Origin of the sequence: Zhihengliuella salsuginis, assembly GCF_014651715.1 — a bacterium.
Classification (GTDB): Bacteria; Actinomycetota; Actinomycetes; order Actinomycetales; family Micrococcaceae; genus Zhihengliuella; species Zhihengliuella salsuginis.
On record NZ_BMXK01000011.1, the window covers coordinates 1 to 55928 of the forward strand.

Consider the following 55928-nt stretch of genomic DNA (forward strand, 5'->3'; position numbering starts at 1 on the left):
ACTTGGCACACTATTGAGTTCTCAAACAACAGACACACACGCTTTGCAAACCCGCCTCATCCGGCCGGTCCGCTCAATTCGCGGCAACTTATCCAGCTTACCCCATCCGTTCCTGCCGTGCAAATCCGCTCTGCGTGATCCGCCCGGCATTTCCCGGATCAATTCCCCTCCGGAATCAATGTCCCGGGCACTACAGCGCCCCGGCCGAAAACCGGAAAGAAAAGAAAGGAAAGCCGTCATCGACAAACGATTCTCAGCCGGTTATCTCTGCGATCTCCGCTGTCCTCGCTGCGACGACTCGAAATACTCTACACAGGTTTTGCGGGACTGCCAAATCGGAGGGCCTCCTGCTGGAAACTGCCCGTTTTCCCCGAGTTCACGGGGAAGTGTGCCCCCAGAGGGACCGCTCGACCGTCAACCTGTCGATGCGTCCTGCGTCACACTTGAATGGCATTCTCGAAGCATCTCTTCCAGTCCGCAGGGAATGCCTCGGAGGCCTCCAGCGGAGCCGCTTTCAATCGGCGCGCAACGGCATGTTGTCGATGAGGCGGACACTGCCGATCCGGGCCGCCACGAGCACGAGCGCCTCCCCGGTGAACGGGGTCTCCGCGCAGTTGAAGGCCAGCGGTTCGAGCGTGGAGGGATCAACGACCTCGAAGTAGTCGAGCTGAACCCCGGGGGCGGACGCGATCATGTCCAAGGCGTCGTCGGGTGCGAGCGGCAGGTGGGCCTCGGCGCGCTCCTTCATCAGGAACAGCGAGCGGGAGAGGACCAGGGCGGCTTCCGCCTCCGCATCGGAGAGGAACTGGTTGCGGCTCGAAAGGGCGAGGCCCTCCGCCGACCGCACGATGGGAACGGGACGGATCTCCACCGGGTAGTCCAGGTCGTGGACCATGCGCTGCACGATGGCCAACTGCTGCGCATCCTTCTGCCCGAAGTAGACGCGGTACCCGGTCGCGGCGGCCGTGGCCGGGTCGGGCATGCCGTAGTGCAGCAGCTTCGCGACCACCGTGAGCATCCCGTCGAAGTGCCCCGGGCGCGAGGCCCCCTCGAACTTCTCCCCCAGCGTGCCCGCCGAGAGCAGGATCCGCGGGCGGCCGTCGGGATAGACCTCGCGCTCCTCCGGCACGAAGACCAGGTCGGCGCCCGCATCGCCGGCGACGGCCAGGTCGGCCTCCAGGACCCTGGGGTACCGCTCGTAGTCGGCCGGGTCGTCGAACTGGAGGCGGTTCACGAAGTCGGTGACCACGACGACGGCGTTCTCCGCCCGTGCCTGCGCGATCAACCGGGCGTGCCCCTCGTGCAGGGCGCCCATCGTCGGCACGAGCCCCAGGGAGGCGGTGCGTCCCGCGGCCGCCGCCGACTCGAGCAGCTCCCGGCCCGCGGCCTTCAACTCGGCAACGGTGCGGACGATCGTCGGTTCGGTGCGCTCAGGATGTGTACTCACGCCACACAGTCTAGGAGGAGGGTCCTTCGAGGACGCGGGCGATCTCGATGGCCTGCGCCCGCGTGATCAGCCCGCGGTCCGCCGCGCGCAGCGCGGTGGCGCGGGCCATCGACGTGTAGGCGAGGCGGACGTCGTCGTCCACTGTCTCGAGGGCGGCCACGTGCTCGGCGACCGTTCCGGCGTCCCCCCGGGCGACCGGGCCCGTCAGGGCCGCCTCACCGGAGGCGAGCGCGTTCTCTAGAGAAGCCCGCATGAGCGGGCCGAGGACGCGGTCGGGGCGTTCGACGCCGACCTCGTGCAGCAGCTGGGCCGACTGGCCGGCCAGGGTCACGAGGTGGTTCGACGCGTGCGCGAGGGCCGCGTGGTAGGCCACCCGGTCGGCGTCCGCGACGACCACGGGCTCGGCACCCATCTCGACGACGAGCGCCTGGGCGATCGGCAGCATCATGTTGTCGGCGGTCACGCCGAAGACGCAGTCCGGCAGACGCGTCAGGTCGAGGCTCATGCCGGTGAAGGTCATGGCGGGGTGGATCGCGAGGGGGATCGCGCCGGCGGAGCGCGCCGGGGCGAGGACCTCGAGACCGAAGCGTCCGGCGGTGTGGACGACGATCTGGCCCGTCTTGAAGTGGCCGCCGTCGGCGAGCCCGGCCACGAGCGGGCCGAGCTGGTCGTCCGGGACGGCGAACAGCACGAGCTCGGCGCGGCGCAGGATCTCGTCGATGTCGAGCACCGGGACGCCCGGCAGCAGGTTCTCCGCGCGCTCGCGGGAGTCCTCCGAGACCGCATGGACGCCCACCACCTGGTGCTCCGCCGCACGCAGGGCGGCGCCGAGGACGGCACCGACCCTGCCTGCGCCGATGATGCCGACGCCGAGTCGTCCGGGCTTAGTCATGCTGGTTGTCCCTCTCGTGCTGGTTCGGGGCGGGAGCCGCCCCGCGGGCCGGATCCTCCGTGGCGCCGGCGCTCATCGCCTGCTGGGCGACGGGCAGCTGCGCGACACCGGTGCCGTACGGGTCGTCGTCGAGCCAGTGGTTGTGGTCGTGGGCGGCGCGGGCACGGGCCGCCCGGGCCGACTGCTCGAGGAAGAACCGCCGGGCCACGGGGCTCGCGGCCTGGACGATGTACGGCGAGACGGGCCCGTCGGTGGTCATCATCCGCACCGAACACACCGATGCGGCGCGGGCGAGCGGCCCCTGCACGAGGCTGATGCCCTGCGTGCGCTCGTGCGGGACGATGTCCAGATAGCGCAGCAGGAACCCGTAGCGGGAGAAGACCGCGCTCTCCGTCACCGTGAACCCCTGCCGACGCCACGCGAGCGGGGAGAGCAGGCGGGCGCTGCGCGGCGTCGTCGTGAACCCCTCGGCGCCGCCGGAGCCGGCGATGCCGGCCTCGACGAGCTCGAGCGGCCGGTCGGTGCCCGGGTTCGGCAGCACGATCGAGAGGATGTTCAGCACGTCGGCGCGGGTTCCGACGGGCAGTACGGTGGACCGGGTCTCGCCGCCGTCCGCGCTCGCGCCGTAGCCGGCCACGTTGATCACGATCTTGTGCCAGCCCATGAGCCGCCAGATCACGCCCTGCCGGACCTGCACCGCCTGGATCCGCCCGGGGGGAACGGTCTGGTGCCGGGTGTCGAGCAGCCCGTAGCTGAGGCGGAGGCCGTCGGGGCTGACGGCGGCGGCGAAGTTGTAGCCGTTGTTGAAGAGTCCCCAGATCCACGGGACGAAGCCGAACAGGCCCGGGAGGAGGTAGACCATGAGGAACGCGCCGTCGGTGGCGAACTGGACCGCGAGGCCGACACCCAGGACGATCACCGCGATCCAGACGGCCGGGCTGAGCACGATCGACGCGATCAGCCGCCCCGGCGGGACGCGCACCAGCACGTTCTCGGGCGCCACGGGCGCGTCCTGCACGACGGCGTCCGGGGCCGCGGTGCCGTCCGTCGCCGCCGGCGCGGTGGCGCCCGGGCGCGGGCCGTCCCCGGCGGCCTCCGCGCGGAGGCCGGCGGCGCGGGCGAGGATCGCGCCGCGCAGCTCCTTGGCCGCGGGCAGCTTGAGGAAGGCGAGCTTCATCGCCGTGGAGCCGCCGTCGGCCACCTCGAACTTGAGCTCGGCGAGGCCGAAGATGCGGGCGATCAGCGGCTGGACGATGTCGATCGCCTGCACGCGGTCGATGCGCGCCTGCCGCTGCTGGCGGAAGACGATGCCGGAGCGGACGTTCACGTGCCGGTCGGTCAGCTGGTAGCGCGTCATCTTCCAGGAGAGGTAGAAGCCGCCGAGGATGAGCAGCAGCACGAGCAGCCCGCCGGCGATGACCCATGCCACAGACTCGAAGATGAAATTCAGGAACTCCGCGTCCTTGGAGGAGTCACCGTCGTCGCCGCCGAAGCCCGGGATGAGATTCTGCAGCCAGTTCTGGCCGAAGCCGTAGACCAGCGCGACGATGACGAGCCAGCCGCGCACGAACGGCGAGACGGGATGGACGCGGTGCCACGGCGCTTCCTCGTGGAAGTCCTCCGGGCTCCGGGGCGCGGCCTCGACCGGGGCGGCGCCGTCGTCGTCGGGGTTCGGCTGGTCCTGGCTCACAGCCCGGCCAGCCTCGCCTCGCCGCGGGCGGAGAGCTGCTCGCGGAGGCGGGCGCCCTCGTCCGCCGTGACGCCCGGGATGGTGGCGGTGACGTCGGAGGCGGCCGTGTGCAGCTGGACCTTGCACAGGCCGAACGCGCGGTCCACCGGGCCCATCTGCACGTCGACGTACTGCATGCGGCCGTACGGGACCACGAGCACCTTCTTGAACAGGATGCCCTGGCGGACCAGGAGGTCGTCGTCGCGCTCGGCGTACCCGATCGCGCGGACGCGGCGGTTCGTGACGAACAGGTCGATCAGGGACCAGAGGAGGGCGAGGCCCGGCAGCAGCCACGCGAGCCACTCGGGGTAGCCGCCCCAGACGCCGGTGCTGCGGAGGACGAGCGGGATGGAGGTGATGATCAGCCAGACGACGGCGCCGATCAGCACGCCGAAGATCCGGACCTTGACGTAGTCGGGGTGCACCCGCAGCCAGTCGACCCCCTCCGGGTCGATGGTCTTCGGATCGTCCGCGACGGCCGCGCCCGCCGGCGCCCGATCAGTTTCCGGCACCTGGCGCATACCCCTGTCCATCTCCATTGGTCTCCCCTCGAGTGCCCTCCGGGCCGTCCGCCTGGTCTTCGCCCGGCGGCACCTTGCAGAACTGCTCCACGACCCATCCCACCACACTCATGAGACCAGCGGCGGCAATCATGATGAGAGACAGCGTCACGGAACTCGATCCGAAGGGCGCGGCCCCGAGGAGGTCGAGCAGGACGCCGCCGTGCCAGCCGCAGATCACCGCGCCGGCGTAGGCGAGCGCCTGCGCCAGCACGAGCGTGCGGGCGGCCAGGACCGGGCTGATCTCGACCGGCCGCGCGGCGCCGCGGGCGTGCTCGACGCCGCCGGCCTGCCGCCGTCGTTCGCGGTCCCGGAACTCGGCGCGCTGGCGCTGGTAGGCGCGCACCCGCAGCCCGAGGACGAGGGTGATGATGGTGCCGGCGGCCATCGTGATGAGGCTCGTGACGTGCAGGACCGGGGCCGGCAGCCCGTTGGCGGCGGCGAGCAGGCTCGCGGCCCACCCGAGGACCACCGTGACGACGGCGATGAGGGCCAGCCAGAGCGGGCGGATGGTGCTCATGCTCTAATCGCCGACCTCGTCGGTCTCCGGGTCGTACAGGCTCAGGTCCGACAGGTCGGCGGCCTGCGCTGCGAGCGCGGCCACGGACACGCCGCCCAGGGTCGCCTCCGGGTCCATCCACGCCCAGGGCTGCAGGACGAACGCCCGCTCCGCCGCCCGCGGGTGCGGGATCGTCAGCTTCTCGGTGTCGAGCCGCGTCTGGTCGTGGGTGATGATGTCGACGTCGAGGGTGCGCGGGCCCCAGCGGACCTCCCGGACCCGGTGGTGCCTGTTCTCGACGTCCTGGCAGTGGGCCAGCAGTTCGAGCGGGTCGAGGCTGGTCTCGATCTCCATCACCATGTTCAGGAAGTCCGGCTGGCCCTCGGGCCCGCCGACGGGCTTCGTCTGCACGACCTCGGAGACCTGGATCAGGCGGACACCGGGGTGCGCGATGAGGTCGCCGACCGCGTTCGAGAGCGTGTCGCCGCGCTCGCCCAGGTTGCTGCCCAGGGCGAGCACCGCGCTGACCTGTTCCGTGCCCGTCATGCCCGGCTCCCGTCCCGTTCGCGGTGGATGGTGATGGCGACGTCGCCGAAGGGGACCTCGATCGGGGCCTTGGGCTTGTGGACGGTGACGTCGACCGCGTCGACGCGCTCGAAACCGCCCAGCACGGCCGCGGCGATGTTCTCCGTCAGGGTCTCGATCAGGTCGAACGGACCGGATTCGATGTGCTGCACGACGAGCTCGGCCAGCTCCCCGTAGTGGGTGGTCCGGGTCAGGTCGTCCCCCGCGGCCGCCGGTCGGATGTCCGTGTGGAGGACGACGTCGACGACGAACGGCTGGCCCTCGCGCTTCTCGTGCTCGAAGACCCCGTGGTGGCCCGTGGCCGTGATCCCCGTGAGGGTGATCCTGTCCGCCACGTCAGGCCCCCGGCACGGTCTCGCCGGAGCCGCCGTGGATCCACGCGGTGGCGACCTTGACGGCGTCGTACGTCGCCTCGACCTCGTGCACGCGCACGCCCCACACGCCGGCGGCCGCGGCCAGGGCGCTCGTGGCGGCCGTGGCCGCGTCGCGGGCCTCCGCGGCCGCCGGGACGCCGCTGCTGGAGAGCAGCGAGCCGAGGAAGCGCTTGCGGCTCGTGCCGATCAGCACCGGATGGCCGAAGGCCTCGAACTCGGCCAGACGGTGCAGGAGGGCCCAGTTGTGCGGGGCCTCCTTCGCGAAGCCCAGGCCCGGGTCGATGATGAGCTGCTCCGGCTTCACGCCGGCGTCCAGGAAGGTCTGGCGCAGCTCGCCCAGCTCGGCGAGGACCTCGCCCACGACGTCGTCGTAGTGGGCGAAGTCGTGCATGTTCTGCTGGTCCCCGCGGCGGTGCATGAGCACGTAGGGGACGCCGAGCTCGGCGACGAGCTCCGGCATGCCCGTCTCGTGGGTGAGCCCGGAGACGTCGTTGATGATGTGGGCGCCGGCCTCGACCGCGGCGCGCGCCGTGGAGACGTGCATCGTGTCGACCGAGATCACCGCGCCGGCCTTCGACAGGGCCTCGACCACGGGGATGATGCGCCCGGCCTCGACCTCCGGGTCGACGAACGCTGCGCCCGGCCGGGTCGATTCGCCGCCGACGTCGATGATGTCCGCACCCGAGTACATGAGGCGCAGGCCGTGCTTGATCGCGTCGTCGGCGTTGACGTAGCGGCCGCCGTCGCTGAAGGAGTCCTCCGTGATGTTCAGGACGCCCATGACCAGCGTGCGCCCGGTCGGCAGATCGCTGAACTCCTTGACCTTGGAGGGCCTCACGACGGGCAGTGGGCTGGTGGCGGGACCTGTCCCGGGGACGGCTGCAAGGTTCATGGTGCTCCTACCGTTGACTCTTATTTGCCGAGGATGAGGCTCATGGCCTCAGCCCGGGTTGCTGTTTCGCGCAGTTGGCCGCGCACCGCGGAGGTGACCGTCCGTGCGCCCGGCTTCTGGACGCCGCGCATCGACATGCACATGTGCTCGCACTCCACGACGACGATCACGCCGCGCGGATCGAGGTGTTCGCACAGGGCCTCGGCGATCTGCGTCGTCAGCCGCTCCTGGACCTGCGGGCGCCGCGCGTAGAGCTCGACCAGCCGGGCCAGCTTGCTCAGCCCGGTCACGTGGCCGTCGTCGCCGGGGATGTACCCGACGTGGGCAGTGCCGTGGAACGGCACCAGGTGGTGCTCGCACGTCGAGTAGAACGGGATGTCCTTGACGAGGACAAGTTCGCTGTGGTCGATGTCGAAAGTGGTGCCCAGGATGTCGTCCGGCGTCTCGTGCAGACCCGAGAAGAACTCGGAGTAGGCCTTGGCGACCCGCGCGGGGGTGTCCTGCAGCCCCTCGCGCTCTGGGTCCTCCCCGATCGCCTCGAGGATCTCGCGCACGGCCGCGCGGATGCGCGGCTGGTCCACCTGGAAGCCCGTCGAGGGCGGGGTCTGGTTCATCTCTACGTCCTGAGTCACACCATCGATCCTAACCAACACCGCCCGCCGGCGACATGCCCGGTCCTCCGGGCCGTCATGTGCGGGCCGGACGGCACTTCCTCGACAGGGACGGACAGCGGGCGGGGCGCCCCGTTCGAAGGGGTGCCTCCGCCCGCTGTCTGCACCTCGCGCGCCCGGCGGGCACGACGGCGGCCGCTACCGGCCGTCGTCGTCCTGCGCGGCGCCGTGGCCGGCCGAGGAGTCGCGGCCGGCGGCCTCCGACTGGGCGGGCAGGCCGCCCGGGCGGCCGCCCGGCTGGTTGTCGACGGGGTCGTTGACCCCGGGGATGTCGGTGACGCCGCCGCCGGAGTAGCCCTCGTCGTCGTCCTCCCCACCGGAGGTGTCGCCGTCGGCGTCGCCCTCCCGACGGCCGGCTGCGGCGGCCGCGGCCTCGCGCTCCTCCTTGCGCGACTGCACCGGTCCGTCGGTGGAGACGGGGCGGTCGTCGTGCAGAAGCCAGATCTCGCGGCGGTCCAGCTTGGTCAGGTCGTGGAAGACCTCGGCGATCTCCTTCTGGTTCAGGGTCTCGCGCTCGAGCAGTTCGACCGCGAGCCGGTCCAGGACCTTCCGGTTCCTGTTCAGGATCCGGTAGGCCTCCTCGTGTGCGGCGTCGAGCAGGGCCCGGACCTCCTCGTCGACGATCGTCGCCATGTCCTCGGAGTAGTCGCGGCCGCCTCCGCCGTCGCGGCCGAGGAACGGCTCGCCGCCGCCGGAGCCCAGCTTGACCGTGCCGACCCGGCTGCTCATGCCGTACTGCGTGACCATCTTGCGCGCGATGTCGGTGGCCTTGTCGATGTCGTTGGAGGCGCCGGTGGAGGGGTCGTGGAAGACGATCTCCTCCGCGACGCGGCCGCCCATCGCGTAGGCCAGCTGGTCGAGCAGCTCGTTGCGGGTGACCGAGTACTTGTCGTCCTCCGGCACGACCATCGTGTAGCCGAGGGCGCGGCCGCGGGGGAGGATCGTGACCTTCGTGACCGGGGCCGAGTGGTTCAGTGCCGCGGCGACGAGGGCGTGGCCGCCCTCGTGGTACGCGGTGACCTTGCGCTCGTGCTCCTTCATCAGACGGGTGCGCTTCTGCGGACCGGCCATGACGCGGTCGATGGCCTCGTCGAGGGCGCGGTCGTCGACGAGCTGCGCGTTCGAACGGGCGGTCAGCAGGGCCGCCTCGTTGAGCACGTTGGCCAGGTCGGCGCCCGTGTAGCCCGGGGTCTTCTTCGCGACGGCGTGCAGGTCGATGTCGTCCACCATCGGCTTGCCCTTGGCGTGGACCTGCAGGATCTTCTCGCGGCCGGCGAGGTCGGGAGCCTCGACGGGAACCTGGCGGTCGAAGCGGCCCGGACGCAGCAGCGCGGGGTCCAGCACGTCCGGACGGTTGGTCGCGGCGATGAGGATGACGTTCGTGTTGACGTCGAAGCCGTCCATCTCGACCAGCAGCTGGTTCAGGGTCTGTTCGCGCTCGTCGTTGCCGCCGCCGACGCCGGCACCGCGGTGGCGGCCGACGGCGTCGATCTCGTCGACGAAGATGATGGCCGGCGAATTGTTCTTGGCCTGCTCGAACAGGTCGCGGACGCGGGAGGCGCCCACGCCGACGAACATCTCGACGAAGTCGGAACCGGAGATCGAGTAGAACGGCACGCTGGCCTCGCCGGCGACGGCCTTCGCCAACAGGGTCTTGCCGGTGCCGGGAGGACCGTAGAGCAGCACGCCCTTGGGGATCTTGGCGCCCACGGCCTGGAACTTGCCCGGCTCCTGCAGGAACTCCTTGATCTCGTGGAGCTCCTCGACGGCCTCCTCAGCGCCGGCGACGTCGACGAACGTCACCTGCGGCATGTCCTTGGTGATCAGCTTGGCCTTGGACTTGCCGAACTGCATGACCTTGCCGCCGCCGCCGGAGGCGCGGGACATCAGGAACCAGAAGAGGAGGGCGATCAGCAGGAAGGGGATCAGGAAGCCCAGCATCGAGACGAACCAGTTGTTCTGCACGGGCTGGTCGGTGAAGCCGTCGAGGTTGGCGCTGTCCATGGCCTCGACGACGTCGTCGGCGCGGGGCACGGAGTAGTAGAACGAGACCTCCTTGCCGAGGTCGGTGCCGTCCAGGCTGAAGTTTTCCTTCAGCGTGAGGTCGACGCGCTGGTCGCCGTCGAAGATCTCGGCCTCGGTGGCCTTGTTCTCCTCGAGCAGTTGGAGTCCGACACTCGTGTCGACCCGGCCTGCATTTCCCCCAGTCAGCGTGGGCAGGAAGATGATCAGCGCGGCCGCGCCGATGAGCACCCAGATGACCCAGCTGTTAAAGATCTTCTTGACGTTCATGTTCGGGGTCCGTCCCCGTCCCTCCTGATCGGACTTCACGCGGCGGCCGTTGTCCGGGCCGTCGACGCGATCGAATCGGTGCACCGGCACGCCATGCGCCAGCGCCCACGTGATGATGCACCGCATCCTAGCTTCGCACTCACCACTGTTCGACGCACAACGAAGCTCAAAAGTTCCCTGAGGGCGTAGTTGCAGCGGAGGCGCGCCCCGGCGCCGGCGCGACCGTCCGATCTACGGGGCCCGAGGCGGGCCCTCCCCGACTCCCGGCAGGCTGCCGGTATGCCGGGCGGAGAGGATCCGCAGGGCCAGATGCGTCTCGAGCCGGCGCGGGGACCTGTCCCAGTCCCCGCCCAGGAGCCGGCCCGTGCGCTCCAACCGCTGCCGCACGGTGTTCCGGTGGATGTGGAGGAGCTCGGCCGTCCGGGCGACGCTTCCATCCGTCTCGAGATACATCCATGCGGTGCGCAGGAGATCCGTTCCGTGCTCCCGGTCGTAGCCGATGAGCGGATCGATGGCGGCCGTCAGAGGGTGGGGCAGACGGCCGTTCTGGTCGAGGTCGAGCAGCGCTCCGACGAATCCGACGTCGTCACCCGTGAGGACCCCGTCCCGGCCCAGATCGACGAGGGTTGTCAGGGCGAGTTCGGCTGTCCGGTGGGCATCGGGAAGAGCCGCGACCTCGTCCACGGGGCCGACGGCGCCCGCCTGCCAGCGCCATCGCCGGTTCCCGAAGACGTCCTCCACGTGCGCCTGCCAGTGCTCTTCTGATGTCACCAGGCAGAGGTGCTGCTGGTGGTCGACGACGACGCCGCGGGTCCGCGATGCCCGCAGCGCTTGAAGGCACTGGCGCGGATCCGCCTGGGGCGCCGCGATCGCGACGACGAACAGCGGACCGGACGGGTCGAGCCCCCACCGGCGCATCTTCCGCGCAACCCTCCCCTGGGGCTGGATGCGATGCGAGAGAAGGTCGTCCATCAGTTCCGACTGCTGTCGGAGATCCGCGTCCTCAGCGGCCCGCGAGAAGAGGAGGGCCAAGGCGGCGTGGACGGCGACGCGTTCGAGCAGCTCCAGTTCGCGGTCGCCCAACGGCCGTCCCGAGCGGATGGCGCCGAGCTCCTCCGTGCCCGCGCGGACGCGGACGGTCCCGTCCTCTTCCGCCACGGCGGGGTGGGCTCCGTCGGACTCCTCGAAGAACAGGTCGGAGTCGAGGGCCTCCCGCCCCACGTCGAGGACTCGGGCCAGATCCGGAGACGACATGATGGATTCCATCAACCGCCGGTCCAGATCGCGCACAGCGGACATGTGCTCCAGTTCAGCATTCGTCCGCCGCTGCTGGAGCTCGAGGTCGCGGGTCAGCGCCTCCGTCGCCTCGAATCGCAGGGAGTTGTCCAGCGCGACGGCGGCGTGGGTGCCGATGGAATCGACGAGGTCGATCTCGTCGGCGGTGAAGCGCCGCGCGTGCCGCTCCGCGACGATCAGCGCCCCGATCACATGCCCGTGGACGGTCAGCGGGACCCCCATGATGGCCTGGACGCCTTCGGCGCGCACGATCTCGTCGACGTGCGGCACGTGGCTCAGGGCCGCGTCGGACAGATAGTCCGACGTTTGATAGGGCGCCAGCCCGGTGGCTATCTGCCCGAGAACACCCGTGCCCAGAGGCATCCTGAGCGTGCGGTAGGCGGCGGTGGACACCCCGTCGGTCTGCCGGATCGACGTCTCCTGCCGCTCGGCGTCGTTGATGCTGACGTACGTCATGTCGACACCCATGATCGTGCGGGTCCGTCTGACGATCGCCTGGAGGACGTCCTCGACATCCTGCAGTGCCGTGAAGTCGGCCGCGGTGTCCAACAGGACGCGCAGGAGATCGCCCCGCGTCCGGCCATCGATGTGGTTCATGCACACCAGATTGGCACCATCATGTGCGCGAGTCCATAGTGGCGTGAATCACCGCCTCAATAGCATGGGAGCGACATGAGGAGGACGACGTGCTGATCACTGGCGCAATTCTGGAAGAAATCGGGCGGCAGCGCCCCTACGCGGCGACTGAGCCGCTGCGCATCGCGGAAGTGGAACTCGCCCCTCCGGGGCCCGGCGAGCTGCTGGTGCGGATCGAGGCGGCGGGTGTATGCCACTCCGATCTGTCGGTCGTGAACGGCAGCCGGGTCCGCCCGACCCCCATGCTCCTGGGCCACGAGGCAGCGGGACGCGTCATCGAGGCCGGGGCCGGCGTCCAGGGCATCGACCCGGGCGACCGCGTGGTCATGGCCTTCCTGCCCCGCTGCGGCGAGTGCCCGGCGTGCGCGACCGACGGCAGGCTCCCCTGCGAACGGGGTGCGGCTGCCAACGAGGCCGGGACCCTGCTGAGCGGGGCCCGCCGGCTCGCGTCCGACGGGGAGGAGATCCACCACCACCTCGGCGTCTCGGCCTTCGCGACCCACGCGGTGGTGCACAGCGCCTCGGCCGTCCGCGTGGACGACGACGTCCCGCCGGAGGTGGCCGCCGTCCTGGGGTGCGCCGTCCTGACTGGAGGCGGCGCGATGATCAACGCCATCGCCGCATCACCGGGTGAGAGCGTCATGGTCGTCGGGCTCGGCGGAGTCGGCATGGCGGCCCTGCTGGTCGCCATCGGTCAGGGAAGCGGCGACGTCATCGCCGTCGACACCCTCCCCGAGAAGCTGGACCTGGCGCGCCAGTGGGGGGCGCACGAGACGTGGACGCCCGCCGAGGTCGCCGAGCGGGGGATCACCGCCGACCACGTCCTCGAGTGCGCCGGGCATCCCCGCGCGTTCGAGACCGCGTTCGATGCGACCCGCCCCGGCGGGCGCACCGTCACGGTGGGTCTTCCGGACCCCGCGGCCCGCAGCACGATCTCGCCCCTGACGCTCACCGCCCAGGCCCGCACCGTGATCGGCAGCTACCTCGGCTCCGCCGTCCCCTCCCGCGACATCCCCCGCTTCGCGCAGTGGTGGCGCGAGGGACGCCTGCCGGTGGAGAAGCTGATCAGCCGCAGAATCGGCCTGGACGACCTCAACACCGCCCTCGACGACCTCGCGGACGGGCGCTCGGTGCGCCAGGTCGTCCTGTTCGACTGACTCCCCCGCCCGCAACGCCGTCATTCGCAACCCCACCACCCGCTCGGGCGCCGCCGTCGTCGCCCCGACCACGAGGAGAACCAAGACCATGCCGAAGTCAGAGCACATACCGGAGGCGAGATCGCCCCACTGGAAGGCGGGCCCCTTCGCGGTCCGGCTGCCGTTCGTGCACTACCGATTCGAGTGGCAGGACTACACCCAGGGCCTGCTCATGTGCGCGGTGGACCTCGCCGCGATCCCCCTGCTGCAGGAGCTCCTGGGCATGCCGTTCGAGGCGGCGCTGGCGATCGTCGCGCTCAACGGCCTCCTCTACCTGCTGCACCACCTGCTCGGCGACCCGGTGGTCCCGGGGTGGATCACGCCGGCGATCCCGCTGCTGATGCTCTACATCCAGGCCTTCCCCGAGGACCAGCGGGTCCACGCGCTCATCGCGTTCCAACTCCTGCTCGGCGTCTTCTCGATCGTCCTGGGCGTGACCGGGCTGGCGCAGCAGATCGTGCGCTACATCCCCAATGCGCTGCGGGCCGGCATCGTCGTCGGCGCCGGATTCGCCGCCGTGCAGAGCATCTTTGCCGAAGGCGGCCGCTTCGAGCTCTACCCGTGGAGCATCTCGGTCGCCGTCGGGCTGGCCTTCCTCCTGCTCTACTCCAAGCAGTTCCAGCGCCTGCAGACGAAGAACCGTGTGGCCGCGTTCGTCGGCAACCTCGGCATCCTCCCGTGCATCCTCGCGGCCGTGATCGTCGCCCCGCTGGCCGGCGAGGCCGAATGGCCGACGATCGAGGGCGGGTTCAGCTCCCCCGACTTCGCGACCATGTTCTCCGAATACACGGTCTTCGGCGTCGGGCTCCCGCCGCTCATGATGTTCATTACCGCGATCCCCACCGTGCTCGCGGCCTACATCGTGGTGTTCGGCGACATCCTGCAGGCCAAGGTCGTGCTGAAGGAAGCCAGCGACCTGCGCCCCGACGAGGCGGTCGTCTACAACCCGAACCGAGCCCACCTGATCTTCGGCGGCCGCAACGCGCTCATGAGCATCATCGGGCCCGACACGACGATGTGCGGCCCCCTATGGGCCGCCATGCACGTGACCACGAGCGAGCGCTACAAGAAGGGGCCGAAGGCCATGCCGTCGATCTTCGGCGGCGCCGGGTGGTTCCGCTGGGGCACGAACACCGGGCTCTGGCTGCTGCCGGTGATCTCGTTCGTCGAGCCCATCCTCGGCGTGGCACTCGCGTTGACGCTGCTCATCCAGGGCTTCGTGAGCATCAAGGTCGGCATCATGGAGGCGCGCAGCCGCACCGATCTCGGCATCGCCGGCGTGACCGCGGCCGTGCTGGCCACGAACGGGGCCTCGTGGGGCTTCTTCACGGGAATCCTGCTCTGCCTGCTGATCTACGGCAAGCGCTTCTTCGCCGGCGAGAACGACGGCTTGATCCAGCCCGACGCCGCCCTGCCGGAGAGCCCCTCCAAGGAGGAGGACCCCCTCGGACGGTCGTGATCCGGCCACGGGGGCGCCCGGCCCAGTAGCTCGCAGTGGCGGGTGGGGCACCGGTCGCCGTAGCCCCGGGACGGCGAAGAGCCGGGGCCGCCAAGCTGGCGGCCCCGGCTCTTCTGCGCATCCGGTCAGTTCAGTTCGCTCTTCAGAGCCGCGGCGGCCAGCGCCGGGTCCTCGGCGCCGTAGATGGCCCCGCCGGCCACGGCGACGGCTGCGCCCGACGCCTTGACGGCCTCAATCGAGTGGATGTTGACGCCGCCGGCGACGGAGAAGCGGACGTCCGCCGCGCTGCCCGCCTCGAGCAGGGTGGCGAGGCTGAAGCCGGGCTGGGCCTGCTCGTCGAGGCCGGCGTGGAACTCGACGAACTCCGCCCCGAGCGCGGACACCGTGCGGGCACGGGCCGTCTTGTCGCCGACGCCGATGAGGTCGACGACGACGCCCTTGCCGGCCGCTTCGGCCGCCTGGACCGCTCCGGAGATCGTCGAGTCGTCCGCGGTGCCGAGGACGGTCACCAGGTCGGCGCCGGCTTCGAAGGCGATCTGCGCCTCGAGGGCGCCGGCGTCAGCGGTCTTGAGGTCGGCGAAGACGATCTTGTCCGGGTGGGCGTCCTTGATCGCACGGATGACGCCGAGGCCCTCGCTCTTGATGAGCGGGGTGCCGAGCTCGATGATGTCGACGTGCGGGGCGACCTTCGCCGCGAGCGCGAGCGCGTCGTCGGTGGTCAGAAGGTCGATGGCTACCTGCAGTTTGGTCATGTCGGTTCCTAACGTGGGGGTTTCAGGGATGGGTGGGTGGTTCATTCGATATTCGCGTGGCGGGTCCACAGCTCTTCGGCTGCGGAGCCGCTGCGCTGCCACAGCGTGTGGAAGACGGCGTCGCCGAGGAGCATGACGGCCTGCTCGAAGAGGCTGCCCGAGTACTGCGCCGACACAGTGCCGCCGTGGTCGGTCTTCGCCGCGGCCTCGACGACGATCGCGCGGGCCGCCGCACGCCCCACCGGGGAGTCGGCCGCCGTCGTGATCGCGACGACGTCGGCGCCCTGCCCGGCTGCGACGGACGCGGCGCGGACCACGGAGCCGGTGGTCCCCGACCCCGAGGCGACGACGAGGACGTCGCCCGCGCCGATCGCGGGGGCGGTGGCGTCCCCGACGACGTGCACGGCGAGGCCGAGATGCATGAGGCGCATGGCCAGGGAACGCAGGGCGATCCCGGAGCGCCCCTGCCCGAACAGGAAGACCCGGCGACCGCCCTCGATCAGGTCGGCTGCGGCGGCGACCGACTCCGGGTCGACCGAACGGACAGCGCCCACCACCTCGGAGAGGACGAGGTCGAGTCCGGCTTGTTCGGCGGTTCCAACGGTCTGCATGGGCTTCCTTCCAACGAGGCGTCGCGGTGTCCACCCATCCCATCGCAGTCGACGCCCGCCGGTACCCACCCGTTGCGCTCGACCCACTACCCGAACGGGTGGGCGCGGCCGGCCCGGCGGGCCATACTGTTGGACCATGAGTTCGATCCGCGACCACCACCTGCTCGACGACGACGCACCCCTGCGTGCGGGGGACGCCGGCGACCCGGCGCAGATGCGGCTGGCCTCCGCGATCGCGCGGATCGTCGAGGCGCCCCTGGCGGAGATCGCCACGGCGCTGAGCGGCGCACTCGCCGCGAGTCTCCCGCACCGGGCCCTCGTCATCCTCACGGAGGACTGCACGGGACGGCCCCAGAAGAAGGCCGGCGACCCGGAGATCACCGAGAAGGTGACCGTCCTGGAGATGGACGCGATCCGACGCCGGCTCCGCGCCGGGGAGGACATCGCCACCGCCCCGCTCGCGGGCCGGGAGCGCGACGTGCGGGCCTGGGAGGCGGCCACGGGCGCGGTGCTGGCGCTCTTCGGGGCGGGGCCGGCCGGCGAGCGCCCGGCCGACGAGCTGGTCCGGGCCCTCTGGGAGATCACGGCCACGACCATCAGACGCCAGGTGGCCGGGGCCTCCCCCGCCGACCTGGTCGATGCGAACGCGGTGTCATCCGAACGCGTCCGCGTCACCACGGAGCTGACCGAGCGCCACGCGACCGATCTCGAGTCCCTGCTCGCTGTCCTGCGCAGCCGCGACCTGGACGATCACCGCACGCGGGCCGCGGCCACGGACCTGGCCTCCGCCGCGCTGGTCCGCACGCGCACCGCCAGCGACGTCATGATGGCACTTTCTGAGGAACCCGTGGTCAGCGCCTTCTCGCGCCTGCGCACGGACCTGCGACCGCTGACGCAGTACGGACGCTTGGATGTCCAGTTCATCGAGCCGCCCGCGGACGGCCGGGCGCTGCCCGGGGAGATCGCCTACGCGGCGCGGTCCATCGTCCGCAGCGCCGTGCTGGCCATGAACGAGCAGGAGGACATCTCCCGGGTGCGCGTCCAGTGGGACTGCGACGGGAAGAACCTGCTGATCAACATCCGCGACGACGGCCCCGGCGCGTTCGATTCCGGCACCCCCGGCCTGCACCAGGCGCAGGCCAACGTGGCGGCGCTCGGCGGCGAGGTGTCCGTGAAGCGGGTGGCCGCCTGGGGCACGGAACTGGACGTCAGGCTGCCGATCGACGCGTCGCGGACCGAGGCGGTCGATGAGTGGGACCTCGCCCCGCGTGAGCGCGAAGTCCTGCGCCTGGTGGTGCACGGGAAGAAGAACCGCCAGATCGCCCAGGAACTGTTCATCAGCGAGAACACGGTCAAGTTCCACCTCACGCAGATCTACCGCAAGCTCGGCGTCGGATCGCGATCGGCTGCGGCCGCCGTCGCGGCCGCCAGCGGACTGGCTTAGGCGACGGCCGGCGTCGTCCATGCGCCGGTGATCCACGCCACGAAATATTGCACCAACGGTTGCATGGTGCAAAGATGCACTACATGGAAAATAGTGCAAGTACCGGCGGCGCCCGCGAGCGGCGGAAGGAAGCCACCTATGCGGCCCTGATCGACCACGCCCGCCGGCTGACCGCGGAGCACGGGCTCGCCGGGTTCACCGTCGAGGAACTGGCCGAGGCCGCCGGCGTCTCGCGGCGCACGTTCTTCAACTACTTCCAGACCAAGGACGACGCGGTGCTCGGCATCCGCGTCGACGATGTCCCCCTCGACGCGGACACGGTCTTCGTCGACTCCCCCGAGCCGCTGCCGACCGCGCTCAAGGACCTCTTCCTGCGCCTGCTCACCTCGACCCGGACCCTCGGTCACGACGTCGCGGTCTTCATGGAGCTGCTGCACTCGGAAACGGCGCTGATGAAGCGCATGATGCAGATCAACGAGCAGCGCCGGCGGGACCTCGCCGCGCTCATCGCGCGCCGCGAGGGGCTCGCGGCCGGGGACCCGTTCGCGCTCGCCGCCGCCGGATTCGTCGGCCACCTGGCCATGACCTCGATGCACGAGTTCGTCGACGAGGAGCACGCGTCCCCGCACGACGACGAGGCGGAGCAGGCCGAGGAGGCCACGCGCGCCCGCTTCACCCGCATCGTCGAGGCCAACTTCGCCCACGCCGAGCGCCTCTTCTCCCCGACTACCACGAACGCAAAGGACTGACATGGCCCGCCCGCCACGCGCCGGCAGCGACGGCCAGCCGCTGCTGCTGACCCAGCGCCGCATCTGGATCATCTTCTCCGCCCTCATCGCCGGCATGATGCTGGCCAGCCTCGACCAGACCATCGTCTCCACGGCGATGCCGACCATCGTCGGCCAGCTCGGCGGCGTCGAGCACCAGGCCTGGATCACCACCGCCTACCTGCTCGCGACCACGATCGTCATGCCCGTCTACGGGAAATTCGGCGACGTCCTGGGGCGGCGCAACCTCTTCCTCATCGCGATCGCCCTGTTCACGCTCGCATCGGTCGGCTGCGCGCTGGCCGACAGCTTCTGGATGTTCGTCTTCTTCCGCGCCCTGCAGGGCCTCGGCGGCGGCGGCCTGATGATCCTCTCGCAGGCGATCATCGCCGACATCGTCCCGGCGAGCGAGCGCGGAAAGTACATGGGACCGATCGGCGGCATCTTCGGCCTCTCGGCCGTCGCGGGCCCGCTGCTCGGCGGCTTCTTCGTGGACCACCTCACCTGGGAGTGGGCGTTCTACATCAACATCCCGATCGGCATCGCGGCGTTCGCGATCGCCTGGTTCGCACTCACGCTGCCGAGCAAGCGGGCCACGCGCCGGATCGACGTCGCCGGCGTCGTGTTCCTCTCGATCGCGACGACCTGCCTGATCTTCTTCTCCGAGTTCGGCGGCAACGCCGACCACGGCTGGGCCGCCCCCGAGACCTGGATGTGGGGCGCCGGCCTGGTCGTCGCCGCCACCGCCTTCGTCGTCACGGAGGCCCGCGCCGAGGATCCGATCATCCCGCTGGGCCTGTTCCGGAACCCGATCTTCCTCAACGCGACGGCGATCGGCTTTACGCTGGGCCTGGGCATGTTCTCCGCGCTGGCATTCATGCCGACGTTCCTGCAGATGTCCTCCGGGACCTCGGCCGCGGAGTCGGGCCTGCTGATGCTCCCGATGATGGTGGGCATGATGGGCACCTCTATCGCCTCCGGCATCATGGTCTCCAAGACGGGCCGCTACAAGGCCTACCCGATCGTCGGCACGGTGGTCACGATCGCCTCGATGCTGCTGATGACCACGCTGTCTGCGGACACCCCGCTGTGGCAGATCTGCTCCTACCTGTTCCTGCTCGGCGCGGGTCTGGGCCTGATCATGCAGGTGGTCGTCCTGGTGGTGCAGAACGCCGTGCCGGCCGAGATGGTCGGCACCGCCACCAGCACCAACAACTACTTCCGCGAGGTCGGGGCATCCCTGGGCGTCGCGATCTTCGGCGCCATGTTCACCAACCGCCTGACCACGGAGCTGACGGCGGTGTTCGCGGGCTCCGGCGCCACGGCTGCGGAGGCCGGCAGCGCCGCACAGACCCTGGACCCGCAGACCATGGGCCAGCTGCCCGAGGCGGTCCGCGATGGGATCGTCACCGCCTACGCGGATTCGCTGGCGCCGGTGTTCTGGTACCTGATCCCGTTCCTGGCCATCGCGTTCGCCCTGTCGCTGCTGCTGAAGCAGATCCCGCTCTCCGACGTGGCCGGCATGGTGGCCCGCGGGGAGGCCGTCGGCGGCGAGGAGGCGGAGAAGCAGGAGGCCGACGCCGTCCGCTGAGCGGGAAGTCCGCCGCCCTCTCGCGGCGCGTGGACGCGGGCTGACCGATCCTCATTGTCCTCGGCACAGGACAACGGGATAGTGTTGCTACCTTCATCCGTCGTGTCCACCACGCCGAGGCAACCGAGGCAAGCCCCATCGTCCACAGGGACGGGCGCTGCCTCGACGAGGATCCCACGCAGCTCTAGGTCCACTCGGACGCACCGTCACCCGCAGCAAGATACTGGAGTACCCCCTGGCCCACGAGACAACCCCGTTGACCCCTGCCCGCAAACGGAGAGCAAACCGCCTCGCCGCCATCGGACCGGTCATGTACGCATCCGTCGGGCTCATCGCCGCCTTCGTCCTCTGGGCCTCGCTCTCCCCGGAGAGCCTCGGGCTGGCCATGGGATCCTCGATGAACTGGGTCGCCGAGACCGTCGGGTGGAGCTACCTGGTGGTCCCGCTGCTCTGCATCGGGCTCCTGATCTACCTGTTCTTCAGCCGGTACGGCGCGGTGCGACTCGGCCCCGACGACAGCCGGCCCGAGTACAGCACGTGGTCCTGGCTCGCGATGATCCTCGCCGCCGTCATGGGCATCGGGCTCGTCAGCTACGGCGTCGCCGAGCCGATCTCGCACTTCATGACGCCGCCCCACGGCCTGGCCGAGCCCGAGACGGCGGACGCCGCCGTCCGCGCGCTCCAGTTCAGCTACTTCGACTGGGGGCCGCACGCCTGGGCAGTGTTCGGCGTCTTCGGGCTGGCCATCGGCTACTCGACGCACCGCAAGGGCCGCCCGGGGCTGGTCTCCCCCATGCTGCGCCCGGTCCTGGGCCGTCTCGTCGACGGATGGCCCGGCAAGGCGATCGACGTGTTCGCCGTCATCGCCACCCTGTTCGGCACCACAACGTCGCTCGGTCTCGGCGCCTCCCAGATCAACGAGGGCCTCAGCCGCGTCTTCGGCCTGCCGAGCGGACTGCACGTCCAGATCATCATCATCGCGGTGATCACCGTCCTCTTCACGGTGTCCGCGCTGACAGGCGTCAGCCGGGGCATCAAGTACATCAGCCAGACCACCATGGCCGCCTCGGTGGTCATGGCCGTGTTCGTCCTGCTGGCCGGCCCGACCAACTTCGTGACGAACCTCTTCTTCCGCTCGGTCGGCCAGTACTTCAACGACTTCTTCTCGGTCAGCCTCACGACGCCGACCACGGCCGACGACATGGCCTGGATGCAGTGGTGGACGTACTTCATGATGGCGTGGTGGCTCAGCTGGGGCGCCTTCGTGGGCGTCTTCCTCGCGAAGATCTCCCGCGGGCGCACACTCCGCCAGTTCGTTGCGGGCACGCTCGGCGTCCCGACCCTCGTGTTCTTCGCGTGGTTCGCCATCTTCGGCGGATCGGCGATCAGCTTCGACATGCGCGGTGCCGGGATCGGCGCGGCGACGGCCGAGAACATCAACTCGGCGTTCTTCGCGCTGCTCGAGCAGCTGCCCCTTACGCACTTGTTGTCGATCGTGACCGTGCTGCTCGTGGTGCTGTTCTTCATCTCCGGCGCGGACTCGAACACGTTCGTGCTGAGCACCCTCTCCTCCAACGGGGAACTCAACCCGAGCCGGCCCGTCCTCACGCTCTGGGGCGTACTGACCGGTCTCTGCGCCGTGCTCCTGCTGATCGTGGGCGGGCTGAGCGCCCTGCAGCAGGCGGCGATGCTCTCCGCTCTGCCGTTCACGATCATCGTGGGACTGCTCGGCATCTCGCTGGTCCGCGAGCTGCATCAGGACCCGGAGTTCAAGCTCCTCCGCCGGGCCCGACTGCGCGAACTCGTCGACAAGGACGGGGGCTAGCCGGCCGGCGGGGCCTCCACCTGGACGTGCTCGCGCGGAACGCGGTCACGCGTGTAGGTGATCTCCGTGTACCCGTGCGGAGCGGGCTGGCCGTCGTCGCCGAGGTTCACGAACACGAGCTTCTCGATCGTCAGGATCGACTGACGCGTGAACATGTTGCGCACCTCGGCCCGCATCGTCAGCGACGTCCGGCCGAAGTGCGTGGCAGTCAGCCCCATCTCGATCAGGTCGCCCTGCTTGGCCGAGCTGACGAAGTTGATCTCCGACATGTACTTGGTCACCGCGCGCCCGTTGCCGAGCTGGACGATCGCGTAGATCGCCGCCTCCTCGTCGATCCACCGCAGCAGCGACCCGCCGAAGAGGGTGCCGTTCGCATTCAGGTCCTCGGGGCGGACCCACTTGCGCGTGTGGAACGAGATGTCGCCCTTCTCTGCCATGGTCAGCTCCTCCTTCGCAGCGCCGCCGTCGACGCCGAGCCTTCACCCTAGCGCCGCCGCGGCGGCTGCGGCAGTCCTTCGCGCCCGAAATCACAGGCCCTGGCGTTGAACAGCACAGGTGAGGGAGTACGACGCCGGTGCGCACCGGCGTCGTACCCCTCTCACCTACCGCTGGACTGGTCAGGCCCGGGCGAGCCTCTCAGGCGTAGCTGAGCAGGGCGACGCTGTCGGCCGAGGTGCGCGCCAAGTGCGGCGCCCAGCCGTCGCCGCCCGCGAGGTAGGCCGCGCCGGTGAACTCGGCGGCCTCCGCGACCGGCATCTGCGGCCGGTCGGCGGTGACGGACGAGCCCGGACCGCTGTTGTGGTGCTCGGCGAACCGGGCCGTTTTCCACGAGAAGCCGCTCATGTCCGTCCAGGGCGAGGCCTTGATGTGGTCGCCGAGCACCGAGTCGCGGACCAGGACCTGCGCGATCGCGTCCGGGTCCCCGCCCGGGTGCCACGGCCGGCCCAGGTGCACGGTCCGGCGAGCGGCCGGCGAGGTGAACTCGCAGCCGTCGAACAGGTAGCCGTGCTTGATGGACTTGTCCACGCTGTTCGCAGTGACGTAGCCGTTGTTGGACTCGCCGCGGTCGAGGGAGACGATCCGGCAGGCGTCGAACACGGCGGTGCCGCGGCCGAAGATGAAGTCCACATCGCCCTCGACGTAGCAGGAGTCGAACAGGAAGCGCGCCTGCACGCCGGTGGACGGCGAATTGACGTAGAGCGTGTCCTGATTGCCCAGGCAGCGCACGTTCCGCAGCACCGAGTAGTCGCCCGCGAGCCGCAGCGCGACCGCCTGCCGGCTGGTGATCTCCGGGTGCGCGGCCTCGTCGAAGTCGTTCGCGAACGTCAGGTTCTCGGCGTGGAAGTACGCGGCGTCGACCCGGATGGACGTGCTGCCCGTGGTCCCGTACGTGCCGCCGTCCGGGTGCGGGGTGCCGGACGCGTTGTCAAAGACCAGCACCGTGTCCTGGGGCCGCTCGCCGAGGCCGAGGAACGTGATCCGCTGCTTGTCGGAGCGCACACGCACCACCTCGCGGTACGTCCCGGGTGCGATCCGGATGACGGTGCGCGTCCCGCTGTAGGACGGGACGGTGTCCACGGCGGCCTGTACGGACGCGAAGTCGCCGCCCGGGCCGACGTCGATCATCCGCACCTCGTCCACGGGTCGCTCCGGCGGCCAGTAGGTCTCGGCGAGCGGGTCGACCTCCGCGTCGAGGCGCGTGAACCAGCTGCCCGGCGTGATGCCCTGGCCGACCAGGTCGCGGGCCACGAGCCGGGCGACGGCGAGCGCGCCGACGGCGTGGAAGTGCGTGTTGTCCTCCCGCCCGTCCGGGTACTGCGGGTGCACGCCCGGCTCGAGGTGCAGGAAGTGGGACAGCGTCCCCTCCGGCCCGAGCTGCTGCCACAGTTGCAGCGAGAGCTCGGTCAGGTCCACGATCGGCGTACCCGTGGCCGCGGCGAGCTCGCGCATCGCCCGCGGGTACTCGCCGTGGGACGTGCGGGAGTTGCCCGCCGAATCGAACCGCCGCCGTTCCACGGGGGTGGCGAGCACCGGCTGGCCGCCGGCGGCGCGCGCCCCGTCGATGTAGCGGGTCAGGTACTCCTTGTAGGTGGTGTCCGGGTCGGTGCCGCGGTCCGGATCGGAGACCTTCTCGTCGTTGTGGCCGAAGGAGATCAGCAGGGTGTCGCCGGCCTGCATCAGGGACAGCACGGTGTCCAGCTTGCCCGCGTCCGCGAAGCTCTTCGACGAGGCGCCGGACCACGCGTAGTCGAACACCGACGCCTTCTTGCCGGTCAGCAGCGCCAGGGCCTGCCCCCACCCGGTGCGCGGGCGCAGGTCGTGCTCGTAGGCGCTGGCCGTCGAGTCGCCGACCACGAAGACCACCGGGTAGTCCCGGGAGACGCCCGCCGAGACCGCGGCACCGGTGGCGGGCGACGTCGTCGTGCCCGATGCCAGGGCGCCCGGGGCGCCGCTGCCGACGAGGACGGCGGAACCGGCGGCGAGGGTGAGGGTGCGCAGCACAGCGCGGCGCGAGATGGTCGAGATCTCCATGGTCTACTCCCCCGCCGTGAAGATCGGGCCCGTGCCGTCGGCGAGCAGTGCCGGGACCGCTTGAGCCGCGTGCACGGTGGTCCGCCGCTCGGGTGTCCACGAGTCGTCGCGGCCGAGCTGCGTCTCGGCGTCGGCGGCGTCGTTGTGGGCGCCGAGCAGGTCGACCTTCCGGCCGTTGATGACGTTGCCGTCCGTGAAGACGACGTCGCCGCGCCAGTTCTTGAGCACGGTGGCGGCGTCGGCGTCGCCGGTGATCGCGTTGTCCGTGGCGTGCAGGTGCGATTCCGCCCCGACTCCGAAGAGGTAGCTGTAGGCGACCGGGGAGTCGTCGGTGGTGACGAAGTGGTTGTTGTAGACGTCCACCTGACCGTAGCGGACGCGCGGGGCGCGCTGGCCGATGTCCTTGAAGACGTTGTGGTGGAGAGTGACCTTGAGGTTGCCGGGGTCCCCGCGGGTCGGCGAGTCCGTGGAGCCGATGAGCATCAGCTTGTCGTGGTCCTCGAAGCGGTTGTAGGACATAGTCACGTAGGTGGAGCCGTTGGTGACGTCGACCGCGCCGTCGTGCACCTGGTAGGTGCGGCCGAAGTACTCGGGCAGCTCGTCGTCGAAGTTCGGGGCGTCGGTGAACGTGTTGTGGTCCAGCCAGACGTTCTCGGTGCCGTTGATGATCTGCAGCAGGTCGTACTCGCTGTTCCAGTTGCCGGAGTCGCCGTCGGTCGGGTCCCAGGCGGGGAAGCAGTCGCGGGAGTCGCTGATGGTCAGATTGCGGATGATCACGTTCTGCTCGCCGCTGGCCCGCAGCGCGGCGCCGGTGATGCCGGCGTCCGCGTCGGCGCCGACGATCGTGGTGTTCGACGGGATGTCCCAGCGAATCCAGTTCTTCTGGTTCTCGGCCGCGGCGTCGCGGGCCTCCTCGAGCGCGCCGTGCGGCTCCTGATCCCACCCCCAGTTCTCGGGCGAGTACGCCTCGAGGTACTGCTCGAAGTCGTAGCCGGTGCCCTCCGCGTAGGCGTCGCAGGACTGCGGCGTCCCGTCCGGGCCCTCGTTGCCGTCGATCACGCCGTGGACCCGGATGATCTTCGGGGCGTCGCCCGCCTCGGCGAAGGCGGCGAGCAGCCCGGCGCGGGAGTCGACGTCGTAGACGTGCTCGTCGGCGGCGGCGGCGCCGCCCGTGGTGCCGGCGCCGGCTGATCCCCACCCGTCGTTTCCGCCCAGCGTCTGGCGTTCGAGGGCGGCTCCGGCGGTCTGGCCCTGCGCGGCCGCCTGGCCGTCGGGCGCCGCGCCCGCCGGGCCGGCCGCGACGGTGGCGGCGATGAGGGCGGCCGACAGCGTCGTCGCCACCAGTCCAGCCGTTCGAATGCTCCTGTTGGTTCGCATGCTCACTTCTTCCATCGTTGGAATCCTCATGGACGGCGATCAGCGCGCATCGCGCGGAGCCCCGCATCGCCCGCCCCACCGGACGCGACGGGCTGTGATTCAGATCACGACTGATCGATGTTCAGGAAGCTATCAGCAAGCGCATTCCCGCAGACAGGGGTAATGCACCTTCAGCAAGGCACGAGTCCCTCAGGGTTGCCCGCGCCTTCCGGGGCCGACCCGCCCCGGAGGGGTCAGGCGAGCGCGATCCGCTCGACGAACAGGACGACGCCGATCGCGACCATCGCGGCACCGGACAGACGGGAGACGACCCGCGCCGCCGCCGGGCGCGCGCCCAGGACGCGGCGGGCCGCGAGCCCGACCGAGGCGTAGACGGCGGCGCAGCTGACCAGGTGCACGACCCCGAGGGCGCCGATCTGCCCGGCGACAGGCCACGCGCCGGCCGCGTCGGTGAACTGCGGCAGCAGGGCCACGAAGAGGAGGAACACCTTGGGGTTCAGGCCGCTGATCCCCGCGCCCTTGAGGAACTGGCGCGGGACGCCGGCACCGCCGGCCGGAAGCCCGGCAGGAGCCGCCCCCAGCGACGGGACGGCCGGGCGCGCGATCGTGCCGACCCCGAGCCAGACGAGGTAGGCGCAGCCGGCGGCCGTGAGGGTCGTCAGCGCCCACGGGTGAGCGGCCAGCAGCGCCCCGACACCCGCGGCGACGAGCCCGACCACGAGCAGGTGCCCCGAGAGCAGACCGCCCACCGCGGGCGCGACCGACCGGTGGCGGATGCCCGCGCTCATCGCATACGCCCAGTCGGCGCCGGGCGTGACGACGAAGAGCGCCGACACCATCCAGAACGCGACAACAGTCTGAGCCTCCAACGAACCCGCCCCTCTCCGGGCCGCCCCGTGCGGCCCACTGAGGAGACTAGGCGGGAACGGCCCGAAGGTGTTCTCAACTTCTGCTGCGAAATCCCGGCTTCTGGGGGATAATTTTGCACATGGACCGCATCGACCGGAAAATTCTTGCCGAGCTGCAGCGCGATGGGCGATTAACCATCACCGAGCTGGCGGAGCGCGTCCAGCTCAGCGTCTCGCCGTGCCACCGCCGACTGCGGGCCCTGGAGCGCTCCGGGGCCATCGCCGGGTACCGCGCCCACCTGGACGCGTCCGTCCTGGGGCTCACGTTCGACGCGCTGGTGTTCGTCAACATGAGCACCACGGCTCGGGAGAGGATCGAGGCGTTCGAACAGGCTGTGGCGGAGATCGAGTACGTCGTCCAGGCGCAGCGGCTCTTCGGCAGCCCGGACTACCTGCTGCGCGTCGTCGCGGCGGACCTGCCGCACTTCCAGCGACTCTACGACGACGAGCTCACGAGGCTTCCCGGGGTGCAGAACCTCAGCTCGACACTCGTCATGAAGAGCGTCGTCGAGCAGCGCGACCTGCCGCTCGACGGGGTGAAGCGCTAGTCCTCGACCCACTCCAGGATGTCGCCGGGCTGGCATTCGAGGACCCGGCAGATGGCCTCCAGGGTGCTGAAGCGGATAGCCTTGGCGCGCCCGTTCTTGAGCACCGCGACGTTGGCCGGGGTCAGACCGACCCGCTCGGCGAATTCCCCGACGCCCATCTTCCGCTTGGCGAGTTCGACGTCGATCCGCACGACGATGGCCATCAGATGACCCCTTCCATGTCGGCACGGAGCGTGGTGGCCTGGCGCAGCAGCGCGCGCATCACGACGACCAGCAGGAAGACGACGACCCCGGCGAGTGCCAGGATGCCGATGATCAGCACCACGCCCGGCGGGATGTCGGCGTCCGTGAACCTGGCGAGGTAGCCCATCACCGCCGCGAAGCCGCACCACAGCACGAGGGCGGCACCCAGGGCCCACAGGATGCCGTCGACCCACCGGAAGGCGTCCTCGGTGAAGATGCTGCCGGCCCGCACCATCGACAGCAGCCGCCACGTGCAGAACGCGATGACCTGGATGCACGCGGCGCCGACGACCACGAGCACGGGGATCGGCAGGGAGCCGTCATTCTGGGCCGCCTCGTGCAGGAATGTCGCGACCATCAGGACCTGGACGGCCAGGAGACCGGCGAACAGGAGAGCCAGCAGTAAGCGCAGCGGCGTGACGATTCGATCGACTTTCATCATGCAACCGATTCTCGATCATTACCTATCGAAAGTCAATAGGTATTGCGCGTGCACCAGGATGCGCCGCCCGCTTGCCGCGCCGCCAGACCGATTGAGCCTGAGGTACAGACGTGAGCCTGAGAACCAGACACCCCCTGGGTCATCTACCCAGGCTTTTTCGCGCGCTGGGCGGCGGGGCGAGCCGGGGCCGCAGTGCACCCCGCCGGAGACGCGAAAAGCCCGGCCCCCGCGCGGGGACCGGGCCGTCCGGATCGGGCTACTGGTAGACGTGCGGTGCCAGCGTGCCGATGAAGTCCAGGTTCCGGTACTTCTCGGAGAAGTCCAAGCCGTAGCCGACCACGAACTCGTTCGGGCAGTCGAACCCGACGTACTTCACGTCGATCTCGACCTTCGCGGCCTCCGGCTTGCGCAGCAGGGTGCAGATCTCGACCGAGGCCGGGCCGCGGGAGATCAGGTTGGACTTCAGCCAGGACAGGGTCAGGCCGGAGTCGATGATGTCCTCGACGATCAGGACGTGCTTGCCCATGAGGTCGGTGTCGAGGTCCTTCAGGATGCGGACCACGCCGGAGCTGGTGGTGCCGGACCCGTAGGAGGACACGGCCATCCAGTCCATGTTCACGTGCGAGTGCAGCGCGCGCGCCAGGTCGGCCATGACCATGACGGCACCCTTGAGGACGCCGACGACCAGGATGTCGCGCCCCTCGTAGTCCCGGTCGATCTGGACGGCCAGCTCGGCGATCTTGTCCTGAATCTGTTCCTTGGTGTAGAGCACGTGTGCCAGATCGGCGCTGACGTCGTTCGAATCCACGAAAGGGGCTCCTGAAGTATCGGGTGTCTGCGCCGGTCACGGGACGCAGTTGACGGCTACAGGACCTAGGTTACCCCTCGATGAATTACCGCGCCGCCCGCAGCAGCAGAATCGGGCCGACGTGGCCATGATCACGCCCGTCGCGCACCCGCCGCGCGGCCACGTGCCCGGCCAGCTGGACGGGGCCGGCCGATCCTCCGGCGGAGGCCAGCTGCTCGAGCGCCAGCGTCCGCTCGTACGTCGGCGCCTCGCCCCCGGCGGCCAGGGCCGCGCGCCGCAGCACGCGCCGCCTGAGCGGTTCGGGCAGCGCCCGCACGGCGTTCAACCGCAGCACGACGTCGCCGCCCTCCTGCCGCACGAGGGCGTCCGCGTACGCCTCGCCCGCCTGCGCGTCGAGGTAGTCGGCGTCCGCGGAGGCGAGGGCGGCGGTCCGCGCCAGGGAGGCCGCCAGGCCGGGCCCCAGCTGGTCCTCGAGCGCCGGGAGCACGTCGAGCCGGACCCGGTTGCGCAGCGCGTCGCGTTCGGCGTTCGTGGGGTCGTTCCAGACCTCGATCGACTCGTGGGCGCACACGAACTCCGTGTCGGCCCGCCACAGCCCCTCGGCCCGCGCCCCGGACCCGCTCGTGCCGAGGAAGGGCCGCAGGATGCGCCCGCGGGCCGGCGGGATCCCGGCCACGGAGCGCGTCCCGGACCCGCGGGCCAGCCCCAGCAGGACCTGTTCGGCCTGGTCGGAGAGCGTGTGCCCGGTGAGGATCGCCACGGGCCGGCCGGCCTGCTCCTGCAGGGCCGCCGCCTGCCGCTCGAGCACCCGGTAGCGGGCGTGCCGGGCCTGCTCCTCGGTGCCGGGTTCCGGCACGTCCACCGGCACGACGGCGGCGGCCAGCCCCCTGGCGCGCAGCTGTCCGGCGGCGGCGGCCGCGGCATCGGCGCTGCCGGGCTGCAGTCCGTGGTCGACGACGACGGCCGAGGCCTCGAAGTGCGACGTGCCCGCGAGGAACGCGGCCGTCGCGGCGAGCGCCATCGAGTCCGCCCCGCCGCTCGCGGCGACCAGCACGTGCGGCGCGGGGACCGGCGCGAGCCGGGCGGCGTCGTCGTGCGCGGGGAGGGTGAGGGCCGCGCCGGGGCAGCCGGCCTCGCGCCAGGCGGAGACGGCGGCGAGGACGGCGTGCCGGGCGCCGGCGAGGACCGGCGGGAGCCTGCCGCCCATCAGGCGCCCATGCGCTCGACCCACTCGGACGGGTGGTGCAGCTCCCGCTCGGTGGGCAGGTGCTCGGGGCGCTCCCAGACCCGGTTGAAGCCCTCGAGGCCGACCTCCTTCACGACCGCGGAGACGAAGCGCTGCCCGTCGGCGTACTGGCGCATCTTGGCGTCGAGGCCGAGGAGCCTGCGCAGCCAGTTCTCGATCGGCCCGCGGTCCGCGCCGCGGGCAGCGAAGCGCTGGCGGATGGTCTTCACGGTCGGGACGATCGAGGCGTCGACGCCGTCCATCACGACGTTCGCGTGGCCCTCGAGCAGGCTCATCACGGCCGTCAGGTGGCTCATGACCGCCTTGTCGTCCTCGTCCTGCAGCAGCGTGGACAGCGACGCCTTCCCGCTCGCCAGCTGGCCGACCCGGTCGCTGAACGACTCGGCCTTCGACAGCATGCCCTCGACCAGCTCGGCGATGCTCTCCAGCAGGTGGTCGCGCAGCCAGGGCGCGGCGGCGAACTGCACGCGGTGCGTCTGCTCGTGCAGGCAGACCCAGAGGCGGAAGTCGGCGGGGTCCACGTTGAGCTCGCGCTCGACCTCGACGATGTTGGGCGCGACCAGCAGGAGCCGGCCGGCCGCGGGGATGTGCGGGCGCTTCAGCGGCGCGAACGGGTCGTACTGGCCGAGGACCTTGGACCCCAGGAAGGAGAGGATGGCGCCCATCTCGGCCGCCGTCACGCGGGACCCGATCTCCATCGACGCGCCGGAGAGCTTGTCGACGTGCTTGGCGGCCGCGGCGCGCAGCGGGGCGTCGATCATGGCCTCGAAGCTGTGCACGTTGGCGCGGGCCCAGGCGGCGCGGTCGACGATCAGGACCTCGGAGTCGCGCAGGTCGCGGGCGGCCTCGAGGCCGGAGATCTGGTGGACGTGCGCCACGGAGGCCTCGGCGTGGACGCGCAGGTCGGCGACGACGGCCTGAACCTCCGCGCCGGTGAGCTTGGGCCCGGGCGTGCTGAGCGTCGCGGCGGTCTTGGCGGCGAGCTCGAAGTCGATCAGCCGGGCCGGTGCCTTGTCCGTATCCTGGCCGGCCTGCGGGGCGGGTGCCTGCGAAGTGTCCATGGGCCTATCGAATCACGAACCACCCCGATTTTCCCTGAGAATCGGCCCCGGATACTGCACCGACGGCTCGAACGAGCCGACCATGGCCTGCAGGACGGCGGCCAGCTCGGACTCGGCCGCCTCCCCGCCCTGCTCGGCGTCGTCCAGGCGGATGGAGGCGTAGACCAGGGCGCGCGAATCCGGTCCGGCGGCCAGGTCCCACACCTCCAGGGAGGCCGGATCCGTGCCGGCCGGGGCCGAGACCTGGTCGATCAGCAGTTGCGGCCCCGACCCGGCCTCCACCAGTAGGGTGCGGACGTAGCGGACCTCCTCGGACACCGGGGAGGCCTCCAGCTCGGTGATCTCCAGCGTCTCCACGAGCTCCGCCGACTCCGGCGTCGGCGACTGGTTGACGGCGACGAATCCACCGACAGGTTCGCCGGACCCGTCCCGGATGTCCAGGCGGTCCACCGCGCCGTCGCCGACGCCTTGGCCCCGGTTCTCCACCGTGAAGGACGCCGGCACCGCGAACGACTCGTAGACCTGTGTGGGGCAGGCCTTCCACCCCTCCGTGAGCTGCCGCGTGCTCTGGATCGCGACGGCGGTGCGCTCCTCCGCCGCGTCGGTGGTCTCCGGCAGGTCGTCCCCGTCCACGGCCCGAACGCAGGCGGCGTGGAAGACCTCCCCGACCGCGCGCGGTCCGCCCTCGTAGGCGCTCGATTCCAGGTCGGCGGACGGCAGATCCCCGGCGTCGTCCCAGGCCGGCGGCGTCTCCGACGGGGTCGGCCCGGCCGTCGAGGGTGCGCCCGCGTCCGACGACTGCGCGGCCTGCCCCGTGGGCGGAGCGTCGCCGCCGGGTCCGCTGCAGCCCGCCAGGGCCAACAACAGGGCTCCGGCGGCAGCGCAGAAGGCCCGCGGTCGGGTGCGCCGGCGGCTGGGGCGGGCGGTCATGGCCGGTCGATCATGCGTCGATGTCTCCACGAAGCCGAGGCTACCCGTTCCTGCCCCGACGTCACCGCAGGAGGCCGTCGGGGCCGCGGACGGCGTCCAGTTGAGGGCGGAACCGCGCTGCCCTACAGCCCCGCGAGCGCGGCCGCGGCGTCGTCGAGCACGTCGCGCGCGCCGGTCAGGCTGCCCGGGACGTCCCGGGCGAAGAAGGAGAAGGCGAGCAGCTGCCCGTCGCCGGTCACGGCGTACCCGGTCAGCGTCGCGACGCCGGCGAGCGTGCCGGTCTTCGCGCGCACCTTCCCGCGCGTCGCGTCCGACTCCAGCCGGGAGGCGAGCGTGCCGGTCGCCCCCGCGATCGGGAGCATGTAGGGCACGTCGCGCAGGTCGGCGCTGGCGGACACGGAGGCCGCCGAGAGGATCGACGCCAGCTGCTCGGGCGAGATCGCGTTCGCCGCGGCGAGGCCGGACGCATCGACGATGCGCAGCCCGTCCGTGGTGACGCCCATGCGCTCCACGGCCGCGGTCATGGCCGCGGCGACGCCGCCGAAGCTGGCGGGCTGGCCGGACTCGAGCGCGACGAGCCGGCCCAGCGTCTCGGCCACGTAGTTCTCCGAATCCTCCGCCATCACTCGGACCATCTCGCCGATGGTCGGCGAGTCGAGCCGCGCGATCCGCTCGGCGTCCTCGCCCCGCTGCCCGCGCACGACGTCGTCGCCCAGGCTCGCGCCCGTCCCGTCGAGTTCCGCGGCCAGCGCCTGGTGGAACTCGAGGGCCGCGGTCATCGCCGGGTCGGAGGCCCGCGGCGCTCCCTTCTCCTCGCCCGTGCGGGCGGCGTGCATCGCGATCGGCATCACCGGGGCGATGTTATCGGTAGTCACCAGCGAGTCGTCCCAGTGCGGGCTGAGCGTGCTGCCGGCGAACAGCGTGTCGTCCAGCACCAGGTCCAGCACGCGCTCGTCGTCCGCCCCCGGCTCCCCGGCGAGCGCCTCGGCGGTGTCGGCGGCCAGCTCGGCGAGGCGCGCTTCCGTCAGCAGGACGTCGCCGCCGCCCACCAGCACGACGGCGTCGCCGTCCACGTACACGTCCGTCGCCCGCCGCGTGTCCTCGCCGAGCACGCTGAGCGCGGCCGCCGCGGTGACGGTCTTCAGGCTGGAGGCCGGCACCCCGGCGTCGTCCCCGTTCCGGGAGTAGACGACGTCACCGGAGGTGACGTCGACGACCGCGCCGGAGAGGCGGCCGGCGGCGGCCGGGGCGTCGGCGAGGACGGGGTCGAGGACGCCGGCGGCCTCGCCGCGCGCGACCGGTTCGGCGGCCGGCTGCTCCGCGGGCTGCGCGGGCGCGACGGAGGGCAGCGAGGCCTGCTCCGCGAGCGGGGTGGTGCGCGTGAAGACGGCGGGGGCCAGCGGCAGGAAGCTGACGGCGATGAGCCCGGCGATGATCAGCACCAGCAGAACCGCGGTGGCGGCCTCGAAGACGCGTCGCATGGGCACCTCGATCGCATGTCGGCGGTAGATTCTGTGGTGGATGCGGCCGTGCGATATACGCTGGCTGCAGCACTGACTAAACACTAGTGCCCGCACCTGGCGCACGCCGGCAGGCCCCGCAGGGCGCGCACACATTGCAAGGAGACTCCTTTGAGCCACGACGTCACCATCGAGATTCCGACCGGATCGCGCGTCAAGTACGAGATCGACCACGAGACCCACCGCCTGCGCCTGGACCGCGTGCTGTTCACCCCGATGCAGTACCCGACCCACTACGGCTACTTCGAGGACACCCTGGGCGAGGACGGCGACCCGCTGGACGCCATGGTGTGGATCCCCGGCGTCGACCTGATCCCGGGCGTCGTGGTGGAGTCGCGCCCGATCGGCGTGTTCAACATGACGGACGACGGCGGCGGCGACGCCAAGCTGCTGTGCGTGGCCGACGACAAGCGCTTCGACCACATCAAGGAGCTCGAGGACGTCGACGAGTGGCTGTTGAAGGAGATCGAGCACTTCTTCACCCGCTACAAGGACCTGGAGCCGGGCAAGTGGGTCAAGGCCGAGGGCTGGGAGGGCCGCGAGGCCGCCGAGGCCGAGCTGGCGGCGTCGATCGAGCGCTTCAAGGGCTGAGACCACCCGACACCGCTACGCCCCGCGGGTAGTTGTCGTTCAGACCGGATCTGGACGACAACGTCCCGCGGGGCGTTCGCGCGTCCTGCTCCGGCACGGCCGCCCTGTGCCGCCCTACGCCCCGCCACTGGTCCGGGAGGCGATGAATCTGGCCGCATCCTCGGCGATCAATCGCAGCTCTTCGGCAGGGTCCGCGCCGTCGAGAATGAAGGCCAGGCTCTCTTCGTCCGTGTAGTAGCGCCGGATGACCTCTTCCAGAGTCTGCGCATCGGCATGAACCATGTCGCACGCTCGGGCCAATGCCAGCACGTCGTCCGCGTCCTTGGCCCGCTGCGCGACGAGCTTCGTTGCGAAGAGGAACTCGTCGGACGGCTCGTGCACAGTGAGTCCCGGTTCGCGCGGAGGGTCCTCTACGCCTTGCGGCAGCGGAGGCATCCACATCCTCGCGCTCCCGTTGAGCCACCGCGGCGACAGACCGTGATCGTGGGCGATCTCTTGTGCAATCTCATAGGCCTCGGATGTCCGCGTCAGCCCGTCGATGTCCTCGGTAACGCCACCCGGCCGGAGCCCCCGCCCGATCAGCGCGGCACCTCCTACGAGGAAGAGTGCGGCACTCGAACCGCGGGCGCGAAGCCGCTCGTCGAGTTCGCCCAACAACGCGTCGATGTCGTCACCGCTGAGCCAGAATGCGGAGCTCATGCCGTCACCAGATCCTTTGCGGGCACGAAGATGCCACGTGCCGCGAGCCATTCCGGAGTCTGCCGTCGGACCCTGTCCGGGGACATGAACGGATGGTCGGGCATCCAGGCCTGGGCCAGACGAGTCCGCTCTGTCCACAAGGGCGGGTGTTGCCCGGCGGATGCGAACTCATGCTCAGCAAGAGCCGCCAACAGTGCATCCCATCGGCGATCGCCGCAGGATTCGGGGCGGGCCTCCCAAGCCGTCCCATCTCCGGATTCGAGCAGGAACCTCAGATGGTCCCTCCCCTGCAAGAGCATGCGCCACGCGTCTGGCTCCGTCCTGCTCCGAAGAGGCTCACGAATCGCTCGCGCCGTGTCCGGGGCCGTCATGAGACCTCGACGCCCGGCGTCGGCAATGGCCTCGGCGAGGATCTCGGCCCTCAGGTAGGTAGCCGCCGACGGGCTGACCTCGCCGGAGACGTAGGTCGAGAAGCGCGCAGGAGAAGTCCCCAGGGCATGGGCGAAGGACCCCTGTGACAGTCCGCTCTTCTCGACGGACCGCCGCAGCCCTTCGGCCACGACCCGGTTGACATCCATCCACCCATGTTATCGGATCCGATCATTCGCTGGAAGACGCAGCGCCGATCCGCACGGGGCGCCCCGGGGCCACCAACCCATACCGGGCGCGCATCGAGTGATGCCGGTTCGCTCGGTTGTGACGCGGTCGATAGCGGGAATCGGCCGCGCGCAGTTTAATGAGCACAATGCCCGACAGCTCCCGCCCCCGCCTCCTTCCGATGACCCCGAGGCAGCAGCTGCGCGCACCCCGGAAGGCCCGCCGGCTCACCCACCTGGTGCTCGGCCTCCTCATCCTCGGCGTGGGCGTCGGCCTGTTCGTGCGGGCCGGCCTGGGCCTGTCCCCGTGGGACGTGCTCCACCAGGGCATCAGCACCCGGCTGCCGCTGAGCTTCGGCACCGTGATCGTGCTGCTCGGCCTGACCATCCTCCTGCTGTGGATCCCGATGAAGCAGTGGCCCGGCCTCGGCACCGTGGCCAACACGTTCGCGGTCGGCCCCGTGGCCGACCTGACCATCTCCGTCATGCCGGAGATCCACGGCATCGGCTGGCAGCTGGCGGCCATGGCCGCGGCGACCGTGCTCGCCGCCCTCGGCACCGGGCTCTACATCGGGGCGCAGTTCAGCGGCGGCCCGCGCGACGGACTCATGACCGGGCTGCACTTCAAGACCGGCCTCAGCGTGCGGCTCATCCGCACGGTCATGGAGCTCACGGCGCTCGGCGCGGGCTGGCTCCTCGGCGGCGTGGTCGGGATCGGGACGGCCGTGTTCGCGCTGTCGGTCGGCCCGCTGACCCAGTTCTTCTTCCGCTACACGGTCGTCGACATCGAGCGCCGCTGACCGCTCCGGCCCGACCCAGGGCGCCCGGCCGGCGCACCGCCGACGACGTCGTCCCACGCCTGCGCGATCCGCGGCAGCGCCCACTCGAGCTCGTGGCCGGCCTGCGCGAACGGCACGCGCATCCAGTGCTCCAGGCCGTGGTCCTCGACGGCGAACGCCGAGCCGGGCGCCATCAGCACTCCGCGCCGCTCCGCCGCAGCGGCCAACGCCGTCGACACCGGGCGCGGCAGCTCGAACCAGAGCGAGAGCCCGCCGCCCGGCCGGCGCGCCGTCCAGCCCGGCAGCAGTTCGGCGGTGCGCTCCAGCACGGCATCGCGGGTGGCCCGCAGCCGCTCCCGCGTCTCCGGCGCGAGCCCGGACCCGCGTTCCATGAGCCGGGCGAGCACCAGCTGGTCCAGCACGGGCGCCCCCAGGTCCAGCGTCATCCGCATCCGGGCCAGGCCGCCGGCCAGTGCGTGCGGGGCGCGGATCCAGCCGAGGCGCAGCCCGCCCCAGTGCGACTTGCTGGCGCTGCCGATCGTCACGATGTCGTTCGAGAACGCCGCCATCGGCAGCACGTCCGGCTCCTCGTCGAGCCACATGCGCGCGCAGGTCTCGTCGACGATCCCGGTGGCCCCGGCGCGCTTGAGCTCGCCGGCCCACCGCTCGCGCACCTCGTCGGGGGCGAGCGTGCCCACGGGGTTGTGGAAGTCCGGCAGGCACAGCATGGCCCGCGCCCCGCTGGAGCGCAGGGCCCCGGCGACGGCGTCCACGTCGGTCCCGTCGGAGCCGATCGGCACGGACGCGACGCGCACCCCGTGGTGGCGCAGCGAGGTGACGCTGTTGGGGTACGTGGGGCTCTCTGCGAGCGCGACGGCGCCCGGCTTCAGCAGCAGCCGCGCGGTCGCGGCGACGCCGGCCAGGGCGCCGGACGTGACGAGGATCTGCTCGGGGTCGGTGGGCACGCCGCGGCGGGTGTAGTCCGCGGCGACCGCCTCGCGGAGGGCCGGGACGCCGAGCGGGAAGTAGCCCATGCCGTTGATGTAGGCGGGCAGCTCGTCGAGGGCCTCCTGGTAGACGTCGGCCAGTCCGAGAGGGGCCGACGGGGCGGCGCAGGTGAGGTCGACGGCGGTGGGCTCGCCGCCGTCGTCGTACGCGCCGGAGGTGCCCCCGCGGGGGCCGAAGCCGCCGAGCGGCAGGGGCTCGCCGCCGCCGGCGACGGGCCCGCCGGGGACCTGCGCGATGGTCCCGGCGCCGACGTGGGCGCTGGCGTAGCCGCGGTCGCGCAGCTCGGCATAGGCCCGGGAGACGGTGGTCCGGCTGAGGCCCAGGGCGTCGACGAGCTGGCGTTCGCTCGGCAGGGCGGTGCCGTGGATGACGCGGCCGTTGGCGATGAGCTGGCGGATGGACTCGGCCAGCCAGGAGTAGGCGGGGCGCGCGGTGTCGGGCGCCCCGAGCATGGCGGCGAGGCGCGCGCCGCCGAGGCGGCGGGCCGGTGTGACGGTGCTCATGGAGCCATTCTCGCGCAATTGGCTATTTTTTCAAGGTCCAATCGGGTGCAGGCTGGAGGCATGGCACAGACATCGCACCCGAAGCTTCTCCCGCTGACGCCCCTGCAGCAGCTGCGCGCCGGCCGCCTGCCGGTCCGGCTGACGAACCTGTTCGTCGGCCTCACGCTCTTCGGCGTCGCCATGGCCGTGTTCATCCGCGCCGGCCTGGGCCAGGCCCCGTGGGACGTGCTGCACTACGGGCTGAGCACGCGGGTGCCCCTGAGCATCGGCACGATCATCATCCTGGTCGGCCTGCTGGTGCTGCTGTTCTGGATCCCGCTCAAGCAGTGGCCGGGCCTCGGGACCGTCGCCAACGCCGTGTGGATCGGCGTCGCCGCGGACGCGACCCTGTGACTGCTCCCGCCGATCGAGGGGCTCGGCTGGCAGATCGCGGCGATCGCCGCCGCGCTGGTGGTCAACGGGATCGGCGGGGCGCTCTACATCGGCAGCCAGTTCGGCCCGGGGCCGCGCGACGGCCTCATGACCGGCGTCCATCTGCGGACCGGGATCAGCATGCGCCTGGTCCGGACGGTGGTGGAGGTGACGGTCCTGGCGATCGGCTGGCTGCTCGGCGGGATCTTCGGCGTCGGGACCGTGGCCTACGCGCTCCTGATCGGCCCGCTCACGCAGTTCTTCCTGCGCTGGATGGTCGTGGACCTCACCCCCGCCCGGCCCGCGACGGGTCAGGTTCCCGTTGTGGAGCCGGCGCGTTAGCCTGAGGCATGACCGAATTCCGGATCAAGCGCGTCTACGACGCGCACGAGGAGTCGGACGGGCTGCGCATCCTCGTGGACCGGCTGTGGCCCCGCGGCGTCGCCAAGGACCGGTTGCACGGCGAGTGGCTCAAGGACGTGGCCCCGAGCCCGGAGCTGCGCACCGCGTGGCACCACGACCCGGACCGCTTCGAGGAGTTCGCCGCCGCCTACCGGTCCGAGCTGGAGGCCAACGAGGCGGTCGCGGAGCTGCGCGAGATGGCGGCGGAGCAGCCGGTCACCACGCTGCTCTTCGCGGCGCGGGACGAAGAGATCAACCAAGCCGCCGTCCTGCGCGACTTCCTGAACGAGGACAGCTGAACCGGCGGAGCGGCCCACCGGCTCGCCCCACGCGGTGAAATCGCGGATCGGCGGGGCCGAGGACCGCGGGCAGGGCGTCTGCCCGAGGTGCGCTACGCGGCCGCGATGTGCTGGACGACTCTGGCCGCGATCCCGGCAGCAAGGAGGAGAGCAGCCAAGAAGAGTGCTCTCCGCGGGAAACCTTTGAATCGCACCCAGCGAATGACGGCTCCGGCGGGGGTCAGGACCACGAACCCGGCGACCAGGAAGTAGACGGTCCTCCAGCCGGGCATCATCTCGTCGGAGAAGAAGAGGTACTCGATCGCGAACGCGGGGAGTGCGACGTAGATTCCGATCCCGGCCTGAGCCAGCATGTAGACCAGCGGAACCACCTCGTGCCTGATCATCAGCCGTGACAGGGGAACCTGGACGAGCATCGAGTAGGCGAGCAGGAGCGGAAGCGCCTGGGCCGCGACCCCGAAGGCCTCCCACACGGCCTCGAGGAACGTCAGCCTTCCGTCGTAGAAGCCGGTTCCCAGGGTCAGGAACAACGACCCGCCGTAGGACAGGATCGCGACAACCATCAGAATCGCCAGCCGGTCGAGACCTTTCGCCGCTTCGGTCCGCTGATCGGTCACTGCGCTACTCTCCGATCGGCGTCTTCGGGCCGACCACGTCGGGGAACGGCGCGCCAGGTTCCCCGAGATCGACCCCGAGGCGATCAAGGCGACGCCGTTTGCGAACCTACTACGGTCGTCCGGTCACGCCGAAATCGCGGACCGTGGTGCGCAATCACCTGAGCGGGACCGGTCCGGCCTCCTAGTGCGAGCAGCCGCAGCCGCCGGCCGGCTCCTCCGTGGAGACGAGCTGGCTGACGGGCTGCGCACAGGCCTCGCCACGCCAGGCTTCGAGCCCCTCGCGGACCGCGAAGGCCGCGATGACCAGCGCCGCAACCGGGTCCGCCCACGTCCACCCGAGCAGGGAGTTCAGCAGCAGCCCGACCAGGAGCACGGCGGAGAGGTAGGAACAGATCAGCGTCTGCTTCGAGTCCGCGATCGCCGAGGCGGACCCGAGCTCGCGCCCGGTCCTCCGCTCGAACCAGGACAGCGCGGGCATGATCGCCAGGCTCACCGCGGCCAGCGCGATGCCCACCCCCGAGTGCTCGGGCTCAGCGAACCCGGCGAGCGACCGCACGGAGTCGAACAGCACGACGGCGGCCAGCCCGAAGAACGAGTATGCGATGAGGCGCAGCGCCTTCTTCTCCCGCTTCTGAGGGTCGGGAGCGGCGAACTGCCAGGCGACGGCGGCCGCGGAGAGGACCTCGACGATCGAGTCGAGGCCGAAGCCGATGAGCGCGCTCGAGGACGCGATGGTGCCGGCGCTGAGCGCGATGACGGCCTCGATCACGTTGTAGGTAATGGTGGCGGCGACGATCCAGCGGATGCGGCGGGCCAGGATCAGCCGGCGCTCGGGGCTGGGCGCGGGCGGTGCGGGCGTCGTCGTCATCGGCACGTGCACCCCTCCGGTCCGCAGCAGTCGGGGTCGACGTCGAGCGTGACGGCGGCCAGCGCGTCGAGCGCGTCCGCCAGCGCGGCCTGCGTCAGCCGGTAGACCCGGTTCCGCCCGCGCCGCTCGGCGACCACCAGGCCGCACCCGCGCAGGCAGGCCAGCTGGTTGGAGACGGCCTGCTTGCTGGCCCCGAGCAGCTCCACGAGCTCCGACGGCGTCGCCTCGCCGCCGCGCAGGCGCATGAGGATCCGTGCGCGGCCGGCGTCGGAGAGGGCGTATCCCAGGCGCGCGAGGGCGTGCGAATGGGTCTCGGTCAACGTGTCCATGACTTCAACGGTACACGGATCGATGTACTGACGAAATCTCAAGCCGGCCGGCCCACGGTGACATACTGAGGCGCATGTACGTTGTGACGATCAACCAGCGCGACACCCGCGACGCCGGCGACCGCGTCGACGAACTCACGCACGCCCTGCGGGATCTGCCCGCGGCCATGACCTTCCAGCGCTCGCTCGGCGACGAGACCATCGGCATCCTCGACGATCCCGCCCACGCCCTCACGGCCGCCCTGATCGCCCTCCGCCAGCGCCGCTGGAACGTCGGCATCGGCGCCGGCACCCTGCACGAGCCCCTCCCCGGGGCGCTCGACGACGTCCGCGGCCCCGCGCTCGTGCACGCCCGGCGCGCCGTCACCCGCGCCCAGCGGATCGACGCCGCCCGCGCCACCACGGCGCCGCTCAAGCCCGGCGAGCGGCTCCCGGTGGCCGTCGCCGGAGCCGATCCCGGCGCCGCCGAGCAGGCCGAGGCCGTGATCCGCCTTCTCGGGCGCCTCGTGGCCGCCCGCAGCCAGGCCGAATGGGCCGTCGTCGACCTCTTCGTCCCCGGCGTGCGCGGGCAGCAGAAGGAGATCGGCGCGGCGCTCGGGATCTCCTCGCAGGCCGTGTCGAAGGCGATCCTGCGCTCCCACGCCGAGGACGAGGCCGCCGCCCGCCCGGCCGCCGCGGCCCTGCTCCGCGCCGCGGCCGGGTAGCGCCGAGGCGAAGATCTCCCGAATCCGCGTCACGATTCCGGCCCCACCCCCTCTTGAAGGGTGGACCACCCGCCGGAACCGAAGGACGCCATGCCCCTCACCCCAGCATTCAGCGCTGGGCCGAGCGCACTCGCCTCGGCCCGCCACCTCGCCCTCCCGTCCCCGGGATCGCGTCGCGACCGCCTCGAGGACCGGATCCGCACCGCGGTGCACCGCCGCACCGGACGCGGGGACGTGAAGCGGCAGACGGTCATCACCTCCGCCATCCTCCGCACGCGCGCGGGCTCCCCCGGCACGACGACGGCCCCCGCCGGACCGCCGGCGCTCGACCGCGCGCCCGGCCAGCGGGTCGGGAAGCGGCTGATCGGCCTGGCCGCGGGGGTGACGGCGCTCGGCGCCCTGCTGGTGCTCGGGCTCGCCGGGACGCTCAGCGCGCTGCTGGTCGCCGCCGGCTGAGGCCCCACTCCGCCACCCGGCGGCAGCGTCCGGCCCGGCCGCGCCGGGAGGCGGCCCGCTACTCCGCTGGTGTACCGGTGGCCAGGACGTCGCCCTCGGCGTCCAGGGCCTCGACGGCCACGTAGGGCGCGTCGTCCGGCATCGGGATGGCGGTCTCGAACGACTCGCGGTCGACGACGGCCTGCTCGGTCGCGCCGGCCTCGTCCTCGCCCGTGACCAGCCGCCACTGCGCCACCTCCGTGGCCCCGTTCCAGGAGACGTAGACGGTCGGCTCGCCGTCGTCGTCGTCCTGGACCACCACGTCCGGCGGGGTCGACGGAGTGCCCTCCCACTCGAAGGTGTAGGCCCGGTAGCTGGTGCCGTTGCCGTCGTAGTCGTCGCCGTAGCACTTGGCGCCGTGGCACACGTCCCGCAGCAGCTCGCCGTCGTTGGTGTACTCGGAGTAGAGGGGCGCCATGCCCCAGCCGATCAGCATGTTGCCGTTGTCCAGCTCCTGCGCGTTGGCCATCGCGAAGCCCACGCGCTCCTCCGGCGGGAGGTACTCGGTGACCACCTCCGCGGTCATCGCCGCCTCGTCCACCTCCAGCCGCAGCCCGCGCGACGACTCGTCGGCGTCGGGGTCGTGCGAGTGGTTGTCCAGCAGCGTCAGGGTGCCGTCGGGGGCCCGCTTGGCGTCGTGCTGCCAGGAGAACACGGCACCGTCGCCCATCTCGAAGTCGCTGTCCTCTCCGCCGAGCTTCCACTCGACCTCACCGCTGGTGCGGTCCAGCTTGTACACCGCGTGGGTGTGGCGGGCGGAGACCAGCAGCGCGCCGTCGTCGTCCTCGGTGATGGAGTTGATGTGGAAGTAGTCGTACGGGTTCTCCTCGGTCGGGAAGCCGGGGGCGTCGTCGTCCTCTTCCGCTTCCTCCTCGGCGCTCTTCGCCTCGTCCTCATAGTCCGCCATGGACTCGGTCAGCGGGATGCGGTCGATCGCGCTCCACTCGAAGAGCACCTCGCCGGTGGCGATGTCGATCTCCTGGATGACCGCGTCCTCGACCCACCCGTCGGCCGGGCCGCCGACCTCGGTCAGGTCGTACTCCACGGGCACGTACGCGCCGAGGAGCATGGTGCCCTCGGGCGTGATGACGGTGTCGTGGAAGTCGGCGTTGCCGGCCTCCAGATCGCCGCCGGTCGTGACGCGGGCGATCTCCTCGTAGGACTGGTCGAGGATCAGGATGTCGCCGTTGCCGCGACCCTCCCGGCTGCTGCCCTGGAAGTACGTCAGCACCGGTTCGCCCTGGTACTCCTGCACGCGCAGGTCGAAGATGTCGTCGTCCAGGTCGTCGTCCTCGGCGGGCTCCAGCCACACCGGCTCGCCGGCGGCGTCGAGGATCAGGCCGCCGTCGGAGGGGCTCTCCGAGTCGAAGTTCGGGGTCAGGAACGTATAGCCGCCCGAAGCCTGGTCCGAATCCTCCCGCACGTCCACCACCGGCGGGGTCAGGTCCGGGCGCGTGACATAGCTGTGGTGCGGGACCGGCAGCTTGTCGTCCTCGTCCGCCGTCCCGCAGGCGGCCAGAGAGACGATCAGGGCTCCCACGACGCTTCCCGCCAGGGTGCGGCCAACTGCTGTCCGGTTGAGCTGCGCCAAGTCATGCATGTCCGCAAGCTATCGGACGGGATCTGCGGCGACAATGGCCCGCGCCGGATTCCGAGGGAGTCCGGAGGTTCGCCCCCACCCCGCCGCGCGGGATGGCGCGACGCCGGGCTACCGCTGACGCCGACTTGACCTTGACGTAACGTCAACTTCTAGCGTGGTGTTCACAGCCCGAACGGGCCCACCACGAGGAAGGAGGCAGCGCCATGCGCCACGGCGACTACGCGATCAACGAGGTCGCCCGGCTCACCGGGACGACCAGCCGCACCCTGCGCCACTACGACGACGTCGGCCTCCTGCCGCCCTCGCGCGTCGGGCACAACGGGTACCGGTTCTACGACGACGCGGCCCTGCTGCGCCTGCAGCGGATCCTGCTGTTCAGGCAGCTCGGCCTGCCCGTGCCCGCGATCAGGGAGATCCTGGACGCGGAGGGCGGGGCGCCGGCGTCGTACCCGGAACCGCAGGCGGGCGCGCTGCGCACGCACCTGACCGTGCTGCGCGGCGAACAGGAACGGCTGGCGCGGCAGATCGCGGCGGTCGAGGACACGCTGAGAACACTGGAAGGAGGTGGCGAGCTCATGGCGGAGAACATGTTCGACGGGTTCGACCACACCGAATACAAGGACGAGGTCACCGAGCGCTGGGGCGCCGACGCGTACAAGAAGTCGGACGCCTGGTGGCGGTCGATGGGCGAGGCGGAGAAAGCCGACTGGCAGGAGCGGACGCGGCGGCTCGGCGCCGACTGGGCCGCGGCGGCCGAGGCCGGGACGGCACCCGACTCGGCGGCGGCGCAGGAGCTCGCGGCGCGGCACGTCGCGTGGCTCTCCGGCGTCCCGGGCACCCCGGGCGCCGTCGGCGAGCCGGACACCGGGTACCTCCTGGGGCTGGCGGACATGTACGTCGCGGACCCGCGGTTCGCGGCCAACTACGGCGGGACCGGGGGCGCGGAGTTCGTGCGGGCGGCGCTGACGGAGTGGGTCGCGCGGCGGGGCTAGCGCAGGGCGGCCTGGCCGTCGAGGATGCCGTTGAGCACGAGCGCCAGCCCGTCCTGCTCCACGGGGGCGGTGACCTCGGCGGCGGCGGCCTTGACCTCGTCGGGCGCCTGCCCCATGGCCACGCCGCGGTGCGCCCACGCGAGCATCTCGACGTCGTTGCGCCCGTCGCCGGCGGCGATCGTGTCCTCGCGATCGAAGCCCAGCTTCACGCGCAGCACCTCGAGGGCGGTCGCCTTGTTGATGCCCTCGGCGGCGATGTCCAGCCACGCGGTCCAGCCCACCGAGTAGGTGACACCCTCGAGCCCGAGGGTCCCCACCGCGCGCCCGAACTCCTCAGCCGTGGAGTCGGTCGAGAAGACGACGAGGCGGGTCGCGGTCGCCTCCATCATCTCGTTGATGCTCACGCCGACCGCCTCGACTCCGAAGCTCGCGTCCTGGAACCGCTCGGTGGAGAGGAAGCGCCCCTGATCGTCCTCGAGCGCGTACTTCGCGGTCGGCAGGGACTGACGGATGGCCCGCAGCGCGGGGGCCGGGTCGAAGGTGCGGCGGTCGATCACCTCGTAGCCGTCCGGCAGGGACGTGTCGATGCGCAGGGTGACGCCGCCGTTGGAGCAGACCGCGTACCCGTGCTCGACGCCGAGGAGCTCAACGATCGGCAGGGTCGCTCCGAGGGACCGCCCGGTCGAGATCACCACGGTGTGCCCTGCGCCGACGATGGCCCGTCCGGCCTCGCGGACCGCCTGACTCATGTGCCCTTCGTGGTTCACCAGGGTTCCGTCGACGTCCAGTCCGATCATCTTGCTGCTCATGACACCAGTCAACCACTGACTCGCCCTACCCGCGATTCACGACCCCGCCCGGCGGAGAAATACCCGGCCGTTCACCCGGCCGTCACCTGCTGCTCGCCCGCTCCTCGGATCGGACGCATAGTGTCGCCGGGACCCAGCCGCCGATCCCCCGCAGGAGCCCTCCGTGAAACACCTCAGTCTGAAGTCCGTCGGCGCCGCCGCGGCGCTCGCCTGTCTCATCGGCACGACGCCGGCCGCCGCCGTCCCGGTCGCCCCGCCGGCCGCCGTGGACGGGGTCGAGTACTCGGCGGACGGGGCGCGCCTGTCGCTGACGCCCGTCGGCGGCTACGCCACCGGGACGTTCGACGAGGGCGCCGCGGAGATCGTCGCCCACTACCCGGCCGCGCAGCGCGTGATGATCGTCAACGCCGATGCCGGCGCGGTCGAGGTCCTCGATGTCGCCGACCCGGCCGCGCCCGCCAAGCTCTACGAGGTGCCCGCGGCCGGCGTGACGGCCGCCGACGGCTCGGTCATCCCGTCCGGCGCGGTGGCCAACTCCGTGGCGGTCCGCGGCGACGGGCTCGGCCTGGCCGCCGTCGAATCCCCGACGAAGACGGACGCCGGCTGGCTGCTGTACTTCGACGCGAACGGCGAGACGCCCACGATCCTCGGCGCCGTGCGCGTCGGGCACCTGCCGGACATGGTGACCGTGACCGGCGACGGCAAGACCGCCCTGGTCGCCAACGAGGGCGAGCCCGCGGAGGACTACAGCGTCGACCCGGAGGGCTCGGTCTCGATCGTGACGCTGCCGAAGACCGTCGACGACGCCGTCCGCGGCAAGGAGAGCGGCTCCAACGGCAAGCGCGGCGCCGTCTCGCAGCGGCAGGTCGCCGAGGCCGGGTTCCACGCCTTCGAGGACTCGCTGCCCGAGGGCGTGCGGATCTACGGCGGGCGCGAGGACGCGGGGACCGGCACTCCAGAGTTCCCGGTCTCGGAGAACCTCGAACCCGAGTACATCTCCGTCTCCCCCGGCGGCGTGACCGCGTACGTCTCCCTGCAGGAGGCCAACGCGCTGGCCGTGCTGAACATCAAGTCCGGAAAGTTCACGGACATCCTGCCGCTCGGGTCGGTGGATCACGCGGCGGTCCCGTTCGACGCGTCGGACAAGGACGGCGCCGTCGACCTGAAGACGTGGCCCGTCCAGAGCTTCCGCCAGCCGGACACCATCGCCACCTTTCGCTCCGCCGGAACCGACTACACGGTCACCGCCAACGAGGGCGACACCCGCGACTGGGACGGCTACTCCGAGGAGGTCCGCGTGAAGGACCTCGGCGAGGACGGGCTGGCCCCGGTCTGCGATGCGGTGGCGGCGGACGCCGGGATGGGCCTCGAGGAGCTGACCGCTGATGAGAACCTCGGCCGGTTGAAGGTCACCACGGCGGACGGGCTCGCCGCCGACGGCTCCTGCTACGAGACGCTGTACGGGTTCGGCGGCCGCGGATTCTCGATCGTCGACGGCGACGGGGCGCTGGTCTTCGACTCGGGCGCCGAGTTCGAGCAGATCCTCGCCGAGGCGCTCCCGGAGCACTTCAACTCGAACCACGGCGAGACGAAGTTCGACGCCCGCTCGGACGACAAGGGCCCCGAGCCGGAGGCCGTCGCACTCGGCGAGTTCGACGGACGCACCTACGCGTTCATCGGCCTCGAGCGCGTGGGCGGGGTGATGGTCTACGACGTCACGGAGCCGGCGTCGAGCGAATTCGTCACCTACGTGAACAACCGCGACTTCGCGGTCGACGCCGAGGGGGCGATCGACGACGGCGCCGACGAGGCCGAGACCCTGGCCGCCGCCGGCGACCTCGGGCCGGAGTCGATCGCGTTCGTCTCCGCCGGGGACTCGCCGTCGGGCGCGCCGCTGCTGGTCGTCGGCAACGAGGTCTCCGGCTCGACCTCCTTCCTGGAGGTCGGCACCCGGTAGCCCGCCGTCCGGCTCAGTCCTCGGCGGCCACCGCGAGGGTCTCACCGCGGAAGAACGCCGGGCGGCGGGCGTACTGCACGATCATCAGCACGACGCCGACACCCAGCACCACCATGCCGAGGACGAACACGAGCCCCAGCCCGAACAGGCTGGACCCGGACCCGTAGGCGGGATCCATGCTGTCGATGATGGTGGTGAAGAACAGCACCATCAGGATGACGCCGCCGATGCCCGGGCAGAGCAGCTGGAAGACGAAGTTCCGCAGCGAGCGCGTGAACGTGCGGCGGAAGTACCAGACGCTCGCGAACGCGGTGATGCCGTAGTACAGGCAGATCATCATGCCGAGCGCCGTGATCGTGTCCCAGAGGACGTTCTCGGAGACGAACCGCATGACCGCGTAGAACGCCGACGCGACGACGGCGGAGACGATCGTCGCATAGCCCGGGGTGAAGAAGCGCGGGCTGACACGGGCGAACTTCGGCGAGATCGCTCCGTAGTGGCCCATGGCCAGCAGGGTGCGCGCCGGGGAGACGAACGTCGACTGCAGGGACGCCGCGGAGCTGGAGAGCACGGCCAGGGAGACCAGCCAGGCGAACGGTCCGAGCACCAGGTGCGAGAGGTGGAAGAAGACGTTCTCCTGGATGGACTCGTTGCCGAGCCCGTACTCGCCGGTGCCGACGCCGGCGAAGGAGATCAGCGCCACCGACAGCAGCAGGTAGAGCCCCACGATGATCAGCACGGTGAGCGTGGCCGCCCGGCCCGGGGTGGTCGCCGACCCCTCGGTCTCCTCGTTCATCGTCAGCGTGACGTCCCAGCCCCAGAAGATGAAGATCGACAGGGACAGGCCCGCCGCGACCGCGGAGAAGGAGTCGACGGCGAACGGGTTGAACCACTCCAGGGCGATCGGCGTCGGATCGAACCCGGTGCCGTTGGCGACGTGCACGAACGCCGCGACCGCGAAGACCACGAGCACCAGGATCTGGAAGCCCACCAGCAGGTACTGCAGGCGCTGGGTGGTCTGCATGTCGCGGTAGGAGATCGCCGTGGCCGCCGCCATGAAGGCCAGGCACGTGACCACGTTGATGAACGGGTTGCCCGCCAGGTCCGCGATGCCGGCGTTGCCGGTGATCTGCGCGATCAACAGGTAGAGGAAGTCGACGGCGACGCCAGCGAGGTTGGAGAGCACCAGGATGGTGGCGGCGATCAGCCCCCAGCCGCCGAGCCAGCCGATCCACGGCCCGAAGGCGCGCGTGGCCCACGTGAACGAGGTCCCGCTGTCCGGCATCGACCGGTTGAGCTCCCGGTAGCCGAAGGCCACCAGCAGCATCGGGATGAAGCCGACCAGGATGATGGCGGGCACCTGCAGGCCGACCGCGGAGGCCGTGGGGCCGATCGCGGCGGTGAAGGTGTAGGCGGGGGCGATGCAGGAGATGCCGATGACGATCGCGCCGATGAGGCCGACCGATCCGGCGCTGAGGCCCTTCTTGCTGATCCCGCCGGCCTGTTCGTCGGTTCCGGTGGGCTTGTGCGCTGTCGCGTCGCTCATGGCGTGGACTCCTCGTCGTCGAAGGTCGGTTCGGTGTCGCGGGGGACGATGACCAGGGGGACGGTCAGCTCGCGCAGCATCTTGCCCGCCGTGCTGCCCAGGAAGATGCGGCCGCGGCTCGCGAGCCGGGAGGACCCGACCACGACGAGGTCGCCCGGATCCCAGTCGGCGTGCCGCACCGCGTCCTCGATGCGCCGGCCGGTCGGGACATCGACGGCGGGCTGGACGCCGTCGGGCGCCACCTGGGCGACGAACGCGCGGACCCGGTCCGCGTGGGCGGCGGCGAGCGCCTCGGCCTCCGCTGCGGACCCGATCTGACGGGCGTCCAGGCTCACGAGGGACATGACGCGGAATTCGGCGCCGATGCGGCTGGCGGCCAGCACGCCGGCGCGCATCACGTCCTCGGCCCCCTCGCGGAGTCCGACGGCGGCGGTCACCCTCCGCAGCGGGACCGGGTCGGCGTCGGCGTGCCCCGGGGGCGCCACGGCGACGGGCACGCGGGAGGCGTGCAGCAGCGCGTTGGCGACCGTCCCCAACCGCTCCCGGCCGCCGACGACGATCAGGGTCGTGCCGAGCCTCCGGCTCGCCGCGAGGATCCCGGAGGCCGCCGAGTCGGCGAACTCGAGGCTCGTCTCGACCGCCACGCCGGAGGGCACGGAGGCCTTCGCCTCGTCGAGCCAGCCGGCCGCCGTCGTCCTCACGTGGCGCAGCCCGCCGGCGTCGCCCGTGACCACCATCGTGATCTCGAGGGCGGCGTCGAGCGCCTGAGCGAGGCGCGTGCCGAGGCGCAGGGCGTCGGCGCCGCCGGAGGTGTGGGTGTATCCGACCAGAATCTTCATCGCAGGTCTCGTCTTCTTCTCGTTCGGCGCCGGGCGGACCGGCGCGGGGTGCGGACGCAGGACGCCCGGCCGGTGCGGTGCACCGGCCGGGCGCGGGCCGTTCTAGGCGTTCAGGTCGGACACGATCGCCGCGGCGGTCTCGCGGCCGACGCGGATGGCGCCGTCGACGTGCTGGAAGCCCTCGGCGGCCAGGTCGGAGCAGGACCAGTGGATGACGCCGACGGGCGTGCGCAGGTCGGCGCCGTAGCGGCTGAGCCCGCCGAGGTCGAAGCTCGCGGCGTACGCGCCGCGGGTCCACTCCTCGGTGCCCCAGTCGCTCTCGTAGTAGACCTCGGGGGTCAGCGCCTGCTCGCCGTAGTAGTGGGACAGCGAGGTGAGGACGCGCTGCTTGCGCTCCTCGTCGCTGAGCGCGAACAGCCCGTCCGCGGTCTCGTCGGAGACGAAGCCCACCAGGGTGCCCTTCGGATCCGCGTGGTTGGTGTTGTCGTACGCCTCGTGCACTGTCTCGTACGGGCTGAACGCGGTGCCGGAGAGGCCTGCCTCGCGCCAGAACGGACGGTCGTAGACGGCGTGCACCTTGATGACCAGGCCCAGCGAGAGGTGCTGGTGCATCTGGTGCTGGCGCCGCGGCAGTGCCGGCTGGAAGTCGATGCGCGAGTACAGGTTCGGCGGCACGGCCACGATCACGCGCTTCGCCGAGACCGTCATGCCGTCGGCCACCACGGTGACCGAGTCGTCGTCGTGCTCGATCCGGCGGACCGGCTGGTTCAGGAACACGTCGTCGCCGAGCTTCTCCGCGAGCGCCACCGGCACGGACTGCAGCCCGCCGATCACGCGCTTGTCGAGGATGAAGTCCGAGTCCACGAGGTTGGAGAAGCTGCCGGCCGAGGCGGCCATCTGGACGGCCTGCAGTGCCGAGATCGCGTGGGACGGCTTGGTCAGCATGGCCTCGGCGATGAAGAGGCCGATGTTGTCGCGGGCCTCCTGGTCCTCGGTCTGGGCCTCGAGCCACGCCTTCCAGGAGACCGTGTCGAGCTCCTTGGCCCGCGGGTGCTCCCACGGGGCGGCGATGCCGATCTCGGCGACGAGCTCGTCGAGGACGCCGATGAGGCGCTCCATCTCGCGCTGCGTCTCCGCGGAGACGGGGAAGATCTCGCCGGTGAAGGTGGTCAGGGCGCCGGCGGCGTCGACGTAGACGCTGTCGCCCTCGCGGTAGCGCGAGTAGGTCTCGAGGCCGAGCTCCTCCAGCGTGCCGATCAGCGCGTCCTGGTCGGGCGAGACCCACTGGCCGCCGATCTCCAGCATGGCGCCGTCGATCTCGCGGGTCCACAGGCGGCCGCCGACGCGGTCGCGCGCTTCGAGCACGGCGACGGTCTTGCCGGCCTTGACGAGGTCGTTCGCTGCGGTCAGGCCGGAGGCTCCGGCGCCGACGATCACGACGTCGCGGGTGATGTCAGTCATTCTTCTTCTACTCCTGGAGATGGCGCGGGGCCGCCACGGCGCGTGCCGTGGCGGCCCCGCTTCCCGGTTCAGCTGTTCGGGATCAGCGTGTATTTGGTGGAGAGGTACTCGTGGATGCCCTCGGTGCCGCCCTCGCGGCCGATGCCGGAGGCCTTGACGCCGCCGAAGGGGGCCGCCGCGTTGGACATGACGCCGATGTTCAGGCCCATCATGCCGGTCTCCAGCGCGTCGATCATGCGCTGGCCGCGGTCCAGGTCCTCGGTGAAGACGTAGGACGCCAGGCCGTACTCGGTGTCGTTGGCCAGGGCGACGCCCTCCTCCTCGGTGGAGAAGGTGGCGATCGCGAGGACCGGGCCGAAGATCTCCTCGGTCAGGATCTTCGAACCCTTGGCGACGCCCGTGAGCACGGTCGGGGCGTAGAACGTGCCCGGTCCGGGCAGGACCTCGCCGCCGGTCAGGAGCGTGGCTCCGCGTTCGACGGCGTCGCCCACCAGTTCGTCCGCCTTCGCCACGGCCTTGGCGTCGATGAGCGCGCCGATCGCGACGCCCTCCTCCGTGCCGCGGCCGATCGTGAACGCGTTCACGCGCTCGGTGACGCGGCGGGCGAACTCGTCGGCCACGGACTCGTGCACGATGAACCGGTTCGCCGCCGTGCAGGCCTGGCCGATGTTGCGGAACTTCGCCGCCATCGCGCCGTCGACCGCCTTGTCCAGGTCGGCGTCCTCGAACACCACGAACGGGGCGTTGCCGCCGAGCTCCATGGAGGTGCGCAGGATGCCCTTCGCCGACTGCTGGATCAGCTTCTGGCCGACCCCGGTGGAACCGGTGAAGCTGAGCTTGCGCAGGCGGTCGTCCTCGATGATGCGGGAGGAGACGGCGCCCGTCTTCGACGTCGTGACCACGTTGACCACACCGGCCGGCACGCCCGCGTCCTCGAGCAGCTGCGCGAAGTAGAGCGTCGTCAACGGGGTCAGGGTGGCGGGCTTGACCACCACGGTGCAGCCGGCGGCGAGCGCCGGGGCGATCTTGCGGGTCGCCATGGCCAGCGGGAAGTTCCACGGGGTGATGAGGAAGCAGGGGCCGACGGGGCGCTGGGAGACGACCATCTGGCCGGTGCCCTCGGGCGTGGACCCGTAGCGGCCGCCGATGCGCACGGCCTCCTCGGAGAACCAGCGCAGGAACTCGCCGCCGTAGGTGACCTCGCCGTTGGCCTCGGCGAGCGGCTTGCCCATCTCCATGGACATGAGCAGCGCGAAGTCCTCGCGGCGCTCCTGCAGCAGGTCGAACGCGCGGCGCAGGATGTCGGAGCGCTTGCGCGGCGCCGTGGCCGCCCAGGCGGCCTGGGCTGCGACGGCGGCGTCGAGCGCGGCCACACCGTGCTCGACGTCGGCGTCGGCGATCTTCGCGATCGTCTCACCCGTGGCGGGGTCCTGCACGTCGATGGTCGCCTCGGTGGCGACCCAGGCGCCGTCGAGGTAGAGGCCGGTGGGGACGCGGGCGAGCAGCTCGCGCTCGGCCGCGGACGCGGTGGTCTCGGTGGTGGTGGTCATCAGGCGTTCTCCAGTGCTTCCACGACGACGTCGAGGCCCTCGCTGAGGAGGTCGAGGGGGATGTTCAGCGGCGGCAGGAAGCGGAAGACGTTGCCGTAGGTGCCGCAGGTCAGCACGATCACGCCGGCGGCGTGCGCGGCCTTGGCCACCTGGCCGGTCAGCGCGGCGTCCGGCTCGCCGGTCTCGGCGTCGACCAGCTCGATCGCGATCATGCCGCCGCGGCCGCGGACGTCGCCGATGCGTCCGTCGCGCGCCGCCAGCTCGGTGAAGCGGCCCTTGATGGTCTTCTCGATCTCGCGGGCGGCGTCGACGAGGCCGTCCTCTTCGTAGGTCTCGATCGCGGCGAGCGCGGCGGCGCAGGCGATCGGGTTGCCGCCGTAGGTGCCGCCGAGCCCGCCGGCGTGCGGCGCGTCCATGATGTCGGCGCGGCCGGTGACCGCGGAGAGCGGCAGGCCGCCGGCGATGCCCTTCGCGGTGACGATCAGGTCCGGGACGATGCCCTCGTGATCGCACGCGAACATGGCGCCGGTGCGGGCGAAGCCGGTCTGGACCTCGTCGGCGATGAAGACGACGTTGTTGGCACTCGCCCACTCGGTGAGGGTGGCGAGGAAGCCGTCGGCCGGGACGATGAAGCCGCCCTCGCCCTGGATCGGCTCGATCACGATGGCGGCCAGGTTGTCGGCGCCGACCTGCTTCTCGATCACGGAGATGGCGCGCTGCGCGGCCTCGGGGCCGGTCAGCTCGCCGTCCTTGTACGGGTAGGACATCGGGGCGCGGTAGACCTCGGACGCGAACGGGCCGAACCCGTGCTTGTACGGCATGTTCTTCGCCGTCATCGCCATCGTGAGGTTGGTGCGGCCGTGGTAGGCGTGGTCGAACGCGACGACGGCCGACTTCTTGGTGTGCGAACGGGCGATCTTGACCGCGTTCTCGACGGCCTCGGCGCCCGAGTTGAACAGGGCGGTCCGCTTGGCGTGGTCGCCCGGCGTCAGGCGGTTGAGCGCCTCGGCGACCTCGACGTAGGAGTCGTACGGGGTCACCATGAAGCACGTGTGCGTGTACTGCTCGACCTGGCGCTGCACGGCCTCGACGACGCGCGGGGCGCTGTTGCCGACGCCGGTCACGGCGATGCCGGAGCCCAGGTCGATCAGGGAGTTGCCGTCGACGTCGCGGACGACGCCGGCCCCGGCGGCCTCGGCGAACACGGGCATCGCGGTGCCCACGGCCGCGGAGACCGCGTTCAGCTTGCGCTCCATGAGCTCGCGCGAACGCGGGCCGGGGATCTCGGTGACGAGCTCGCGCTTCTGCGGCAGCGAGGGGCCGCCCTTGACGGCGGCGGTGGGAACTGCGGTCATGATCGTGTCCCTTTCGTGGCGTTGGACCGGCGGAGGCTCGGCGTGCACCCGGCACGTCGTCGCGCTCCTCTTCCTCGATCGTAGAGTCGCCTGGGCCACCACGCGTGTGCCAATCCGTCCATCGCAAATCCAAATCATCGACAGTCCGGCACAACCGGCTACGCTGGAGGGATGACCGCGACACTGAGCACGCTCATCAACGACTCCGGTCTCGGCCTGCGGCTGCGGACCCGGCCGGTCGAGGGCTCCGCCCTGGACACGCCCCTGACCTGGGTGGCGAGCTCCGACCTCGCCGACCCGACCCCGTTCCTCAGTACCGGCAACACGCTCCTGACGACGGGCGCCCAGTTCCGCAGCGACGAGCCCGTGCCCTACGCGGAGTACGTCGCCCGGCTCATCGAGCACGGTATCGTCGGCCTCGGATTCGGCTCGGGCGTTCTGCGCGAGCGCGTCCCGGACCCCCTGCTCCTCGCCTGCGACCAGGCGGGGCTTCCCCTCTTCGAGGTCCCGTACCGGGTCCCGTTCCTGGCCGTGATCCATTACGTCGCCGACAGCGTCGCCGCGTCCCGCCACGCACGCGAGAACTGGGCCCTGAGCGCCCAGCGCGCGATCTCCTTCGCCGCCCTGCGCACGGACGGGCTGAGCGCCTGCCTGGCCGAGCTGGCCCGCCAGCTCGGCTCGTGGGTCGCCCTCTTCGACGCCGACGGCAAGCGCGCCCACCTGTCCGGCGCGCCCCCGGCGGTCGCCGACGACCCGGCCCTCGCGCGCCTCGTCGGCGGCGAGGTCGACCGCCTGCTGGCCCGCGGCCAGCGCTCCAGCTCCACCGCGGAGCACGACGGCGGCGCGCTCACGTTCCAGACGATCGGCCGGCGCGGCGAGCTGCGCGGGGTCCTGGTCCTGGGCGGCTCCCCCGGCGGGGCCGGCCTCGACCAGGCCGGCCGGACGGTGGTCTCCAGCGTGATCGCGCTCGTGGGTCTGGCGCTCGAGCAGAACCGCTCCCTGACCCGGTCCCGGGCGGCCCTGCGCACGGGCCTGCTGGCCGCGCTCGTGGCCGGTGACGTCCGGCTCGTGAAGGACATCGCACAGCGGATGAAGTCCCCGCTGCCGCCGGAGCCGGTGCGCGTGCTGCAGCTCGACGTCCCCGAATCCGGGCGGGACCGGCTCCGGGACTGGCTGGAGGACCGGATGAACGAGCACCCCGGCCGCCTGTTCGCCGGACGCGAGGGCGGCGCCGTCGTCGTGCTGGCCGGCGAAGCCGAGACGGAGGGGACCGTGCAGCGGCTGGCGGGGACCTACGCGGACCGGGTCGGGGTCTCCGACCCTCACCCCTACGCCGACCTGGCCACCGGCCTGCGGCAGGCGCGGCAGGCCTACGAGCGCGCGGCGGCGCGCGGCGAGGCGACGGCGACGTTCGCCGACATCGCGGCCGGCGACATGGCCGACCTGCTGCCCACTCAGCGGGCGCGGGACGTCGCGCAGTCGATGCTGTCGCCGCTGACCCGGCACGACGCCGCCAACGAGACGGACCTGACGGGCGCGCTGCGCGTATGGCTCGAGCACAACGGGCAGTGGGAGCCGGCTGCGCGCGAGCTCGGCATCCACCGGCACACGCTCAAGGGCAGGATCTCGACGGTCGAGCGCGTGCTGGGGCAGTCGCTGGCCGGGTTCGACGGCCGGGCGAACATCTGGCTGGCCCTGCGCGCGCTCGGCTGAGGCCCGCCGCCGCGCCCGCACTTTGCCCGTGTGGCGAGACCCTGCCGTTACGGCGACATGGTTTCGCCACGCGGACAGAGCCAGCCCTCGGATCCGGTGCTAGAGGACCGGGAGCGTCTCCAGGCCGCCGAGGTACGGGCGCAGCGCCTCCGGCACGGTCACCGAGCCGTCGGCGTTCTGGTGCTGCTCGAGGATCGCGACGATCCAGCGCGTCGTGGCCAGCGTGCCGTTCAGCGTGGCCACCGGCCGCGTCTTGCCCGGCTTGCCGACCGCGCCCACCTGGCGCTCGCGGATGTTCAGGCGGCGCGCCTGGAAGGTCGTGCAGTTCGACGTCGACGTCAGCTCCCGGTACTTGCCCTGCGTCGGGACCCAGGCCTCGCAGTCGAACTTGCGGGCCGCGCTCATGCCCAGGTCGCCGGCGGCCGTGTCGATCACGCGGTACGGCAGCCCGATCCGGCTCAGCATCTCCTCCTCCCAGGCGAGCATCCTGGCGTGCTCGGCCTCGGCGTTCTCCACGGAGGTGTAGATGAACATCTCGACCTTGTTGAACTGGTGCACCCGGATGATGCCGCGGGTGTCCTTGCCGGCCGACCCGGCCTCGCGGCGGTAGCAGGAGGACCAGCCGGCGTAGCGCTGCGGGCCGGCGGAGAGGTCCATGATCTCGTCGGCGTG

At 71.1% G+C, this 55928-nt stretch carries 53 protein-coding genes and 1 pseudogene (1 of these 54 running past the window's edge); 16 read left to right on the forward strand and 38 right to left on the reverse strand.

Translation table 11 applies throughout. The annotated features are described in order from the left end of the window. Window positions 1-514 precede the first annotated feature (514 nt). From panC to IE069_RS12475, 11 genes are all read right to left on the reverse strand, one after another. Window positions 515-1447 (reverse strand): pantoate--beta-alanine ligase, encoded by a 933-nt coding sequence (gene panC, locus IE069_RS12425; RefSeq protein WP_268245180.1) that lies wholly within the window; start codon window positions 1445-1447, stop codon window positions 515-517. Window positions 1448-1457: 10 nt separating this feature from the next. Next, window positions 1458-2339, reverse strand: coding sequence for a Rossmann-like and DUF2520 domain-containing protein (locus tag IE069_RS12430; RefSeq protein WP_189350889.1), 882 nt, complete (start codon window positions 2337-2339; stop codon window positions 1458-1460). Beyond that, window positions 2332-4029 carry a PH domain-containing protein gene (locus IE069_RS12435; RefSeq protein ID WP_189350890.1) on the reverse strand — a complete coding sequence of 566 codons (1698 nt, stop codon included), beginning with the start codon at window positions 4027-4029 and terminating at the stop codon, window positions 2332-2334. The genes IE069_RS12430 and IE069_RS12435 overlap by 8 nt, the downstream gene beginning before the upstream one ends. Beyond that, window positions 4026-4580: a PH domain-containing protein gene (locus IE069_RS12440; RefSeq protein ID WP_229791135.1), complete on the reverse strand. Its 555-nt coding sequence runs from the start codon at window positions 4578-4580 to the stop codon at window positions 4026-4028. Before IE069_RS12440 ends, IE069_RS12435 begins: the two co-directional genes overlap by 4 nt. Continuing rightward, window positions 4567-5148, reverse strand: coding sequence for a DUF3180 domain-containing protein (locus IE069_RS12445; RefSeq protein WP_189350892.1), 582 nt, complete (start codon window positions 5146-5148; stop codon window positions 4567-4569). The genes IE069_RS12440 and IE069_RS12445 overlap by 14 nt, the downstream gene beginning before the upstream one ends. Before the next feature lie 3 nt (window positions 5149-5151). Beyond that, on the reverse strand, window positions 5152-5673 hold the full coding sequence (gene folK / locus IE069_RS12450) for a 2-amino-4-hydroxy-6-hydroxymethyldihydropteridine diphosphokinase (protein WP_189350893.1): 522 nt from the start codon (window positions 5671-5673) through the stop codon (window positions 5152-5154). Continuing rightward, complete coding sequence (gene folB, locus IE069_RS12455; protein WP_189350894.1) at window positions 5670-6047, reverse strand: dihydroneopterin aldolase; 378 nt, start codon at window positions 6045-6047, stop codon at window positions 5670-5672. The genes folK and folB overlap by 4 nt, the downstream gene beginning before the upstream one ends. Before the next feature lies 1 nt (window position 6048). Further along, window positions 6049-6978, reverse strand: coding sequence for a dihydropteroate synthase (gene folP / locus IE069_RS12460; protein WP_189350895.1), 930 nt, complete (start codon window positions 6976-6978; stop codon window positions 6049-6051). A 20-nt stretch (window positions 6979-6998) separates the two neighbouring features. Next, entirely contained in the window at window positions 6999-7592 is a 594-nt protein-coding gene (gene folE / locus IE069_RS12465) for a GTP cyclohydrolase I FolE (protein ID WP_189351023.1), read from the reverse strand. A 195-nt stretch (window positions 7593-7787) separates the two neighbouring features. Next, window positions 7788-9941: an ATP-dependent zinc metalloprotease FtsH gene (ftsH, locus tag IE069_RS12470; protein WP_189351024.1), complete on the reverse strand. Its 2154-nt coding sequence runs from the start codon at window positions 9939-9941 to the stop codon at window positions 7788-7790. Window positions 9942-10172: 231 nt separating this feature from the next. Further along, window positions 10173-11834, reverse strand: a complete 1662-nt coding sequence (locus tag IE069_RS12475) for a helix-turn-helix domain-containing protein (RefSeq protein ID WP_189350896.1) — start codon at window positions 11832-11834, stop codon at window positions 10173-10175. Window positions 11835-11923: 89 nt separating this feature from the next. Between IE069_RS12475 and IE069_RS12480 the strand changes: the two genes are divergently transcribed. Both IE069_RS12480 and IE069_RS12485 read left to right on the forward strand, forming a co-directional pair. Beyond that, a complete protein-coding gene (locus IE069_RS12480; RefSeq protein WP_189350897.1) occupies window positions 11924-13030 on the forward strand; it encodes an alcohol dehydrogenase catalytic domain-containing protein in 1107 nt (368 codons plus the stop codon). 88 nt (window positions 13031-13118) lie between these two features. Next, window positions 13119-14528 carry a hypothetical protein gene (locus IE069_RS12485; RefSeq protein ID WP_229791136.1) on the forward strand — a complete coding sequence of 470 codons (1410 nt, stop codon included), beginning with the start codon at window positions 13119-13121 and terminating at the stop codon, window positions 14526-14528. Window positions 14529-14653: 125 nt separating this feature from the next. Here IE069_RS12485 and hxlA read toward each other — a convergent pair whose 3' ends face one another. Both hxlA and hxlB read right to left on the reverse strand, forming a co-directional pair. Then, a complete protein-coding gene (hxlA, locus tag IE069_RS12490) occupies window positions 14654-15280 on the reverse strand; it encodes a 3-hexulose-6-phosphate synthase (protein WP_189350898.1) in 627 nt (208 codons plus the stop codon). Window positions 15281-15321: 41 nt separating this feature from the next. Next, window positions 15322-15891, reverse strand: a complete 570-nt coding sequence (gene hxlB, locus IE069_RS12495; RefSeq protein ID WP_189350899.1) for a 6-phospho-3-hexuloisomerase — start codon at window positions 15889-15891, stop codon at window positions 15322-15324. Between the two features lie 136 nt (window positions 15892-16027). Here hxlB and IE069_RS15740 point away from each other — a divergent pair, with 136 nt between their 5' ends. The 4 genes from IE069_RS15740 to IE069_RS12515 all read left to right on the forward strand — a co-directional run bounded on the left by IE069_RS15740 (window position 16028) and on the right by IE069_RS12515 (window position 21518). Beyond that, entirely contained in the window at window positions 16028-17335 is a 1308-nt protein-coding gene (locus IE069_RS15740) for a helix-turn-helix transcriptional regulator (protein ID WP_308425391.1), read from the forward strand. A 74-nt stretch (window positions 17336-17409) separates the two neighbouring features. Next, window positions 17410-18084: a TetR/AcrR family transcriptional regulator gene (locus IE069_RS12505; protein WP_189350900.1), complete on the forward strand. Its 675-nt coding sequence runs from the start codon at window positions 17410-17412 to the stop codon at window positions 18082-18084. 1 nt (window position 18085) lies between these two features. Next, complete coding sequence (locus IE069_RS12510; RefSeq protein ID WP_189350901.1) at window positions 18086-19693, forward strand: MDR family MFS transporter; 1608 nt, start codon at window positions 18086-18088, stop codon at window positions 19691-19693. Between the two features lie 310 nt (window positions 19694-20003). Then, window positions 20004-21518 (forward strand): BCCT family transporter, encoded by a 1515-nt coding sequence (locus IE069_RS12515; protein ID WP_189350902.1) that lies wholly within the window; start codon window positions 20004-20006, stop codon window positions 21516-21518. Here the strand turns inward: IE069_RS12515 and IE069_RS12520 are convergent. From IE069_RS12520 to IE069_RS12535, 4 genes are all read right to left on the reverse strand, one after another. Then, window positions 21515-21955: an acyl-CoA thioesterase gene (locus tag IE069_RS12520; protein WP_189350903.1), complete on the reverse strand. Its 441-nt coding sequence runs from the start codon at window positions 21953-21955 to the stop codon at window positions 21515-21517. The two genes, IE069_RS12515 and IE069_RS12520, sit on opposite strands and share 4 nt — an antisense overlap. A gap of 199 nt (window positions 21956-22154) precedes the next feature. Beyond that, on the reverse strand, window positions 22155-24050 hold the full coding sequence (locus tag IE069_RS12525; RefSeq protein WP_189350904.1) for a pectinesterase family protein: 1896 nt from the start codon (window positions 24048-24050) through the stop codon (window positions 22155-22157). 3 nt (window positions 24051-24053) lie between these two features. Beyond that, entirely contained in the window at window positions 24054-25427 is a 1374-nt protein-coding gene (locus IE069_RS12530) for a pectate lyase family protein (RefSeq protein WP_189350905.1), read from the reverse strand. A gap of 233 nt (window positions 25428-25660) precedes the next feature. Beyond that, window positions 25661-26296 (reverse strand): LysE family translocator, encoded by a 636-nt coding sequence (locus IE069_RS12535; protein WP_229791137.1) that lies wholly within the window; start codon window positions 26294-26296, stop codon window positions 25661-25663. Between the two features lie 119 nt (window positions 26297-26415). Between IE069_RS12535 and IE069_RS12540 the strand changes: the two genes are divergently transcribed. Beyond that, window positions 26416-26883: an Lrp/AsnC family transcriptional regulator gene (locus IE069_RS12540; protein WP_189350906.1), complete on the forward strand. Its 468-nt coding sequence runs from the start codon at window positions 26416-26418 to the stop codon at window positions 26881-26883. Here IE069_RS12540 and IE069_RS12545 read toward each other — a convergent pair. From IE069_RS12545 to dacB, 7 genes are all read right to left on the reverse strand, one after another. After that, entirely contained in the window at window positions 26880-27086 is a 207-nt protein-coding gene (locus tag IE069_RS12545) for a helix-turn-helix domain-containing protein (RefSeq protein ID WP_189350907.1), read from the reverse strand. The genes IE069_RS12540 and IE069_RS12545 overlap by 4 nt on opposite strands. Then, window positions 27086-27568 (reverse strand): DUF2975 domain-containing protein, encoded by a 483-nt coding sequence (locus tag IE069_RS12550; protein ID WP_189350908.1) that lies wholly within the window; start codon window positions 27566-27568, stop codon window positions 27086-27088. The genes IE069_RS12545 and IE069_RS12550 overlap by 1 nt, the downstream gene beginning before the upstream one ends. A 256-nt stretch (window positions 27569-27824) precedes the next feature. Then, the gene (gene hpt / locus IE069_RS12555; RefSeq protein WP_189350909.1) at window positions 27825-28376 is read right to left on the reverse strand and encodes a hypoxanthine phosphoribosyltransferase; all 552 of its coding nucleotides are present in this window, start codon (window positions 28374-28376) and stop codon (window positions 27825-27827) included. A gap of 85 nt (window positions 28377-28461) precedes the next feature. Continuing rightward, window positions 28462-29583, reverse strand: a complete 1122-nt coding sequence (gene tilS / locus IE069_RS12560; protein WP_189350910.1) for a tRNA lysidine(34) synthetase TilS — start codon at window positions 29581-29583, stop codon at window positions 28462-28464. Continuing rightward, window positions 29583-30683, reverse strand: a complete 1101-nt coding sequence (locus IE069_RS12565; RefSeq protein WP_189350911.1) for an Rv3626c family coenzyme F420 biosynthesis-associated protein — start codon at window positions 30681-30683, stop codon at window positions 29583-29585. The genes tilS and IE069_RS12565 overlap by 1 nt, the downstream gene beginning before the upstream one ends. A gap of 12 nt (window positions 30684-30695) precedes the next feature. Beyond that, on the reverse strand, window positions 30696-31643 hold the full coding sequence (locus IE069_RS12570) for a hypothetical protein (RefSeq protein WP_189350912.1): 948 nt from the start codon (window positions 31641-31643) through the stop codon (window positions 30696-30698). 92 nt (window positions 31644-31735) lie between these two features. Next, on the reverse strand, window positions 31736-33094 hold the full coding sequence (dacB, locus tag IE069_RS12575) for a D-alanyl-D-alanine carboxypeptidase/D-alanyl-D-alanine endopeptidase (protein ID WP_189350913.1): 1359 nt from the start codon (window positions 33092-33094) through the stop codon (window positions 31736-31738). Between the two features lie 150 nt (window positions 33095-33244). Between dacB and IE069_RS12580 the strand changes: the two genes are divergently transcribed. Beyond that, the gene (locus IE069_RS12580) at window positions 33245-33724 is read left to right on the forward strand and encodes an inorganic diphosphatase (protein WP_189350914.1); all 480 of its coding nucleotides are present in this window, start codon (window positions 33245-33247) and stop codon (window positions 33722-33724) included. 114 nt (window positions 33725-33838) lie between these two features. On the opposite strand, the gene IE069_RS12585 is transcribed toward IE069_RS12580, so the two are convergent. Both IE069_RS12585 and IE069_RS12590 read right to left on the reverse strand, forming a co-directional pair. Next, window positions 33839-34423: a hypothetical protein gene (locus IE069_RS12585; RefSeq protein ID WP_189350915.1), complete on the reverse strand. Its 585-nt coding sequence runs from the start codon at window positions 34421-34423 to the stop codon at window positions 33839-33841. Beyond that, the gene (locus tag IE069_RS12590) at window positions 34420-35001 is read right to left on the reverse strand and encodes a helix-turn-helix domain-containing protein (RefSeq protein ID WP_189350916.1); all 582 of its coding nucleotides are present in this window, start codon (window positions 34999-35001) and stop codon (window positions 34420-34422) included. Before IE069_RS12590 ends, IE069_RS12585 begins: the two co-directional genes overlap by 4 nt. A gap of 167 nt (window positions 35002-35168) precedes the next feature. Between IE069_RS12590 and yczE (IE069_RS12595) the strand changes: the two genes are divergently transcribed. Continuing rightward, window positions 35169-35819, forward strand: coding sequence for a membrane protein YczE (gene yczE, locus IE069_RS12595; protein WP_189350917.1), 651 nt, complete (start codon window positions 35169-35171; stop codon window positions 35817-35819). Here yczE (IE069_RS12595) and yczR read toward each other — a convergent pair. Beyond that, a complete protein-coding gene (gene yczR / locus IE069_RS12600; RefSeq protein ID WP_189350918.1) occupies window positions 35789-37309 on the reverse strand; it encodes a MocR-like transcription factor YczR in 1521 nt (506 codons plus the stop codon). The genes yczE (IE069_RS12595) and yczR overlap by 31 nt on opposite strands. A 60-nt stretch (window positions 37310-37369) precedes the next feature. On the opposite strand from yczR, the pseudogene yczE (IE069_RS15820) reads away from it, so the two are divergent. Together yczE (IE069_RS15820) and IE069_RS12610 are read left to right on the forward strand one after the other, a co-directional pair. Further along, window positions 37370-38062 (forward strand): annotated as a pseudogene (gene yczE, locus IE069_RS15820) (membrane protein YczE). 8 nt (window positions 38063-38070) lie between these two features. After that, window positions 38071-38421 (forward strand): DUF488 domain-containing protein, encoded by a 351-nt coding sequence (locus IE069_RS12610; RefSeq protein ID WP_189350919.1) that lies wholly within the window; start codon window positions 38071-38073, stop codon window positions 38419-38421. Between the two features lie 92 nt (window positions 38422-38513). Here the strand turns inward: IE069_RS12610 and IE069_RS12615 are convergent, their stop codons facing one another. The 3 genes from IE069_RS12615 to IE069_RS12625 form a co-directional block, all read right to left on the reverse strand. Next, window positions 38514-39038, reverse strand: a complete 525-nt coding sequence (locus IE069_RS12615; RefSeq protein WP_189350920.1) for a hypothetical protein — start codon at window positions 39036-39038, stop codon at window positions 38514-38516. 181 nt (window positions 39039-39219) lie between these two features. Continuing rightward, complete coding sequence (locus IE069_RS12620; protein ID WP_189351027.1) at window positions 39220-39906, reverse strand: cation efflux transmembrane domain-containing protein; 687 nt, start codon at window positions 39904-39906, stop codon at window positions 39220-39222. Beyond that, the gene (locus tag IE069_RS12625; RefSeq protein ID WP_189350921.1) at window positions 39903-40235 is read right to left on the reverse strand and encodes an ArsR/SmtB family transcription factor; all 333 of its coding nucleotides are present in this window, start codon (window positions 40233-40235) and stop codon (window positions 39903-39905) included. The genes IE069_RS12620 and IE069_RS12625 overlap by 4 nt, the downstream gene beginning before the upstream one ends. Window positions 40236-40309: 74 nt before the next feature. Between IE069_RS12625 and IE069_RS12630 the strand changes: the two genes are divergently transcribed. Together IE069_RS12630 and IE069_RS12635 are read left to right on the forward strand one after the other, a co-directional pair. Beyond that, window positions 40310-40939: a hypothetical protein gene (locus tag IE069_RS12630; RefSeq protein WP_189350922.1), complete on the forward strand. Its 630-nt coding sequence runs from the start codon at window positions 40310-40312 to the stop codon at window positions 40937-40939. A 90-nt stretch (window positions 40940-41029) separates the two neighbouring features. After that, window positions 41030-41395, forward strand: a complete 366-nt coding sequence (locus IE069_RS12635) for a hypothetical protein (protein WP_189350923.1) — start codon at window positions 41030-41032, stop codon at window positions 41393-41395. A 58-nt stretch (window positions 41396-41453) separates the two neighbouring features. On the opposite strand, the gene IE069_RS12640 is transcribed toward IE069_RS12635, so the two are convergent. After that, a complete protein-coding gene (locus tag IE069_RS12640; protein WP_189350924.1) occupies window positions 41454-43034 on the reverse strand; it encodes an arylsulfotransferase family protein in 1581 nt (526 codons plus the stop codon). Window positions 43035-43237: 203 nt separating this feature from the next. On the opposite strand from IE069_RS12640, the gene IE069_RS12645 reads away from it, so the two are divergent. Continuing rightward, window positions 43238-44026 (forward strand): MerR family transcriptional regulator, encoded by a 789-nt coding sequence (locus IE069_RS12645; protein ID WP_189350925.1) that lies wholly within the window; start codon window positions 43238-43240, stop codon window positions 44024-44026. On the opposite strand, the gene IE069_RS12650 is transcribed toward IE069_RS12645, so the two are convergent. Beyond that, window positions 44023-44835: an HAD family hydrolase gene (locus tag IE069_RS12650; RefSeq protein WP_229791138.1), complete on the reverse strand. Its 813-nt coding sequence runs from the start codon at window positions 44833-44835 to the stop codon at window positions 44023-44025. The two genes, IE069_RS12645 and IE069_RS12650, sit on opposite strands and share 4 nt — an antisense overlap. Window positions 44836-44998: 163 nt before the next feature. Here IE069_RS12650 and IE069_RS12655 point away from each other — a divergent pair, with 163 nt between their 5' ends. Next, the gene (locus IE069_RS12655) at window positions 44999-46792 is read left to right on the forward strand and encodes a choice-of-anchor I family protein (RefSeq protein ID WP_229791139.1); all 1794 of its coding nucleotides are present in this window, start codon (window positions 44999-45001) and stop codon (window positions 46790-46792) included. Window positions 46793-46805: 13 nt separating this feature from the next. Here the strand turns inward: IE069_RS12655 and IE069_RS12660 are convergent, their stop codons facing one another. The 5 genes from IE069_RS12660 to gabT form a co-directional block, all read right to left on the reverse strand. Further along, a complete protein-coding gene (locus IE069_RS12660; protein WP_189350926.1) occupies window positions 46806-48338 on the reverse strand; it encodes an APC family permease in 1533 nt (510 codons plus the stop codon). Next, the gene (locus IE069_RS12665) at window positions 48335-49177 is read right to left on the reverse strand and encodes a universal stress protein (RefSeq protein ID WP_189350927.1); all 843 of its coding nucleotides are present in this window, start codon (window positions 49175-49177) and stop codon (window positions 48335-48337) included. The genes IE069_RS12660 and IE069_RS12665 overlap by 4 nt, the downstream gene beginning before the upstream one ends. A gap of 102 nt (window positions 49178-49279) precedes the next feature. Next, complete coding sequence (locus IE069_RS12670; RefSeq protein WP_189350928.1) at window positions 49280-50638, reverse strand: flavin monoamine oxidase family protein; 1359 nt, start codon at window positions 50636-50638, stop codon at window positions 49280-49282. A 68-nt stretch (window positions 50639-50706) separates the two neighbouring features. Further along, entirely contained in the window at window positions 50707-52188 is a 1482-nt protein-coding gene (locus IE069_RS12675) for an NAD-dependent succinate-semialdehyde dehydrogenase (RefSeq protein WP_189350929.1), read from the reverse strand. Then, window positions 52188-53543 (reverse strand): 4-aminobutyrate--2-oxoglutarate transaminase, encoded by a 1356-nt coding sequence (gene gabT / locus IE069_RS12680; protein WP_189350930.1) that lies wholly within the window; start codon window positions 53541-53543, stop codon window positions 52188-52190. The genes IE069_RS12675 and gabT overlap by 1 nt, the downstream gene beginning before the upstream one ends. A 171-nt stretch (window positions 53544-53714) precedes the next feature. Between gabT and IE069_RS12685 the strand changes: the two genes are divergently transcribed. Next, complete coding sequence (locus IE069_RS12685; RefSeq protein WP_189350931.1) at window positions 53715-55256, forward strand: PucR family transcriptional regulator; 1542 nt, start codon at window positions 53715-53717, stop codon at window positions 55254-55256. Window positions 55257-55355: 99 nt separating this feature from the next. Here the strand turns inward: IE069_RS12685 and serS are convergent, their stop codons facing one another. Next, window positions 55356-55928: the end of a serine--tRNA ligase gene (serS, locus tag IE069_RS12690; RefSeq protein ID WP_189350932.1), read on the reverse strand. It continues 714 nt past the right edge of the window; the window shows 573 of its 1287 coding nt (coding positions 715-1287); the start codon falls outside the window, past its right edge; its stop codon occupies window positions 55356-55358.

Excerpts from the sequence above, each read along its gene's own strand:
- IE069_RS12430 (WP_189350889.1), bottom strand. The coding sequence starts at position 2,339 with ATGACTAAGCCCGGACGACTCGGCGTCGGCATCATCGGCGCAGGCAGG.
- IE069_RS12445 (WP_189350892.1), bottom strand. The coding sequence starts at position 5,148 with ATGAGCACCATCCGCCCGCTCTGGCTGGCCCTCATCGCCGTCGTCACG.
- folK (WP_189350893.1), bottom strand. The coding sequence starts at position 5,673 with ATGACGGGCACGGAACAGGTCAGCGCGGTGCTCGCCCTGGGCAGCAAC.
- folP (WP_189350895.1), bottom strand. The coding sequence starts at position 6,978 with ATGAACCTTGCAGCCGTCCCCGGGACAGGTCCCGCCACCAGCCCACTG.
- folE (WP_189351023.1), bottom strand. The coding sequence starts at position 7,592 with ATGAACCAGACCCCGCCCTCGACGGGCTTCCAGGTGGACCAGCCGCGC.
- ftsH (WP_189351024.1), bottom strand. The coding sequence starts at position 9,941 with ATGAACGTCAAGAAGATCTTTAACAGCTGGGTCATCTGGGTGCTCATC.
- IE069_RS12475 (WP_189350896.1), bottom strand. The coding sequence starts at position 11,834 with ATGAACCACATCGATGGCCGGACGCGGGGCGATCTCCTGCGCGTCCTG.
- IE069_RS12485 (WP_229791136.1), top strand. The coding sequence starts at position 13,119 with ATGCCGAAGTCAGAGCACATACCGGAGGCGAGATCGCCCCACTGGAAG.
- hxlA (WP_189350898.1), bottom strand. The coding sequence starts at position 15,280 with ATGACCAAACTGCAGGTAGCCATCGACCTTCTGACCACCGACGACGCG.
- hxlB (WP_189350899.1), bottom strand. The coding sequence starts at position 15,891 with ATGCAGACCGTTGGAACCGCCGAACAAGCCGGACTCGACCTCGTCCTC.
- IE069_RS15740 (WP_308425391.1), top strand. The coding sequence starts at position 16,028 with ATGAGTTCGATCCGCGACCACCACCTGCTCGACGACGACGCACCCCTG.
- IE069_RS12505 (WP_189350900.1), top strand. The coding sequence starts at position 17,410 with ATGCACTACATGGAAAATAGTGCAAGTACCGGCGGCGCCCGCGAGCGG.
- IE069_RS12510 (WP_189350901.1), top strand. The coding sequence starts at position 18,086 with ATGGCCCGCCCGCCACGCGCCGGCAGCGACGGCCAGCCGCTGCTGCTG.
- IE069_RS12515 (WP_189350902.1), top strand. The coding sequence starts at position 20,004 with ATGTACGCATCCGTCGGGCTCATCGCCGCCTTCGTCCTCTGGGCCTCG.
- IE069_RS12520 (WP_189350903.1), bottom strand. The coding sequence starts at position 21,955 with ATGGCAGAGAAGGGCGACATCTCGTTCCACACGCGCAAGTGGGTCCGC.
- IE069_RS12525 (WP_189350904.1), bottom strand. The coding sequence starts at position 24,050 with ATGGAGATCTCGACCATCTCGCGCCGCGCTGTGCTGCGCACCCTCACC.
- IE069_RS12530 (WP_189350905.1), bottom strand. The coding sequence starts at position 25,427 with ATGCGAACCAACAGGAGCATTCGAACGGCTGGACTGGTGGCGACGACG.
- IE069_RS12540 (WP_189350906.1), top strand. The coding sequence starts at position 26,416 with ATGGACCGCATCGACCGGAAAATTCTTGCCGAGCTGCAGCGCGATGGG.
- IE069_RS12545 (WP_189350907.1), bottom strand. The coding sequence starts at position 27,086 with ATGGCCATCGTCGTGCGGATCGACGTCGAACTCGCCAAGCGGAAGATG.
- IE069_RS12550 (WP_189350908.1), bottom strand. The coding sequence starts at position 27,568 with ATGATGAAAGTCGATCGAATCGTCACGCCGCTGCGCTTACTGCTGGCT.
- tilS (WP_189350910.1), bottom strand. The coding sequence starts at position 29,583 with ATGGGCGGCAGGCTCCCGCCGGTCCTCGCCGGCGCCCGGCACGCCGTC.
- IE069_RS12565 (WP_189350911.1), bottom strand. The coding sequence starts at position 30,683 with ATGGACACTTCGCAGGCACCCGCCCCGCAGGCCGGCCAGGATACGGAC.
- dacB (WP_189350913.1), bottom strand. The coding sequence starts at position 33,094 with ATGCGACGCGTCTTCGAGGCCGCCACCGCGGTTCTGCTGGTGCTGATC.
- IE069_RS12585 (WP_189350915.1), bottom strand. The coding sequence starts at position 34,423 with ATGAGCTCCGCATTCTGGCTCAGCGGTGACGACATCGACGCGTTGTTG.
- IE069_RS12590 (WP_189350916.1), bottom strand. The coding sequence starts at position 35,001 with ATGGATGTCAACCGGGTCGTGGCCGAAGGGCTGCGGCGGTCCGTCGAG.
- yczE (WP_189350917.1), top strand. The coding sequence starts at position 35,169 with ATGCCCGACAGCTCCCGCCCCCGCCTCCTTCCGATGACCCCGAGGCAG.
- yczR (WP_189350918.1), bottom strand. The coding sequence starts at position 37,309 with ATGAGCACCGTCACACCGGCCCGCCGCCTCGGCGGCGCGCGCCTCGCC.
- IE069_RS12610 (WP_189350919.1), top strand. The coding sequence starts at position 38,071 with ATGACCGAATTCCGGATCAAGCGCGTCTACGACGCGCACGAGGAGTCG.
- IE069_RS12620 (WP_189351027.1), bottom strand. The coding sequence starts at position 39,906 with ATGACGACGACGCCCGCACCGCCCGCGCCCAGCCCCGAGCGCCGGCTG.
- IE069_RS12625 (WP_189350921.1), bottom strand. The coding sequence starts at position 40,235 with ATGGACACGTTGACCGAGACCCATTCGCACGCCCTCGCGCGCCTGGGA.
- IE069_RS12630 (WP_189350922.1), top strand. The coding sequence starts at position 40,310 with ATGTACGTTGTGACGATCAACCAGCGCGACACCCGCGACGCCGGCGAC.
- IE069_RS12635 (WP_189350923.1), top strand. The coding sequence starts at position 41,030 with ATGCCCCTCACCCCAGCATTCAGCGCTGGGCCGAGCGCACTCGCCTCG.
- IE069_RS12640 (WP_189350924.1), bottom strand. The coding sequence starts at position 43,034 with ATGCATGACTTGGCGCAGCTCAACCGGACAGCAGTTGGCCGCACCCTG.
- IE069_RS12645 (WP_189350925.1), top strand. The coding sequence starts at position 43,238 with ATGCGCCACGGCGACTACGCGATCAACGAGGTCGCCCGGCTCACCGGG.
- IE069_RS12650 (WP_229791138.1), bottom strand. The coding sequence starts at position 44,835 with ATGAGCAGCAAGATGATCGGACTGGACGTCGACGGAACCCTGGTGAAC.
- IE069_RS12660 (WP_189350926.1), bottom strand. The coding sequence starts at position 48,338 with ATGAGCGACGCGACAGCGCACAAGCCCACCGGAACCGACGAACAGGCC.
- IE069_RS12665 (WP_189350927.1), bottom strand. The coding sequence starts at position 49,177 with ATGAAGATTCTGGTCGGATACACCCACACCTCCGGCGGCGCCGACGCC.
- IE069_RS12670 (WP_189350928.1), bottom strand. The coding sequence starts at position 50,638 with ATGACTGACATCACCCGCGACGTCGTGATCGTCGGCGCCGGAGCCTCC.
- IE069_RS12675 (WP_189350929.1), bottom strand. The coding sequence starts at position 52,188 with ATGACCACCACCACCGAGACCACCGCGTCCGCGGCCGAGCGCGAGCTG.
- gabT (WP_189350930.1), bottom strand. The coding sequence starts at position 53,543 with ATGACCGCAGTTCCCACCGCCGCCGTCAAGGGCGGCCCCTCGCTGCCG.
- IE069_RS12685 (WP_189350931.1), top strand. The coding sequence starts at position 53,715 with ATGACCGCGACACTGAGCACGCTCATCAACGACTCCGGTCTCGGCCTG.